General features: G+C 70.7%; 44 protein-coding genes (1 of these 44 cut by a window edge). 17 read left to right on the top strand and 27 right to left on the bottom strand.

The genetic code is table 11. The features are described 5' to 3' along the window. Positions 1–559: 559 nt before the first annotated feature. Positions 560–1,360, bottom strand: coding sequence for an MBL fold metallo-hydrolase (locus AB0B68_RS23345; RefSeq protein ID WP_357262662.1), 801 nt, complete (start codon positions 1,358–1,360; stop codon positions 560–562). Between the two features lie 137 nt (positions 1,361–1,497). Here AB0B68_RS23345 and AB0B68_RS23340 point away from each other — a divergent pair, with 137 nt between their 5' ends. Beyond that, complete coding sequence (locus tag AB0B68_RS23340; RefSeq protein WP_355010184.1) at positions 1,498–2,715, top strand: NADP-dependent isocitrate dehydrogenase; 1,218 nt, start codon at positions 1,498–1,500, stop codon at positions 2,713–2,715. A 332-nt stretch (positions 2,716–3,047) separates the two neighbouring features. Here the strand turns inward: AB0B68_RS23340 and galT are convergent, their stop codons facing one another. The 4 genes from galT to AB0B68_RS23320 form a co-directional block, all read right to left on the bottom strand. Next, positions 3,048–4,124, bottom strand: coding sequence for a galactose-1-phosphate uridylyltransferase (galT, locus tag AB0B68_RS23335; RefSeq protein WP_357207886.1), 1,077 nt, complete (start codon positions 4,122–4,124; stop codon positions 3,048–3,050). Then, positions 4,121–4,945 (bottom strand): DeoR/GlpR family DNA-binding transcription regulator, encoded by an 825-nt coding sequence (locus tag AB0B68_RS23330; RefSeq protein ID WP_357207882.1) that lies wholly within the window; start codon positions 4,943–4,945, stop codon positions 4,121–4,123. The genes galT and AB0B68_RS23330 overlap by 4 nt, the downstream gene beginning before the upstream one ends. A 111-nt stretch (positions 4,946–5,056) precedes the next feature. After that, entirely contained in the window at positions 5,057–6,586 is a 1,530-nt protein-coding gene (gene cysC / locus AB0B68_RS23325; protein WP_357262659.1) for an adenylyl-sulfate kinase, read from the bottom strand. Positions 6,587–6,674: 88 nt separating this feature from the next. Next, positions 6,675–8,189, bottom strand: coding sequence for a glycosyltransferase (locus AB0B68_RS23320; RefSeq protein WP_357262656.1), 1,515 nt, complete (start codon positions 8,187–8,189; stop codon positions 6,675–6,677). A gap of 239 nt (positions 8,190–8,428) precedes the next feature. On the opposite strand from AB0B68_RS23320, the gene AB0B68_RS23315 reads away from it, so the two are divergent. From AB0B68_RS23315 to AB0B68_RS23295, 5 genes are all read left to right on the top strand, one after another. Continuing rightward, a complete protein-coding gene (locus AB0B68_RS23315) occupies positions 8,429–9,343 on the top strand; it encodes an ABC transporter ATP-binding protein (RefSeq protein ID WP_238681676.1) in 915 nt (304 codons plus the stop codon). Beyond that, positions 9,336–10,241 carry an ABC transporter permease gene (locus tag AB0B68_RS23310; RefSeq protein WP_357207863.1) on the top strand — a complete coding sequence of 302 codons (906 nt, stop codon included), beginning with the start codon at positions 9,336–9,338 and terminating at the stop codon, positions 10,239–10,241. Before AB0B68_RS23315 ends, AB0B68_RS23310 begins: the two co-directional genes overlap by 8 nt. Next, positions 10,241–11,152 (top strand): ABC transporter ATP-binding protein, encoded by a 912-nt coding sequence (locus tag AB0B68_RS23305; protein ID WP_357207860.1) that lies wholly within the window; start codon positions 10,241–10,243, stop codon positions 11,150–11,152. Before AB0B68_RS23310 ends, AB0B68_RS23305 begins: the two co-directional genes overlap by 1 nt. A gap of 1 nt (position 11,153) precedes the next feature. Then, a complete protein-coding gene (locus AB0B68_RS23300; protein WP_355010177.1) occupies positions 11,154–11,864 on the top strand; it encodes an ABC transporter permease in 711 nt (236 codons plus the stop codon). Positions 11,865–11,957: 93 nt separating this feature from the next. Beyond that, positions 11,958–12,602: a hypothetical protein gene (locus tag AB0B68_RS23295; RefSeq protein ID WP_355010176.1), complete on the top strand. Its 645-nt coding sequence runs from the start codon at positions 11,958–11,960 to the stop codon at positions 12,600–12,602. Positions 12,603–12,645: 43 nt separating this feature from the next. Here the strand turns inward: AB0B68_RS23295 and valS are convergent, their stop codons facing one another. From valS to AB0B68_RS23255, 8 genes are all read right to left on the bottom strand, one after another. Next, on the bottom strand, positions 12,646–15,210 hold the full coding sequence (valS, locus tag AB0B68_RS23290; protein ID WP_357262653.1) for a valine--tRNA ligase: 2,565 nt from the start codon (positions 15,208–15,210) through the stop codon (positions 12,646–12,648). A 91-nt stretch (positions 15,211–15,301) separates the two neighbouring features. After that, the gene (locus tag AB0B68_RS23285; RefSeq protein ID WP_357201668.1) at positions 15,302–17,182 is read right to left on the bottom strand and encodes an ABC transporter ATP-binding protein; all 1,881 of its coding nucleotides are present in this window, start codon (positions 17,180–17,182) and stop codon (positions 15,302–15,304) included. After that, positions 17,179–19,035: an ABC transporter ATP-binding protein gene (locus AB0B68_RS23280; RefSeq protein WP_357262650.1), complete on the bottom strand. Its 1,857-nt coding sequence runs from the start codon at positions 19,033–19,035 to the stop codon at positions 17,179–17,181. Before AB0B68_RS23280 ends, AB0B68_RS23285 begins: the two co-directional genes overlap by 4 nt. Positions 19,036–19,072: 37 nt before the next feature. Next, complete coding sequence (locus AB0B68_RS23275; protein WP_355010172.1) at positions 19,073–19,582, bottom strand: methylated-DNA--[protein]-cysteine S-methyltransferase; 510 nt, start codon at positions 19,580–19,582, stop codon at positions 19,073–19,075. Next, positions 19,579–21,063 (bottom strand): AlkA N-terminal domain-containing protein, encoded by a 1,485-nt coding sequence (locus tag AB0B68_RS23270; RefSeq protein ID WP_357262647.1) that lies wholly within the window; start codon positions 21,061–21,063, stop codon positions 19,579–19,581. Before AB0B68_RS23270 ends, AB0B68_RS23275 begins: the two co-directional genes overlap by 4 nt. A gap of 78 nt (positions 21,064–21,141) precedes the next feature. Then, positions 21,142–22,602 (bottom strand): FAD-dependent oxidoreductase, encoded by a 1,461-nt coding sequence (locus AB0B68_RS23265; protein WP_357262644.1) that lies wholly within the window; start codon positions 22,600–22,602, stop codon positions 21,142–21,144. A gap of 283 nt (positions 22,603–22,885) precedes the next feature. Further along, positions 22,886–23,404 (bottom strand): hypothetical protein, encoded by a 519-nt coding sequence (locus tag AB0B68_RS23260; RefSeq protein ID WP_357262641.1) that lies wholly within the window; start codon positions 23,402–23,404, stop codon positions 22,886–22,888. Then, positions 23,401–23,910 carry a SigE family RNA polymerase sigma factor gene (locus AB0B68_RS23255; RefSeq protein WP_112583752.1) on the bottom strand — a complete coding sequence of 170 codons (510 nt, stop codon included), beginning with the start codon at positions 23,908–23,910 and terminating at the stop codon, positions 23,401–23,403. The genes AB0B68_RS23260 and AB0B68_RS23255 overlap by 4 nt, the downstream gene beginning before the upstream one ends. Before the next feature lie 139 nt (positions 23,911–24,049). Between AB0B68_RS23255 and AB0B68_RS23250 the strand changes: the two genes are divergently transcribed. Together AB0B68_RS23250 and AB0B68_RS23245 are read left to right on the top strand one after the other, a co-directional pair. Further along, the gene (locus tag AB0B68_RS23250) at positions 24,050–24,553 is read left to right on the top strand and encodes a hypothetical protein (RefSeq protein ID WP_357201684.1); all 504 of its coding nucleotides are present in this window, start codon (positions 24,050–24,052) and stop codon (positions 24,551–24,553) included. Positions 24,554–24,667: 114 nt separating this feature from the next. After that, positions 24,668–25,402, top strand: coding sequence for a peptidase E (locus tag AB0B68_RS23245; RefSeq protein WP_357201687.1), 735 nt, complete (start codon positions 24,668–24,670; stop codon positions 25,400–25,402). 3 nt (positions 25,403–25,405) lie between these two features. On the opposite strand, the gene AB0B68_RS23240 is transcribed toward AB0B68_RS23245, so the two are convergent. Further along, positions 25,406–25,975, bottom strand: a complete 570-nt coding sequence (locus AB0B68_RS23240) for an exonuclease (RefSeq protein WP_357201690.1) — start codon at positions 25,973–25,975, stop codon at positions 25,406–25,408. A gap of 143 nt (positions 25,976–26,118) precedes the next feature. Between AB0B68_RS23240 and ychF the strand changes: the two genes are divergently transcribed. Next, positions 26,119–27,204 carry a redox-regulated ATPase YchF gene (gene ychF, locus AB0B68_RS23235; RefSeq protein WP_355010165.1) on the top strand — a complete coding sequence of 362 codons (1,086 nt, stop codon included), beginning with the start codon at positions 26,119–26,121 and terminating at the stop codon, positions 27,202–27,204. Positions 27,205–27,322: 118 nt separating this feature from the next. Here ychF and AB0B68_RS23230 read toward each other — a convergent pair whose 3' ends face one another. Beyond that, a complete protein-coding gene (locus AB0B68_RS23230; RefSeq protein WP_357201694.1) occupies positions 27,323–27,862 on the bottom strand; it encodes a hypothetical protein in 540 nt (179 codons plus the stop codon). 687 nt (positions 27,863–28,549) lie between these two features. Here AB0B68_RS23230 and AB0B68_RS23225 point away from each other — a divergent pair. Then, entirely contained in the window at positions 28,550–29,236 is a 687-nt protein-coding gene (locus AB0B68_RS23225; RefSeq protein WP_357262638.1) for a hypothetical protein, read from the top strand. Here the strand turns inward: AB0B68_RS23225 and AB0B68_RS23220 are convergent. Continuing rightward, positions 29,229–29,795 (bottom strand): DUF3592 domain-containing protein, encoded by a 567-nt coding sequence (locus tag AB0B68_RS23220; RefSeq protein WP_357201700.1) that lies wholly within the window; start codon positions 29,793–29,795, stop codon positions 29,229–29,231. The genes AB0B68_RS23225 and AB0B68_RS23220 overlap by 8 nt on opposite strands. Before the next feature lie 40 nt (positions 29,796–29,835). Here AB0B68_RS23220 and AB0B68_RS23215 point away from each other — a divergent pair, with 40 nt between their 5' ends. Beyond that, the gene (locus AB0B68_RS23215; protein ID WP_357262668.1) at positions 29,836–30,606 is read left to right on the top strand and encodes a class I SAM-dependent methyltransferase; all 771 of its coding nucleotides are present in this window, start codon (positions 29,836–29,838) and stop codon (positions 30,604–30,606) included. Between the two features lie 389 nt (positions 30,607–30,995). Here AB0B68_RS23215 and AB0B68_RS23210 read toward each other — a convergent pair whose 3' ends face one another. Together AB0B68_RS23210 and AB0B68_RS23205 are read right to left on the bottom strand one after the other, a co-directional pair. Beyond that, positions 30,996–31,547 (bottom strand): nucleotidyltransferase domain-containing protein, encoded by a 552-nt coding sequence (locus AB0B68_RS23210; protein WP_357262635.1) that lies wholly within the window; start codon positions 31,545–31,547, stop codon positions 30,996–30,998. A 55-nt stretch (positions 31,548–31,602) separates the two neighbouring features. Beyond that, positions 31,603–31,968 carry a DoxX family protein gene (locus AB0B68_RS23205; RefSeq protein ID WP_357201706.1) on the bottom strand — a complete coding sequence of 122 codons (366 nt, stop codon included), beginning with the start codon at positions 31,966–31,968 and terminating at the stop codon, positions 31,603–31,605. A 100-nt stretch (positions 31,969–32,068) separates the two neighbouring features. Here AB0B68_RS23205 and AB0B68_RS23200 point away from each other — a divergent pair, with 100 nt between their 5' ends. Continuing rightward, the gene (locus tag AB0B68_RS23200; RefSeq protein ID WP_357201709.1) at positions 32,069–32,446 is read left to right on the top strand and encodes a helix-turn-helix domain-containing protein; all 378 of its coding nucleotides are present in this window, start codon (positions 32,069–32,071) and stop codon (positions 32,444–32,446) included. A gap of 171 nt (positions 32,447–32,617) precedes the next feature. On the opposite strand, the gene AB0B68_RS23195 is transcribed toward AB0B68_RS23200, so the two are convergent. Further along, positions 32,618–32,992: a VOC family protein gene (locus AB0B68_RS23195; protein ID WP_357262632.1), complete on the bottom strand. Its 375-nt coding sequence runs from the start codon at positions 32,990–32,992 to the stop codon at positions 32,618–32,620. Positions 32,993–33,106: 114 nt separating this feature from the next. On the opposite strand from AB0B68_RS23195, the gene AB0B68_RS23190 reads away from it, so the two are divergent. The 3 genes from AB0B68_RS23190 to AB0B68_RS23180 are packed head-to-tail and all read left to right on the top strand — an operon-like array spanning position 33,107 to position 34,358. Next, the gene (locus AB0B68_RS23190) at positions 33,107–33,565 is read left to right on the top strand and encodes an SRPBCC domain-containing protein (RefSeq protein WP_357201715.1); all 459 of its coding nucleotides are present in this window, start codon (positions 33,107–33,109) and stop codon (positions 33,563–33,565) included. Beyond that, positions 33,562–33,912, top strand: a complete 351-nt coding sequence (locus AB0B68_RS23185) for a metalloregulator ArsR/SmtB family transcription factor (RefSeq protein WP_357262629.1) — start codon at positions 33,562–33,564, stop codon at positions 33,910–33,912. The genes AB0B68_RS23190 and AB0B68_RS23185 overlap by 4 nt, the downstream gene beginning before the upstream one ends. Before the next feature lie 2 nt (positions 33,913–33,914). Beyond that, on the top strand, positions 33,915–34,358 hold the full coding sequence (locus AB0B68_RS23180) for an SRPBCC domain-containing protein (protein ID WP_357201721.1): 444 nt from the start codon (positions 33,915–33,917) through the stop codon (positions 34,356–34,358). Here AB0B68_RS23180 and AB0B68_RS23175 read toward each other — a convergent pair. The 6 genes from AB0B68_RS23175 to AB0B68_RS23150 all read right to left on the bottom strand — a co-directional run bounded on the left by AB0B68_RS23175 (position 34,342) and on the right by AB0B68_RS23150 (position 38,749). Continuing rightward, entirely contained in the window at positions 34,342–35,619 is a 1,278-nt protein-coding gene (locus tag AB0B68_RS23175; protein ID WP_357262625.1) for an MFS transporter, read from the bottom strand. The two genes, AB0B68_RS23180 and AB0B68_RS23175, sit on opposite strands and share 17 nt — an antisense overlap. An 82-nt stretch (positions 35,620–35,701) precedes the next feature. Continuing rightward, on the bottom strand, positions 35,702–35,902 hold the full coding sequence (locus tag AB0B68_RS23170; RefSeq protein WP_357262622.1) for a hypothetical protein: 201 nt from the start codon (positions 35,900–35,902) through the stop codon (positions 35,702–35,704). 98 nt (positions 35,903–36,000) lie between these two features. After that, entirely contained in the window at positions 36,001–36,732 is a 732-nt protein-coding gene (locus AB0B68_RS23165; RefSeq protein WP_357262619.1) for a class I SAM-dependent methyltransferase, read from the bottom strand. Positions 36,733–36,955: 223 nt separating this feature from the next. Next, positions 36,956–37,318 (bottom strand): PH domain-containing protein, encoded by a 363-nt coding sequence (locus AB0B68_RS23160; RefSeq protein ID WP_030337500.1) that lies wholly within the window; start codon positions 37,316–37,318, stop codon positions 36,956–36,958. 10 nt (positions 37,319–37,328) lie between these two features. After that, complete coding sequence (locus tag AB0B68_RS23155) at positions 37,329–37,868, bottom strand: class I SAM-dependent methyltransferase (protein ID WP_357262616.1); 540 nt, start codon at positions 37,866–37,868, stop codon at positions 37,329–37,331. Continuing rightward, a complete protein-coding gene (locus tag AB0B68_RS23150; protein WP_357201736.1) occupies positions 37,865–38,749 on the bottom strand; it encodes a LysR family transcriptional regulator in 885 nt (294 codons plus the stop codon). The genes AB0B68_RS23155 and AB0B68_RS23150 overlap by 4 nt, the downstream gene beginning before the upstream one ends. Before the next feature lie 114 nt (positions 38,750–38,863). Between AB0B68_RS23150 and AB0B68_RS23145 the strand changes: the two genes are divergently transcribed. After that, on the top strand, positions 38,864–39,313 hold the full coding sequence (locus tag AB0B68_RS23145; RefSeq protein ID WP_357262613.1) for a VOC family protein: 450 nt from the start codon (positions 38,864–38,866) through the stop codon (positions 39,311–39,313). Here AB0B68_RS23145 and AB0B68_RS23140 read toward each other — a convergent pair. Beyond that, positions 39,300–39,608, bottom strand: coding sequence for a 4a-hydroxytetrahydrobiopterin dehydratase (locus tag AB0B68_RS23140; protein WP_112604995.1), 309 nt, complete (start codon positions 39,606–39,608; stop codon positions 39,300–39,302). The two genes, AB0B68_RS23145 and AB0B68_RS23140, sit on opposite strands and share 14 nt — an antisense overlap. A gap of 183 nt (positions 39,609–39,791) precedes the next feature. Here AB0B68_RS23140 and AB0B68_RS23135 point away from each other — a divergent pair, with 183 nt between their 5' ends. Next, positions 39,792–40,238 carry a (deoxy)nucleoside triphosphate pyrophosphohydrolase gene (locus AB0B68_RS23135; RefSeq protein ID WP_355010145.1) on the top strand — a complete coding sequence of 149 codons (447 nt, stop codon included), beginning with the start codon at positions 39,792–39,794 and terminating at the stop codon, positions 40,236–40,238. Positions 40,239–40,425: 187 nt separating this feature from the next. On the opposite strand, the gene AB0B68_RS23130 is transcribed toward AB0B68_RS23135, so the two are convergent. Continuing rightward, positions 40,426–40,979 carry the 3' portion of a succinate dehydrogenase/fumarate reductase iron-sulfur subunit gene (locus AB0B68_RS23130; RefSeq protein ID WP_355008232.1) on the bottom strand. The gene runs 511 nt beyond the window's last position, so 554 of the gene's 1,065 nt are visible here — the last part of the coding sequence; the start codon falls outside the window, past its right edge; it ends in the stop codon at positions 40,426–40,428.

Raw genomic sequence — 40,979 nt, 5'->3', positions numbered from 1 at the left:
CCCGTGCTGCTCGGTGCCGGCAAGGGCCTGTTCGGCCGCGCCGACCGCGACAAGCACCGGCAAAAGCCGGCGCGCCCTTCGCCGTCCACCCCACCGAGCCCAGTCCACCCCACCGAGCCCAGTCCCACCCCAACCAACCCCGGGTCCGGCTGCGCTTGATCAAGAGGTTTGCGTCAGGAATCGCGCCCGTGGTGACGCAAACCTCTTGATCAACGAGGAGGGGGCGGCGGTGGCGAACGCCGCGGCCAGGCGGGTGGGGTGGGGCGGACGTCGGGTGCGGCGCACGCAACTTCGGGGATGTTGCTGCCTTGCGGGCACTGGAGGCAGCACCTTCGCTGTTGTTGCGCGGATCTTGAGTCGAGATCGTGCTCGATCCTCGTTGTAGTGGTCTCCCGGGGCTCGCGTCACCCCTCGATCCAGGATCGAGGGCCCTGCTCGACCGCTCCGATGGGTGACCCCTGCGCGGCACCCCGTCGATCATGAAGTTGTTGCCCTCCGGCTCGGCGTGTCGTGGCAATAACTTCATGATCAATCGGGCGTGAGGGGGCGCGGCGGGTGATCAGGAAGGGCTGGTGAAGGGGGTTCCGAGGTGGGGGGTGGCCAGGACGGTGGGGGAGTGGGTGCGCAGGGCGGTCAGCCGGGAGGTGCGGGCGAGTTCCGGGTCTTCCTCGTGGGCGTACGCCAGCTCGGGGTCGACGAGTTGCACCATGTGCACCAGCAGGTCCCCGGTGAACAGCATCCGTTCGTCGGCCGAGGTCAGGAGCACCGACTGGTGACCGGGCGTGTGACCGGGGGTGGGCAGCAGACGTACCGCTGGGGTGAGGGCGGTCTCGCCGTCGACCACCCGGAGCTGGCCGGCGGCGCGCAGGGGCGCGATGAGGCCAGCCGGCAGCCCGGGGTTGAGCGTCTCCGCCGCGTCGATCTCGGCGCGCTGGACCAGGTAGCTCGCGTTCGGGAAGTACGGCTGCCCCGGCGTGCCGGTGACCGCCCAGCCGATATGGTCGCTGTGTAGGTGGGTCAGGACGACAGTGTCGACATCGGCGGGGTCGATGCCTGCCGCAGCCAACTCGGCGGGCATCCGCCCCGGCACTGGCGCCCAGCTCGCGGCGGGTGCGTCGGCTGGGCCGATCCCGGCGTCGACGAGCGTGACCGGCCCGTCTCCGGCGCGGATCGCGAAGCTGCGGAACGGCAGCCACCATTGCCCGTCGGCGGTCACCGAGCCGGGGTCGCGCCGGTCGGCCTCCGCCCAGTGCGCCGCTGTGGCCTGCGGAAACGCCTCCGCGCGGGGCTGGAAGAAGGCACCCTCACCGTCGGTGAGCGCGGTGACCGTGATAGACCCGAGTGTGCGGCTCAGTGGCATCGGACGATGATTCCAGGGCATTCCTGTTCCGCGCAGCCCGGTTTCGCCGGCCGGTCGAGGCCGGCTGGGGGCTGTCCGCCCAATTGCAGTACGCTCGTACTGCTTGAGCACGTGTCCCCCGAGAGGAGCGCCGGCCGATGGCGAAGATCAAGGTAAACAACCCGGTCGTAGAACTCGACGGCGACGAGATGACCCGGATCATCTGGAAGCAGATCCGGGAGCAGCTGATCCTGCCCTACCTCGACGTCGACCTGCACTACTACGACCTGTCGATCCAGCACCGCGACGAGACCGACGACCAGGTCACGATCGACGCCGCCAACGCCATCAAGGAGCACGGCGTCGGCGTCAAGTGCGCGACCATCACCCCGGACGAGGCCCGGGTCGAGGAGTTCGGCCTGAAGAAGATGTGGCGGTCGCCCAACGGCACCATCCGCAACATCCTCGGCGGCGTCGTCTTCCGTGAGCCGATCATCATGTCCAACGTGCCGCGGCTGGTCCCCGGCTGGACCAAGCCGATCATCATCGGCCGGCACGCCCACGGTGACCAGTACAAGGCCACCGACTTCGTCGTCCCCGGCCCGGGCACGGTGACCATCACCTACACCCCGGCCGACGGCGGCGCGCCGATGGAGATGGAGGTCGCCAACTTCCCCGGCGGCGGCATCGCCATGGGCATGTACAACTACGACGAGTCGATCCGGGACTTCGCCCGGGCGTCGTTCCGGTACGGACTGGACCGCAACTACCCGGTCTACCTGTCCACCAAGAACACCATTCTCAAGGCGTACGACGGTCGGTTCAAGGACCTCTTCGCCGAGGTGTTCGAGGCCGAGTTCAAGGACGAGTTCGCCGCCGCCGGCATCACCTACGAGCACCGGCTGATCGACGACATGGTCGCCGCCGCGCTCAAGTGGGAGGGCGGCTACGTCTGGGCCTGCAAGAACTACGACGGTGACGTGCAGTCCGACACCGTCGCGCAGGGCTTCGGCTCGCTGGGTCTGATGACCTCCGTCCTGCTCTCCCCGGACGGTCGTACCGTCGAGGCCGAGGCCGCCCACGGCACTGTCACCCGGCACTACCGGCAGTACCAGAAGGGTGAGAAGACGTCGACCAACCCGATCGCGTCGATCTACGCCTGGACCCGGGGCCTGGCCCACCGGGGCAAGCTGGACGGCACCCCGGCGGTCACCGAGTTCGCCAACACCCTGGAGCAGGTCATCGTCGACACCGTCGAAGGCGGCCAGATGACCAAGGACCTCTCGCTGCTCATCTCGCGGGACGCCCCGTGGCTGACCACCGACGAGTTCATGAACGCGCTCGACGAGAACCTGGCCCGCAAGATCGCTGCCTGATCCAGGCGTACCGCGTCATCGGAGCCCGCCGGCGTCCCAGCCGGCGGGCTTCGGCGTGTCCAGCGTTGCCGCGCCGGTCGGCGTCACTGCCCCCGGCGCGCCTCGTTGACCAGGATGGACGAGATGCCAGTCGCGTCCAGGAAGGTTGACCACGGTCGACCCGCGGCACCCGTGCGCCGATCAGCCAGCCTTCCCGGCTGTGCCGTGCACAGCCAGCCGTCCCTTCCCTGCGGGGGGCCCTGTCCCGGGCCCCCCGCGCCCTGTTTCCCGCCAAGCCAACGCCGAACAGCACAGCGCCGAACAGCACAGCGCCGAGCTGCGCCGCGCCGCGCTCAGGCGGCGCGCAGCAGGTCGGCGGCGCGTTCCGGAGCGATGTCGTTGATGAAGACGCCCATCCCGGATTCGGAGCCCGCCAGGTATTTCAGCTTGTCCTTGGCCCGCCGGATGCTGAACAGCTGCAGGTGCAGGTGGCCCAGCTCGCGGTCGACCCGTACGGGAGCCTGGTGCCAGGCCGAGATGTACGGCATCGGGATGTCGAACAGGCCGTCGAAGCGACGAAGTAGATCCAGGTAGAGCGGCCCGAAGGCTTCCCGCTCGCTGTCGCTGAGCGCCGGGATGTCGGGCACCACGCGGTGCGGCGCGACGTGCACCTCGAACGGCCAGCGGGCTGCCGCCGGGACGAACGCCGTCCAGTGTTCGTTCTCGGTGACCACCCGGTCACCGGTGGCGCGCTCGGCGGCCAGCACGTCCGCGTACAGGTTGCCCCCGCCGGTTCGCTCGGCGTGCCGGCGTGCCGCGGCCAGCAGCGCGCGGGTGCGCGGCGTCACGAAGGGGTACGCGTAGATCTGGCCGTGCGGATGGTGCAGCGTGACGCCGATTTCAACGCCCCGGTTCTCGAAGCAGAAGATCTGCTCGACGCCGGGCAGTGCGCCGAGCACCTCGGTGCGGTCGGCGAGGGCGTCCAGCACGGTGCGGACCCGGCGCGGGGGCAGGCTGGCGAAGGAGGCGTTGTGGTCCGACGTGAAGCAGACCACCTCGCACCGGCCGAGGCCCGGCCGGACCGGTGTGAACGGGGTGATCTCGCCGGGCTCCTCGGCCACCCGACCGCTCAGCGACGGGAACCGGTTCTCGAAGACCACCACGTCGTAGTCGGGTGCGGGGATCTCGGTCAGCCGGTCGCCCACCGACGGGTCGAGAGGGCACTCGTTCGCCGGCGGGAGGAAGGTGCGGGTCTGCCGGTGCACGGCGACCGCCACCCACTCGTCGGTCAACGGGTCGTAGCGCAGCTGCGACGCGGGGGGAGGCGGCGGCAGGTCCCGGCGGTCCGGCTGGTCGCGGACCGCGTCGTCGCGCTCGTCGAAGTAGATCAGCTCCCGGCCGTCGGCCAGGTCGATCGCGGTGCGCTTCACGGCGCCGTCCCCTCAGTTGTCGGCGTGCGCGTCACGCGGCCCGCCCCTGTCGCCTTGACCATGATCAGTTCGCCCACCTGTTCGCCGAGTACCCGCCGTGCGGGTGGAGGCAACCGGTCGTCGCTGACCAGTACGTGGGCCGCCGTCAACCCGACGATCGAGGAGATGCCGACGGTGCCCCACTTGGTGTGGTCGGCGAGCACCACCAGCTGGTCCGCCGCCGCCACGAGCGCCCGATCGGTCTCCGCCTCCATCAGGTTCGGTGTGGTGAAGCCGGCCCGCTCGGTGATGCCGTGGACGCCCAGGAAGAGTAGATCCAGGTGCAGTGAGCGGACGGCCCCGACCGCGAGCGGACCGACCAGCGCGTCCGACGGTGTGCGTACGCCGCCGGTGAGCACCACCGTCTGGTCCGGGCGGCCACCGGCGTGCATGATCTCGGCCACCGGCAGCGAGTTGGTCACCACTGTCAGCTCGGGCACGTCCAGCAGCCGGCGGGCCAGTTCGGCGGTGGTGGTGCCGGCGGAGAGCGCGACCGCCGCTCCCGGCCGGACCAGTTGGGCCGCCCGGTCGGCGATGGCGGCCTTCTCCGGCAGTTGGCGGACCGACTTGGCGCGGAAGCCCGGCTCGTCGGTCGAGCTTGGCCCGGTCGTGGTGGCGCCGCCGTGCACCTTGGCCAGCAGGCCGCGCTCGTGCAGCGCGTCGAGGTCACGCCGGATGGTCATGTCGGAGACGCCGAACTCGCCTGCCAACTCGCTGACCCGGACGCCGCCGGTCGTGCGCACCCGCTCCAGGATGGCCGCCTGCCGCTGCTGAGCGAGCATCAGCCATGCCTCCCCGAGCGTCCACGTACCTCACGCGGTCAAACGTGTTCCAACAAAGATGAACACTAGCGCGTGCCGCTCAGCGGTGAAAGAAACGGGTACGGCGGTGCCTCAGGCGGTGGCGATCTTCAGCTCCACCCAGCCGGTCTCGGTCAGATGATGCAGCACGGCCTGCACCGCGTCCGCCACGCTCAGGTCGGTGGTGTCGAGCACCAGATCGGCGTCGGTCGGCTCCTCGTACGGGTCGTCGATGCCCGTCATCCCGGTGAGCAGGCCAGCCCGCGCCCGCGCGTACAGGCCCTTGCGGTCCCGCTGCTCGCACACCTCCAGCGGAGTGGCCACGTGCACCAGCACGAAACCCGATCCGGCGGCGAGAGCCATCTCCCGGGCGGTGGCCCGAGCAGCCGCGTACGGGGCGATCGGACAGCAGATGCCCACCCCACGGTGTCGGGCGATCTCGGCGGCCACCCAGCCGATCCGCCGGACGTTGAGATCACGGTCGGTCTTGCTGAAGCCCAGCCCGGCGGAGAGTTCCCGACGCACCACGTCCCCGTCGAGCAGGGTCACAGTGCGGTCGCCGCTCTCCCGTAACGCGTCCGCCAACCCTCGGGCGATCGTCGACTTGCCCGAGCCGGAGAGACCGGTCAGGAAGACCACCAGCCCTCGCTGCCGACGCGGCGGCCGGGCCCGGGCCAACTCCCGCGCCACGGCGGGCGGCGTGTGCCACTCCGGTAGCGGGAAGCCCCGGTCGAGCAGGTCGTCGATCTCCGGCTGGGTCAGCGCGAGCCGGCGGTTGCGCGGCGGGATGTCCTCCCGCCAACGCCACTGCCCGTCGCGGTTGTCGTAGGCGAGTTCGCGCGGCACCAGCACCCGCAGCCCGGCGCCGGAGAGCATCTCCCCGGTGGAGAGCAGGTGGGTGACCCCGTACGCGGCCGAGACCCGGGCGCGCAGCAACGCGTCGCTGATCTCCTCGCGTCGGTGCGACAGTGGCACCGCGATCAGGGTGGCGGGCGGCATCCGGTCCCGCGCGGCGAAGATCGAACGGACCAGCGCCTCCGGTGGGAGCCCGTCTGCGCCACCCTCGCCGACCGGGATCATCACGAGCAGATGAGCGGCCAGGGTGCGGGCGGCGTGAGCGATCTGGGCGAGCTGTGGACGATGCAGCGGCCGATCGGCGATCACACCGAGCACCCGGCCCGGGGGCAGCAGCGCACGGACCTCCTCCGGGTTGCGCCTCAGTCGCTGGAACGGACCGTGCCCGCCGTCGCCCAGCCGTCGAACCTGGCCGCCCACTCCCGACACGCCGTCGCGGACCGGCCAGACGTCGGCCACGTCCAGGGCGGCCGCCGGGGCGCCCTCCCCGTCGGTCAGCACGAGCGCCCGCCGGGCCGGGTCGCGCGGATCGAAGCTCTGCGCCAGGGCGGCCGGCACCTGGAGAACGACCGCGACCTGCCACGGTGTGCCGTCCGCCAGCCGGGAGCGTCGGCTGACCGAGACCAGGTCGGCGCGGGTCATGAAGCCGGTCAGCGGGGCGTACGCGCCGGTCAGCAGCAGCTCCAGATCCGCGAGCTCACCGGGACGTGGCGTGTACGCCGGTGCGTCACGCAGCACCTCGTCGGGCAGCACCCAGCCGTTGCTCATCCACACCCCCCACTCGCTGACCGGCACACAGTTTCGCAGCCGACCGCCCATCGGTCGAGGGCGCCACTCCAAGACCCACGCGGGCGGATCAGCGCTTGATCCGCCGGCCTACCGCCGACCGCAGCCGGTTCCACACCTTCCGCTGGTCGCGGATCCGGGGTCGCGAGCCGTCGGCCCGGCAGATGAACACCAGCGGCAGTCGCGCGTCCTCGGTCCATCCCACGTTCGTGATCCGGGCCTTGAGCTGCCAGCTGCCTCTGGTCCGGCCCCCGTTGAGGGCGGCGAAGTCGATCGTGGCGGTGGCCCGGTGCACCAGGTGGACGGTGTCCGCTCCGGTCGTACCGGTGATCCGCTCGGTCTGGAAGGTGTTCGGAAGAAAGATCTCGGCACCGGTCTCCCGGTGGCGGGCCACCAGGTCCAGGCGGGCCTTGCGCACCTGCGCGGTGGCGTCGAGCACCTCGGGGGCGATCTCGTCCATCGGGAGCACCAGCACGTCGCGGCCATCGTCGGTGCGGAAGCCGACCGGCTGGTTCTCCGAGCGCAGCTCGGCGGCGAGGGTCACCGTGACGGCGTGGTCCGCGCGCTGGAGTTCGTCGATCGTGCCGTGCGCGGCGATGCCCGCCTCCCAGCGGGCCAGCTTGCGCAGGTCCGCGACGCGGCCCCGCTCCGCCAGGTATGCCACGGCCCGCAGCAGGGGTGGCAACCCGGCGGCGACACCAGGGGCGAAGCGGTCCTGGATGATCTTCTGGGTCTCCAGCGCGACCTGCTCCAGCCACGCCTCGTCGGCCTCCAGCAGCCGCTTGCCGCGCAGTCGGCTGATCATCTCGTTGCGCAGCCAGCGCCGGTGCAACCGGTCCCGCAGCGGACCGGGCTCGGTGTGCGCGTCGACGATGTCCAGCGCCTCCCGCACGGCCCGGTAGTAGCTCGACGGCTCCAGCCGGCCCGCGGTGACGTTGCGCGCGTCGGTCCGGTGGACGTGGTGGTAGCAGACGTAGTCGGACAGCACCGAGGTGTGCCGGCTCAGGAAGTAGGCCCGCACGACCATCGCGTGGTCCTCCAGCCGACGCTTTCCGCCCTCCGGAAACCGCAGGTCGTGCTCGTTGAGGAAGGCGCGCCGGAACAGCTTGTGACAGGTCAGGCTGTCGATCAGGGGCGCGTTCGCCAGGGTGGCGTCGAAGCGGTTCTTGCGGAACAGCTCCCGCGGCACCGGGCGTCCGTACCCGGCCATCTTCCCCACCACGATGTCGGCGTCGTTGGCCTTCGCGCAGGCGTAGAGCCGCTCCAGTGCCTCGTCGGCGAACCAGTCGTCGTCGTCGGCGAAGAAGACGTACTCGCCGCGGGCGTGTTCGACGCCGAGGTTGCGCGGACGCGACGGCCAGCCGGAGTTCTCGATGTGCAGCACCCTGATGTGTGGGTGCTCGGCGGCCAGCTGGTCCAGGCGCTCCGCGGTGTCGTCGGTCGAGCCGTCGTCGACGAAGACGGCTTCGAACTCGTCGGCGGGCAGTGACTGGCGCAGCAGCGAGGCAGCGAGCTTCTCGATGTGTCGGCCGCTGTTGTACGCCGGCACCACGACGCTCACCTTGGGGACGCCCACCTCGGCCATCAGGATTCCTCCCGCGTCGTCGGTCGATCACCGGGCGGGTCGATGCCTGGTGAACGGGAGGTGAATGGTGTCACCCTGGACGGGTCTTTCCCAAGGCGGGGTCGGGTCGAACGCGGGACCGGCGCAAACGCCGTGGGAGCCGCGGCGGGGGACCTTAGGGGTCCGGCGGGAAAAGGATCAGGGGAGTGCCGGGGGCGTGCCGGTGTCCCTGCTGGGCATCGACTCCCTACGCTGAGCCCGTGACACTGATCGCGACCCAGTCGCTCACCAAGACGTACGGAGGTCGGGTCACCGCGTTGGCCGACCTCACCGTCGCCGTCGAGCCCGGGATCATCGGCCTGGTGGGCGCGAACGGCGCCGGCAAATCCACGTTGATCAAGATTCTGCTCGGCCTGATCGCACCAACCAGCGGTCAGGTCTCGGTGCTCGGCATCGACCCGACCGCAGATCCGGCGGCTGTCCGCAGCCGCGTCGGCTACATGCCGGAACACGACTGCCTCCCACCGGACCTGTCCGCCGCCGAGCTGGTCACCCACCTCGGCCGGATGAGCGGCCTTCCCCGCACCGCGGCTCGCGAGCGGGCCTCGGAGGCGCTGCGGCACGTGGGGCTCTACGAGGAGCGCTACCGCCCGGTCGGTGGCTACTCGACCGGCATGAAGCAGCGCGTCAAGCTGGCCCAGGCGCTGGTGCACGACCCCGACCTGCTGTTGCTGGACGAACCGACCAACGGCCTGGACCCTGCCGGCCGCGACGCCATGCTGGCCCTGGTGCACCGGATCGGCACCGAGTTCGGCATCTCCGTGCTGGTCTGTTCGCATCTGCTCGGGGAGGTGGAGCGGATCTGCGACACGCTGATCGCCATCGACGGCGGCCGGTTGCTGCGCGCTGACAACATCTCCGCGATGACCACTGCCACTGACGTGCTCGCCGTGGAGGTCAGCGAGGGCACCGAGGAACTCGCCGCCCGACTCGCCGAGCTGAAACTGCCGGTCGCCCGGGACGGGCGACTGCTCCTCGTGCCGCTCGCCGACGACGGCACCTACGACCTGATCCTCGGTGCGGTCGCCGAACTGGACCTGCCACTGCACCGACTGGACCAGCGCCGGCACCGGGTGGCCGAACTCTTCGCCACGAGGGAGCTCACACATGCCTGAGCCGTCCACCGCCGCCGTGCGCTCCACGCCGACCGGCGTCATCCACGACATCGGTTACCAACGCTACGAGGGCCCGAGGCTCGGCCGCCGGCAGGTCTTCGGCGCGCTCTACGGGCACGGTCTGCGCACCGCGTTCGGTCTCGGCCGCAGCGCCAAGGCCAAGATCTTCCCGTGGCTGGTGGTCGGCATCGTCACCCTGGTCGCGGTGGCCCTGGCCGCAATACGCAGCCAGATCGGCGAGCCGGTGGCCACGTACGCCCAGTTCGCCGACGCGATGAGCTGGCTGGTCATCTTCTTCGTCGCTGTCGTCGCTCCGGAGCTGGTCTCCCGGGATCTGCGCAGCGGCGTGCTGCCGCTGTACTTCTCCCGGCCGCTGCCGCGCACCGACTACGCGTTGGCCAAGTTGCTGGCGCTGGTCACTGCCCTCTGGCTGCTGCTCGGCGGGCCGCAGCTGCTGATGTTCCTGGGTGCCGCGTTCACCACCAAGCAGGGCATGCGCGGGGTGTGGAACGAGCTGCTCGACCTGCTCCCCGGGCTGCTCTACGCCGGGCTGTGGGCGGTGGTCTTCGCCTCGGTCGGTCTGCTGGTCGCGTCGCTGACCGGTAAGCGTGCCTTCGCCGCCGGCGGCGTGGTCGCGGTCTTCCTGATGACCACCCCGATCGTGGGCGTGCTGAGCATCCTGCCGTCGCGTGCCGCCAACGAGCTGGCCGGGCTCGCCTCACCCTCCACGCTGGTCCAGGGGGTGGGCATCTGGTCCCTGGGTGACCTGCTGGTCGAGGGCGATCCGGGCGAGATGATGATCGGCGGGTTCGGCCCGGTCTACGCCCTGGCCGCGGTGCTGCTGGTCGCCGGCGCGACCGCCCTCCTGCTGGCCCGCTACCGGAAGGTCGCCTCCTGATGAGCACGCTGAGCCTGACCGGGGTGTCCCGGTGGTACGGCAACGTGGTCGCTGTCAACGACATCAGCATGTCCCTCGGCCCGGGCGTGACCGGGCTGCTCGGCCCGAACGGCGCTGGCAAGACCACGCTGCTGCACATGATGGCCGGGTTCCTCTCCCCGTCGCGCGGCACCGTCACCCTCGACGACGAGCCGACCTGGCGCAACCCCGACGTCTACCGGCGGCTGGGGCTGGTCAGCGAGCGGGAGGCGGTGCAGGGTTTCCTCACCGCCTACGAGTTCGTGTTGGCCAGCGCGAAGCTGCACCGGCTGCCCGATCCGGCGGCCGCGGCCCGACGGGCCATCGATCTGGTGGAGCTGGAGTCGGCGCAGGACCGCCGGATCGGCACGTACTCCAAGGGCATGCGCCAGCGCGCCCGGGTGGCCGCCGCGTTGGTGCACGATCCGCAGGTGCTGCTGCTCGACGAGCCGTTCAACGGCATGGACCCGCGCCAGCGGCTGCACATGATGCAGCTGCTGCACACCCTGGGTGACGCTGGCCGGACGATCCTGTTCAGCTCGCACATCCTGGAGGAGGTCGAACAGGTCTCCGGGACGGTGCAGGTGATGGTTGCCGGCCGGTTGGCCGCCTCCGGCGACTTCCGGACCATCCGCCGGTTGATGACCAACCGCCCGCACGTCTTCGCGGTGCGCTCCACCGACGACCGGGCGCTGGCCGTCGCGCTGATCGCCGAGGCGTCGGTGAGTGGGGTCGAGTTGGACCCGACCGGGTTGACCGTCCGGGCCGGTGACTACGGCGCGTTCACCCGGGCGCTGCCCCGGATCGCGCTGAACAAGGGCATCCGGGTACGCCAGCTGGTGCCGTCCGACGAGTCCCTGGAGAGCGTCTTCTCCTACCTGGTGGAGGCCTGACATGTCGACAGTTACCTGGATCACCGCGCGCGGGTTGTTCGGCCGCCGTCGGTTCCTGCTGCTGCTACCGCTGCCGTTGGTGCTGCTCGGGCTGGCCGTGCTCTGCCGGTCGCTGGGGGTGGACCCGGGCCAGTGGGGGCCGCCGGTGCTGGTCGGTCTCGGGCTGGCCGTGGTGCTGCCGGTGGTCGCGCTGATCATCGGCACCGGCGTGCTGGGCGCCGAGATCGACGACGGCACCGTGGTGCACATCCTGACCAAGCCGCTGCCGCGCTGGCAGATCGTGCTGCCGAAGCTCGCGGTGGCCGCCGGGGTCACTGCCGTCACAGTGGCGGTGCCGCTCTACGTCGCGGGTGTGCTCGCCGATTCGGTACGCCTCGGACTGGCGCTGGCGGTCTCGGCGGCGCTCGGCGCGCTGGCGTACTCGGCGTTGTTCCTCGCGCTCAGCCTGGTCACCAGGCGGCCGGTGCTGCTCGGGTTGGTCTACGTGCTGATCTGGGAGGGGCTGCTGGGCAATTTCGTCAGCGGCACCAAGGTGCTCTCCATCCAGCAGTACGTGATCGCCCTCGCCGACCGGATCGCCCCCACCGGGCTGCTGGAGACCAGCGTGTCGGTGCCGGTGGCGTCGGTGATGACCGCGCTGGTCAGCGTCGGCTTCACAGTGCTCGCCATCGACCGCCTGCGCTCGTTCAGCGTGGCCGGCGAGACGAGCTGACAACGGTGCGAGCCGCTGTTCCGGCCAGCCCCCGCGCGGCGGTAGGGCTGGCCGGATGGACCGGTCAGGCCACCTCCGGCCAGGCTGGTGGGCGTGAGCGTCGAAGCGGAGCGGACGTCGTTGGCTGAGCCGTACTCCCGGAGCAGCCGGCCGTGGCTGACCAGCCTGGCCGTCGCCGGGCTGGCCTGTGCCACGGTCGCCACGGCGGCTCAGGGGAGCGGCCAGTTCCACTGGTGGGCGGTCTTCATCCTGATCCCGGCCGCGTTGATCGCGGCCAGCGGTGGGCCGTTGCTGGTTCGCGGCGGCGGCCGGGCCTTCGCCGGGTACATGCTCGCCTGCGTCGGCACGATCGTCTTCGCGGTCGGCGCGCTGCTGATGTTCGGCGTGATGGGGCGAGGCTGGCCACTCCTGGTGGTGCTGCCCTGCCTGGCGGTCGCCGGCACCTACTGGTGGCGGGCGGCCCACCCGCTCGCCCGCGGCCTGCACCGGGCGGTGGCCCTGCTCGCGCTGACCGGCGCGCTGCTCGGCCTGACCCTGCAACTGATCCGGGTGGATCTGATCCACCTGAAGACCGGTTGGTGGGGCGCTTTCCTGATGTTGGCCGGGGCCATCGTGCTGGGCAACGCGGGGGAGCTGACCCGGCACCGGATGCCGTACCGCCTCCAGGCGATCACCCTGCTGGTGGGGCCCGCCGTGATCGCGTTCCTGCTCGGGCTGCGCTTTCTGCGCGGCTGGTGACGCACCGGTCCGCCGCCCGCTCGGGCGGCGGCGGACCGGCAGGTCAGAAGGCGCAGGCGATGACCAACTCCGGGGTACGGTCCGGGAGCAGGTCGAGTTTGCCGATCCGGCCCGCCGCCCGTAGGTCGTCGGCGACCAGCGTGAGCTGCTCCAGCAGCGCCGCCGGGCCGAGCGCCTCCGCCAACGGCACCTCCGCCTTCATCGACAGCTTCCGCTCGGATTTGGCCCGTCGCACCTGGCTCAACGCGTCACCGGCGAGCCGCAGCAGCGCCGGGTCACCCGAGCCCTCGATCGTCCGGGTCACCTCGTAGGTGGTGGGCCACGGCGCCTGGTGCACCGAGCCGTACCGCCACCACGACCAGACCTCCTCGGTCACGTACGGCAGCACCGGGGCGAACAATCGCAGCTGCACCGACAGCGCCGAGGCCAGCGCCGCCCGTGCGGAGTCCGCCGCCGGGCCGGTGCCGTAGGCCCGCTCCTTGACCAGCTCGATGTAGTCGTCACAGAACCGCCAGAAGAACGCCTCGGTGACCTGAAGGGCCGCCGTGTGGTCGTACGAGTCGAAGGCGGTGCCGGCGGCGGTGACCACGGTGGCCAGTTCGGCGAGCATGGCCCGGTCCAGTGGTGCGGTCGTCGGGGCGCGCAACGCGTCGGCGGCGCCCAGCCCGAGCGCGAACTTGGACGCGTTGAGCAGTTTGGTGGCCAGTCGCCGGCCGACCTTGATCTGCGCCGGGTCGAAGGCCAGGTCCATGCCGGGCTTGCCGCTGGCCGCCCAGTAGCGCACCGCGTCGGAGCCGTGCTGCTCCAGCAGCGCCAGCGGGGTGACCACGTTGCCCTTGGCCTTGGACATCTTCTTGTGGTCCGGGTCGAGGATCCAGCCCGAGAGCACGGTGTCCCGCCAGGGCAGCACCCCGTGCTCGAAGTGTGAGCGGACCACCGTGTCGAAGAGCCAGGTCCGGATGATCTCCTGCCCCTGCGGGCGGAGGTCCATCGGGAAGACCCGGGCGAACAGGTCCGGGTCGGTCTCCCAGCCACCGATGATCTGCGGGGTCACCGAGGACGTGGCCCAGGTGTCCAGAACGTCCGGGTCGCCGATGAAGCCGCCCGGTCGGCCGCGTTGCGACTCGTCGTAACCGGGCGCCGGATCGCTCGACGGGTCGACCGGCAGCGCGGACTCGTCCGGCGTGAGAGGGTGGGACCAGTCCGGCTCGCCAGTGTCGTCGAGCCGGTACCACACCGGCACCGGCACGCCGAAGAAGCGTTGACGGCTGACCAGCCAGTCCCCGTTGAGGCCGCCCACCCAGTTGTCGTAGCGGTGTTTCATGTGCGCCGGCACCCAGTGCAGCTGCTCGCCCCTGCCCAGCAGCGTGGCTCGCAGCGCCGCGTCCCGGCCGCCGTTGCGCAGATACCACTGTCGAGTCGACACGATCTCCAGTGGCCGGTCGCCGCGTTCGTAGAACTTGACCGGGTGGGTGATCGGACGCGGCTCGCCGATCAGGTCACCGGCGTCGGCGAGCATCCCGACGATCTCCCGACGGGCGGCGTTGACGGTCTGCCCGGCCAGCGCCGCGTACGGCTGGGCCGGCACCCCGTGCGGCGGCTCGGGGAGCAACCGACCGTCCCGGCCGATCACCACCCGGGTGTCCAGCCCCAGCTCACGCCACCAGGTCACGTCGGTCAGGTCACCGAACGTGCAGACCATCGCGACACCGGTGCCCTTGCCGGGTTCGGCGAGGGGATGGGCGTACACCGGCACGTCGACGTCGAACAGCGGACTGCGCACGGTGGTGCCCACCAGGTCGGCGTACCGCTCGTCGTCGGGGTGGCAGACCAGCGCCACGCAGGCCGGTAGCAGCTCCGGCCGGGTGGTGTCGATGAGCACCTCCCGCCCGTCGGCCGCGGTGAACCGCAGCCGGTGGTAGGCGCCGGGGCGTTCCCGGTCCTCCAACTCGGCCTGGGCGACAGCGGTGGCGAAGCCGACATCCCACAGGGTCGGCGCCTCCGACTGGTACGCCTCGCCGCGGCGCAGGTTGCGGACGAACGCCCGTTGGCTGGTGGTCCGGGCGATCCGACCGATGGTCGTGTACGTCAGGGACCAGTCCACCGACAGCCCGAGCCGTCGCCACAGCGCCTCGAAGGCCTGCTCGTCGGTGACCGTCAACCGTTCGCACAGCTCGATGAAGTTGCGCCGGGAGATCGGGGTGGGGTCGCGGCGGGCCGCGTCGTCGACCGGAGCCGCCGGTGGCCGCCACACCGGGTCGTACGGCAGCGCCGGATCGCAGCGCACCCCGTACACGTTCTGCGCCCGACGCTCGGTGGGCAGGCCGTTGTCGTCCCAGCCCATCGGGTAGAAGACGGCCTTGCCGCGCATCCGCTGGTACCGCGCGGTGGTGTCGGTGTGCGTGTACGAGAAGACGTGCCCCATGTGCAACTCGCCCGATACGGTCGGCGGTGGGGTGTCGATCGAGAACACGTCGCTCCGCTGCTTCGAGCGGTCGAACGCGTACGTGCCTTCCTCCTGCCAGCGGCGTGCCCAGCTCTCCTCGAGCCCGTCCAGGGTCGGACGCTCGGGAACGCCGGCGCGGGCCGTCCTCGCCGTATCGGTCATCCTGCGATCGTAGGCACCTACCGGCTGCGGGGCGACGGAGTTGCGACCGAACACACCGGCCGGCGGTCGTGGCCTCGGTGGGGCGGCCCGGTCAGATCAGCGAGTCACGCCACTGGCGGTGCAGGGCGGCGTACCGGCCGTCGGCCTCGGCGAGCACGGCCGGCGGGCCGTCCTCGACGACCCTTCCGCCGTCGAGGACGAGCACCCGGTCAGCGGTCTCCACTGTGGACAGACGGTGTGCGATCACCAGTGCGGTGCGGTCGCGCAGGATGGTGCCGAGTGCCCGCTGCACCAGACGTTCCGTCGGCACGTCCAGCGACGACGTCGCCTCGTCCAGGATCAGCACTGTCGGGTCGGCCAGGAACGCGCGGGCGAACGCGACCAGCTGCCGCTGGCCGGCGGAGAGCCGGCCGCCGCGCCGGTGCACCTGAGTGGCGTACCCCTCGGGTAGTGCGGCGATGAAGTCGTGCGCCCCGATCGCCCGCGCGGCGGCCTGGACGGCGGCGTCGTCGGCCCCCGGGCGACCGAACCTGATGTTCTCCGCGACGGTCCCGCTGAACAGGTGGTTCTCCTGCGTCACCAGCACCACCGCGCGGCGCAGGTCGGCGTCGCGTACGTCACGCAGGTCGACCCCGTCCAGCCGTACCGTGCCGGTGTCGGGGTCGTGGAACCGGGCGACCAACTTGGCGATCGTAGACTTGCCCGCCCCGGTGGGGCCGATCAGCGCCACGGTCTGCCCGGCCGGAACTATCAGCTCCAGCCGGCAGAGAATCGGGGTGTCGGCCCGGTAGCCAAAGCCGACCGAGCAAAAGATCAACTCGCCGCGGCCGGGACCGGTCGGCAGCGGTGTGGGCCGGGCCGGTTCGGCGACGGCCGGTCGTTCGTCGAGCACCCCGGCCAGCTTCTCAAGTGCGGCGGTGGCCGACTGCAACGAGTTGTAGAACTGGCTCAGCTCCTGCATCGGCTCGAAGAAGCGGCGTAGGTAGAGCAGGAACGCGGCGAGCACACCGATCTCGGTCTGTCCGCCGAGCACCCGCCATCCGCCGTAGCAGAGCACCGCCGCCACTGTGACGTTGCCGATCAGCTTGATCGCTGGCGAGTACGTGGCGATCAGCCGGAACGCGTGCAGGCTGCTCCGCCGGTAGTCGTCGCCGAGCGCCACGAAGATCCGTTGGTTGCGAGGCTCCCGGCGGAACGCCTGCACCGCCCGGATGCCCCGCATCGACTCGACGAAGTGCACGATGACCAGCGCGACCGCGTCCCGGGTCCGTCGGTACGCGCTGGCCGACGACCGGGCGAACCAGCGGGAGAGCCAGAACAGGAAAGGGAAGGCGAGCAGCGTCACGGCCGCCAGCGGCAGGTCCAGCCACAGCAGGATGGCGGCCACCGACAGGATGGAGAGCCCGGCCAGCACCAGGCTGTCGATCCCACCGTCGACCAGCTCCGCGATGGAGTCCAGGTCACTGGTGAGCCGGGAGACCATCCGGCCGGACGTGTACCGCTCGTGGAAGCCCACCGACAGCCGCAGGAAGTGCCCGAACACCCGCTGCCGCAGGTCGAGCAGGACGGCCTGGCCGATCCGGGCGGAGATGGTGAGGAAACCGCGGCGGGCCGCGTACTCGGTCACCGCGGCCACCGCGAACGCCCCGGCGACGGTAACCAGCGGGCTGGCCTCGCCGGCGCGCAACGGCGGGATGGCCCGGTCGATGCCGATCATGACCAGGTACGGGCCGGCCATCGCGGCGGCGTTCTGGGCCAGCAGCAGGGCGACCGCCGCGGCGAGACGCCGCCGATGCGGGCGGAGCAGGTCGCCCAGCAGGGTTCGGCTGAGCCGGCGTAGCCGGGCCACCGCCTCGGGGCTGGTGTCCTCAGCTCGACTGCGGTCGGCCTCCGGGTCGGTGGCGGTTCCGCGCCAGCGGTTGAGCTCGGGCTCCTCCTCGGGAGGTGGGTCGGCCTGCTCCGGCACCCTCACGAGCGCACCAGCCCCCACCCGTCCGAAGGCGACGAACTCGGGCCGCTGGCCCCGGCCGGAGGTGGCTGCCCGGCGGGCGGCTCGGCGGCGAGCAGCGCCCGGTACGCCGGGACGGTGGCCAGCAGGTCGGAGTGCCGGCCGGTCGCCGTGATCCGTCCGTCCTCCAGCAGGGCGACCCGGTCGGCCAGCGCGATCGTCGACGGCCGGTGCACCACCAGCAGCGCGGTGCTGTCGCGCAGAACCCGCCGCAGCGCCGCTTCGACCAGGGCCTCGGTGTGCACGTCGAGAGCGGAGAGCGGATCGTCCAGCACCAGCACCGCCGGGTGTCCGAGCACGGCCCGTGCCAACGCGAGCCGTTGCCGTTGCCCGCCGGAGAGGGACAACCCCTGCTCGCCCACCCGGGTCGCCAACCCCCAGGGCAGGTCGTACGCGAAGTCGGCCTGGGCCAGCGCGAGGGCCGCGCGGATCTCGTCGTCGTCGGCGTCCGGGCGGCCCAGGGTGAGGTTCTCCCGCACCGACATGGAGAAGAGCGTCGGCTCCTCGAACGCCACGCCGACCAGCCGACGCAGCGAGGCCAGCCGCAGCTCGCGCAGGTCGTGCCCGTCCAGGGTGATCCGGCCGGTGGTCACGTCGTGCAGCCGGGGCACCAGGGAGAGCAGCGTGCTCTTGCCGGAGCCGGTGGCGCCGACCAGTGCCAGCGTCTCGCCCGGCTCGATGGTCAGGTCGATCTCGCGCAGCACCCCGGTGGTGGCACCCGGATAGCTGAACGCGACCCGCTCGAAGCGCAACCGACCGTGCACCGCGTTGCGCGGCAACGCGACAGCGTCGGCGGAATCCACTATCTCCGGTGGAGTGTCCAGCACCTCCTGGATGCGGTCGGCGGCGGTGGCCGCCTCCTGGCCGTTGGCGATGATCCAGCCCAGTGACTGCACCGGCCAGATGAGCATCAGTTGGAGGCTGACGAACGCGACCAGCTCGCCGATGGTGAGCGCGCCGTGCGCGGCGGCGGCCGCCCCGGCCGCCAGCACCACGCCCAGGGTCACGTTGGGTACCAGGTCGAGCAGCGCCGAGGTGTTCGCCAGTAGCCGCCCCTTGCCGACGCCCGTGTCGTGCAGCCGCCGGGCCGCACCGGCGAAGCGAGCGGCCAGCTCGGGCCCCCGCCCGTACGCCTTCATGGTGCGCAGGCCCTGTGCGGTCTCCTCGACCAGCGTCGCCACGTCGCCCTGCTGGTCCTGCATCCGGCGGGACGCGGCGTGGTAGTGCCGGCCGAACCGGCGACTGATCAGCAGCAGCGGCACCGCGCTGGCCGCGACCAGCACCCCGAGCGCCGCGTGCAGGTTGATCAGCAGCACCACCACGACCACGTACGTGGTCAGGTTGAGCACCAGGAAGAAGACGCCGAAGGAGAGGAACCGGCGGATCACCGACAGGTCGCTGGTGATCCGGGAGAGCAACTGGCCGGACTGCCAGCGGTCGTGGAAGCTGGTCGGCAGCCGTTGCAGGTGGGCGTAGACGTCGGCGCGCAGCGCCGCCTCCATGCCCACCGCCGAGGACGACTGGACCCACCGGCGGATGAAGATGAGCACCGCCTCGACCACGCCGAGCAGCAGGGCCAGGCCGCCGAGCTGGAGCAGCCCGGCCGGTTCGTGTCGGGCCACCGGCCCGTCCACGACCCGCTGCACGACCAGCGGTACGGCGATCCCGGCCGCGGTGCCGGCGAGACCCGCGACGAGCAGCCAGGCGAACTCGGCGGCGTACGGGCGCAGGTAGGGGCGAAGCCGCCAGAGGTTGTGCACGGGGTGGGTGCCCGCGGCGCCCCGGGCGGCCGGGTCGCCGTCGCTCTCCACAGGCACTACCAGACGGTAGCGTCAATGAGTGTCGGTGCTCCTGTCAGCTTGTTGTCAAGCGTCGCTCATGACCGAGAAGCCACTTCTTCACGTCCAGCCCCCAGCGGTAGCCACCGAGCGTGCCGTCGGTGCGCAGAACCCGGTGGCAGGGCACGAAGAGGGCTGCCGCGTTCCGGGCGCAGGCAGCCGCAGCGGCTCGGACCGCCGGTGGTCGACCGGCCAGCGCGGCGTACCCGGTGTAGGTGACCGGGGTGCCCGGCGGGACCTCGCGCAGCACCTGCCAGGCGTGCGCCATGAACTCGCCACCGGTGCGTTGACGCACCGGCACCGTGTCGATGGCCGCGAGGTCACCGTCCAGGTAGGAGTGGACCGCCGCACTGACCGGGCCGAGGTCGGCCCGCTCCCGTAGCGGTGCCCGCAGGGCCGGATGGACCAGGGGCAGCAGCACCGCCGGGTCGGGGGTGAAGCCGGCCGCCCGTACGTCACCGTCAGGGCCGGCGAGGATGCTCAGTGGGCCGGCCGGTGTGCTCAGGACGGTGCTGTCGATGTTCATGCCGCTCTCCAGAGTCTGATCGTGGCGTAGGACCGCCAGGGACGCCAACGCTCGGCGTACCTGTCGAGGGTTTGTGGGGTGTCGGGCAGGCCGAGCGCCGCGGCGCCGCGCCGGACCGCGAGGTCGGAGCTGAGGAGGACGTCCGGGTCGCCGAAGGCGCGCATGGCCAGGTAGTTGGCGGTCCACGGGCCGATGCCGGGCAGCGCGAGCAGCCGCCGAACGGCCTCCTCCCGATCCACCCCTGCGGCGAGGTCGACGGATCCGTCCACCACGGCCCGAGCCAACCCCCGCAGAGCCTCCCGCCGCCCCACCGGCATCCCGAACGCCGGGTCCGGCAGGACCAACAGGTCCTCCGCGCTCAGGAACCCCCGCAGCTCATCGCGTTGATCATGAGGTTGACCTGGGATTCGATCTTCTTCGACCACGTCAACCTCATGTTCAACGCGAGCGTGGGTGGTGAGGAGGCGAGTGAGGGTTGTTCTTGCCGAGGTCACCGAGACCTGCTGGCCGATGATGGCGCGGACGGCCTGCTCAAAGCCGTCGACGGCACGGGGGACGCGGATGCCGGGTTCGGCGGTGATCGCCGGTGCCAGCGCCGGGTCGGCGGCCAGCGTGGCGTCGATGGCCGCCGGGTCCGCGTCCAGGTCGAGCAACCGGCGGCAGCGGGCCACCGCCGGCGCCAGGTCGCGCAGGTCGGCCAGCCGCAACGTCGCCGCCACGTGCCCGTCCGTCGGGGTCAGCGCCACCTGGCCGGTGCCGTGCGGCAACCGCAGACCCCGGTGGTACGTCCCGTCGCGGACCGCCTCCACGCCGGGCAACGCCCGCACCGCGAGGAAGTCCAGCAGCGCCCGGGCGTGCAGCGGCGGGCGGTACGCCAGCCGGAGCGAGATGGTCCCCGCCCCGGCCGGCGCCTGCTGGCGGCCACGGGCAGTGCGCAGGTCCGACGGTGCGCTCGCGTACACCTCGCGAAGCGTGTCGTTGAACTGCCGCACGCTGCCGAAGCCGGCGGCGAACGCGATCTCGGCCATCGCCAGGTCGGTCGTCTCGATCAGGATCCGGGCGGTCTGAGCGCGTTGGGCCCGGGCCAGCGCGAGCGGCCCGGCACCCATCTCGGCGCGCAGCATCCGGTGCAGGTGCCGCTCGGTGTAGCCCAGCCGGGAAGCCAACCCCGGTACGCCGTCCCGGTCGACGACCCCGTCGGCGATCAGCCGCATCGCCCGACCGACCACGTCCGCGCGGACGTCCCAGAGCGGTGAGCCGGGCGCGGCGTCCGGCCGGCAGCGGCGGCAGGCGCGCAGCCCGGCGCCCTGCGCGGCGGCGGCGGACGGGAAGAACCGGACGTTCTGCCGCTTGGGCGTGATCGCCGGGCAGGACGGCCGGCAGTAGATCCCGGTGGACGTCACACCGGTGTAGAACCAGCCGTCAAACCGCTGGTCACGGCTGTCGACGGCCCGGTAACACCGCTCGAAGTCCATCTCCATGTCACCGATGATGCCCCGCTCGGCCGGTCATCGGCTGGCGGGAATCGGACCTGGGTGTGCCGGTACGCGGCGAGCCGGTCAACGGGGGCGTCGACGCCGCCGGTGCGGCTGGCCCGATCGGCCCGCCTGGCCGGATGGGCTCGGCTGGCCGGATCGGCTCGACTGGCTCGACTGGCTCGACTGACTCGGCTGTGCGGCTCGGCTCGGCTGGGTGGCGCGGTGTGGCTGGCCGGTCAGCAGGGCCGATCGGAACACACCGTCCGGGTCGTACCGCTTCCACAGCCGCCGAACCCGGGCCCCGGTCTCGCCCGGGTAGATCCGGGCGAAGGCGGCCGGGTCCGGCCGGCTCTCGAAGTTGACGTACGCGCCGTCGGCGCGGGCTCCGGCGGCCCGCCAGGCGGCGTTCAACGCGGCGTCGGCCTGCGGCGGAAACACCGAGGCCACGATCAGCGTGTCCTGGTGGCGATGCGGGTACGCGGTCGCGTCGGAGGCGACGTCGTTGACAGCGCCGCCCAACGAGCGGAGCTGGATCACCGCCCGCCCCGGCCCGGTCACCGCCCGAGTCACGGCCCGCGCCCCGGCGTCGTCCAGCGAGGTGAACAGACCGTTCGTGGTCGTGCCACGCTGCTGCCCGACGTTGGGGTTGAGGTGCGCGGTCGGTACCAGCGTCGGGTAGGGCAGCAGGTCGGTCCGGTGTTCGAGCACCTTGCCGATGGCGAGCAGCGGCTCCACCGCCGGCCGGGCCCGGCGCAGGCTCTCGGCGGCGACCACCGCGGTGATGGACATGAGGACCGATCGACCCTCGGCGAACACCACGGCGGCCGCCGACAGCTCCCGTGGCGCCTGGGTGAGGTAGCTCGTCCACTCGCGGACGGTGCGGCCGTCCGGATGCGCCTCGACGACGAGCTGCGCGACACCGACGTTGCGCTGCTCGACCGCTGCGATCTCGAAGGCCACCACGATGCCCGCGCCGGCCCCGGCGCCGCGGACCAACCAGAACAGCTCCGGCTCGTGGTCGGCGTCCGCGCGTACCAGCGTTCCGTCCGCCAGCACCACCTCGACGGCGCGGACCCGGTCGATGGTGAGACCGTGGCCGCGGACCAGCCAGCCGACACCACCGCCGGTGGCCAGGCCGCCGACGCCGACGCCGCCGTAGTCACCCGAGCTGATCACCAGGCCGTACGGGGCCAGCGCCTTCGCCACGTTCGCCCAGCGGGCACCGGCCTCGACCCGGACCAGCCCGGCCCGCTCGTCGATCACCTGAACCCGGTTGAGCATGGACAGGTCGATGACGACCCCACCGTTGTTGGACGAGGCTCCGGAGAGGCCGTGCCCGCCGCTGCGGACCGCGATGGGCAGCCGCTGCTCCCGCGCGTAGCGCAGCGCGTCGACGACCTGCTCTGTGGTCTTCGGCAGCAGGACCGCGGCCGGTGACGCCGACCTGGTGTACGTCGAGCGCAGTTGCGCGTACCGGCGGTCGCCGGGCGTGACGATCTGCCCCCGGAGGGAGTCGGGCACCCGGGCCATGGCGGTGCTCATCGTCGCCCCCGCAGCTGGCGCCTCGGGCGTCCGGGATCGGTCATGGCCCAAGGATGAGCGGGCGTGCCGGCCTCGACAAATTCGGTGGCCGGTGCCCGCTGGTCATCGCGGGGCGTGACGCTCGCCGGGACCGCTGAATGGCGCGAGAGGGTGACCGGAATCTCGGACCGGTTCCCCCCGGCTCGGGAGGCCAGTGGCGTGACCGGCGCCACCGTGACCGGCGATGACAGTGGGACGGTCGGTCCGGCCGGCGCGAGGAAACCACCGACCGGACCGGTCCTGGTCAGCGCAACGGCGTCGGCGACACCGTCGGTCGGCCCGGCACACCGGGCGGGCCCGGCGGATTCGACGGGCTTGGTGAGGCGGTCGGTCCGGCCGGCACACCCGGTGCCCCCGGCTTGCCTGGTACGCCCGGCGTGGTCAACGGGGTCGGCGAGACCGTCGGCCGTTCCGGTACGCCGGGCGGGCCAGACGGATTCGCGTCCGCGCCACCGGGGCTCGGCTCGGCCGTCGGCCCCGCGGTGGGCGCGGACGGGGTTGGTACGGGTGGGCTGGGCACGGGCGCCGGACCGGCCGGACTGGGAACGGCCGGGGTAGGCCCGTCCGAGCCGGTCGCGGCGAGGGCGAGCGGAGTGGCGATCAGGATCGCCGCCAGGGTGCTCACCGCCCCCACTGCCACAGTGGCGCGACGTCTGTTGCGCACCCGCCGTTCCGCTCGGCTCAACTGGTCATGCACGATCGGTGCCTCCTCGGCCAGGTCGGTGAGGGTGGAGCGGATGAGGTGCTCGAAGGGTTCGGTCATCGCCGTACCTCCAGCATGTCGACGTCCGGCAGCAGGTCGCGCAGTCGCTTCACCGCTCGATGGGTACGGCTGCGCACGGTCCCCACCGAGCAGCCCAGCAACTCGGCCACCCGGGCTTCGGGGAGGTCCTCGTAGTAGCGCAGGACCACCACCGCCCGCTGCGTCGGTGGCAGGTGGCGCAGCGCGGCCCGCATCGCCAACCGCACGTCGGAGCCGCCGCTCGGGTCGCCGCCGACCGGTTCGTCCGCCGGGTTGAGCGGTGTCTCCCGCCACCGGCGAAGTCGCCGCCACCAGCTGATCTGCTCGCGGTACATCACCACGCGCAGGTAGCCCTCGGGGTCGGCGTGGCGAATGGTTCCCCACTTCGGGATGGTCCGCGCCAACGCCGACTGGAACAGGTCCTCGGCGGCGTTGCGGTCCCCGGTCAGCAGGTACGCGACCCGCATCAGCGCCGGAGTCCGGCTGCCGACGAACTCGGCCAGCCGCGCGCGCTCGTCCTCGTCCACCCACCACCCCCGTTTCGTTGTCACAGATACAGACGTCCCAGGTCATCGTCGCTATCCACGATCGGTGGGGTTTTTCGGCCCGAAAGTGTCGGTCGTGCCGGGTAGCGTCCGGCCACCAACTGAAGAAGGGGTGCGGCGGATGACGAGCGTGGCGGGTTGGGCGGCGGCGTCGACACCGGGTGCGTTCCCGCCGCTGCCCCGCGCGGTGGCGCAGTCCTTCTACCGCCGGATGCGGGCCGTCGCGCCGGCCGCCGTCGGCGCCATCGAACGGGACCGGGCGGGCGACAGCGAGCAGAGCTTCCCCGACACGGCCTGCGGCCGGTTGGCCGGCTCACTCGATGACGCGGGCCTGCGGGCCCTCGGGATGTGGACGCACCACTGGTGCATGCGCTTCTACGACGACGACACGAGCGTCGGCCGGCGGTTGATCCGCGAGATCGCCGCGCGGCCTGGGCTGGGCTGGACGGCCGACGAGGTGCGTTGGATGCTGCGCGAGTCGGTCTCGGCCGGGCCGGCCGCCGCCGACCGGTTCACACTGCCCCGCGCCGCCGCCGGGCAACTGCCCCCGGCCGACCGTCGGGCCCTGGGTCACTGGCCAGAGGTCGAGGTGCCCCGCCAACGGCGGCCCGACCAGTCCAGTTGATCATGGCGAGGTCCGACCGCCACCCGCGGCTGGCGGTCGGCCCCACACCGAGCGCGCCGGAGACCGGCTACGGCAGGATGGACACCGCACCGCCCTCGACGGAAGGACGCTCCGATGCCCGCCAGCGAACCGACCATCATCGCCACCAGCATGGGCTTCTTCCGGGGCGACCGCGGGCCGTACGACCTGCGCCCCAGCCCGGTCTTCGAGCTGGCGGCCGAGTTGGCCGAAGCCGGTCCGCAGCCGCGGCTCTGCTACCTCGGGCAGGCCGTCGGCGACCAGCCCACCTCGCTGACCGCCGTCTACAGCGCGTTCGCCGACACCCGGTTCCGGCTGTCACACCTCGCCCTGTTCCCGATGCCGAACGTCGAGGACGTCCGCGCCCACCTGCTCGCCCAGGACGTGATCTGGGTCGGCGGTGGCAGCGTCGCCAACCTGGTCGCGGTGTGGCGGGTGCACGGGCTCGACGAGATCCTGCACGAGTGCTGGCAGGCCGGCGTGGTGCTGGCCGGCGTCTCCGCCGGCTCGATCTGCTGGCATGTCGGCGGTGCCACCGACAGCTTCGGCCCCAAGCTGCGCGGCTTCACCGAGGGCCTGGCCTGGCTGCCGTACGGCAACGGGGTGCACTACGACAGCGAGGGCCAGCGCCGCCCGCTGATGCACGAGCTGGTCGGTGACGGCACGCTCCCCACCAGCCACTGCACCGACGACGGCGTCGGCCTGGTCTACCGGGGCACCCGGCTGGTCGAGGCAATCGCGGACCGCGAGGGCGTTTCGGCGTACGAGGTCAGCCGCGGCGCGGACGGCAGCGTCCGGGAGGCGGTCATCGCCCCCCGCCAGCTCGGCTGAGCGTCACGCCTCCTCGACCGGCTGTCGGCGGCGCAACACCGCGTCGAAGACCTGGGCCAGCTCGGCGGCGTCCTCCCCGGCGTGGTGCGTGTGCGGCATGTCGTGCAGGCCCAACTCGTGCTTGATCGTGTCCTGGTGGGTCCGGGCCCAGTCGCTGCCGGTCAACCCCATCCAGTAGCTGCGGAGATCAACACCGGAGCCGGTCGCACCGAACGGGCTGTGCCCGACGAAGCGGACGAAGTACCAGTGCACGAACATGCCGTCCCAGACGGCCGGGGCGGCGAGGAAGACCGGACGGCCGACCCGGCGCAGCCCGTCGACCCAGGCCGCTGCGGCGGACATCGCCTCCTGCGCGGTGGGTGCCTCCCGCAGCAGCCGGTCCCGGTCCAGGCCGGAGACGGCCAACGCCGCCGGGACGAACTCGTCGGAGATGGGACGCAGCTCGGTGTAGAAGGTGAGGTCCGGGCGGCCGGCCACGGCCATGCCCAGCGAGATCATGCTGTACGGCCCGGGGATCGGCCCGTCCGCCTCCACATCGACGGCGATGTACAGCTCGGGCAACGTCGAGGTCATCCCACCTCCAGCAGCGGAACGTCAAACGGGGAGATTAGCAACGCCTGACGGAGCGCGGTGGGAGCGACGATCGACCAGCGGCGCGGCGACGAATCGGAGCCGCGTGGACCGGCCCGGCCGGGACCGGCGTAAGCTGGCCCGTCGTGAGTCTCACCATCGGCATCGTCGGCCTGCCCAACGTCGGCAAGAGCACGCTGTTCAACGCGTTGACCAAGAACGACGTGCTGGCGGCGAACTACCCGTTCGCCACCATCGAGCCCAACGTCGGCGTGGTCGGGCTGCCCGACGAGCGGCTGGGCAAGCTGGCCGAGATCTTCTCCTCGCAGAAGGTGCTGCCGGCGCCGGTGTCGTTCGTCGACATCGCCGGCCTGGTCCGCGGCGCGTCGAAGGGGCAGGGCCGGGGCAACGCCTTCCTGGCCAACATCCGGGACGCCTCGGCGATCTGCCAGGTCGTCCGGGCCTTCTCCGACCCGAACGTGGTGCACGTCGACGGCAAGGTCTCCCCGGCCGACGACATCGAGACGATCAACACCGAGCTGATCCTCGCCGACCTGCAGACCCTGGACAAGGCGCTGCCCCGGTTGGAGAAGGAGGCCAAGCTCCGCAAGGACCGGGCCGCCGCTGTCGCCGCCGCGAAGGCCGCGATCGAGGTGCTCGACGGTGGCACCACGCTCTACTCCGGGGCCGCCGCCGCCAAGATCGAGCTGGAGCATCTGCGCGAGCTGCACCTGCTCACCACAAAGCCCTTCCTGTACGTCTTCAACGTCGACGAGGCCGAGCTGGCCAACGAGACGTTCCTCGACGAGCTGCGCGCCCTGGTCGCCCCCGCCGAGGCCATCTTCATGGATGCCAAGATCGAATCTGAGCTGGTGGACCTGCCCGAGGACGAGGCCCGCGAGCTGCTGGAGTCGATCGGGCAGAACGAGCCCGGCCTCAACCAGCTCGTCCGGGTCGGCTTCCGCACCCTCGGCCTCCAGACGTACCTCACGGCCGGCCCCAAGGAAGCGCGCGCCTGGACCGTCCCGGTCGGCGCCACCGCGCCGGAGGCCGCGGGTGTGATCCACAGCGACTTCCAGCGCGGCTTCATCAAGGCCGAGGTGGTCTCCTACCACGATCTGGTCGAGCACGGTTCGATGGCGTCGGCGAAGGCGGCGGGCAAGGTCCGCATCGAGGGCAAGGAGTACGTCATGCAGGACGGCGACGTGGTGGAGTTCCGCTTCAACGTCTGAATCCCCGGCCTGTTCCCGCAGGTGCCTACGTTGTCGCTGTCCGTTGAACGTTCAGGTGACAGATCTGTCTCGGGACGCGGATCTCACGTCCGGTCAGACATCCGGGGATGACGGCAGGTCACCCTACGGTGAAGCCGCCATGGCTGACGGTTTGTCTCAGCCAGTCAAGCCAGGCCGCCCACAGGTCATCCCCCTCCAGCTCTGCACGCAGCTGCGGAGGCGAAGCCTGATAGCGGTCGAGCGCTTCCTCAATCTCCCTCGCTCCTACCAGCCATGGACCGTTGCTCGTGAGCTTGAACTCTGGGATGCCCACCATCCCAGGGATCGCCTGGGCTGAGGCCGCCCGTTCGGCCTCGTTGTAGGCGTCGCGCCGGCTTTGATCGGCAGACTGCCAGTCGTCGATGCCCTCGAACGGCCAGGCGGGGAAGGGCCGCGGGGTTGCTTGGTAGGTCATGCCCGTGCGGCGCATGCCGTCGCGGCAAAGGCCCATGCCGGCGATGTTCAGGTGGAACCGATAAGTAGCCGCAAGCGTCTCGTACTCGCTCAGGCATGGAGGAGCGTGCACGCACAGATCCCCCAGGTCGGAGCACGTTTCGAAGCGCGAGCGAGCGGTCGACGCAGGTTCGGGCAGATCAGCCCACTCAAGTTCGTAACTCATGAGGCCCCTTCGCTGCCGGCGCGACAGCCAGCGCTCGGCGTCATGACATTCTGCCGACCAGCACTCGGTGAAGTGCCACCCACGTCCCGATACTGATCTGTCACGCAGGTCATGAGGCCGGACAGCCGGCTGCCGGCCGGGTGGTGAGAACGTTCTGTACGTTCTGAAGGAGGAGCGCGCCGGTTCCGCGTGGCAAGTCCCAAGCATGGGGGCGGTGGCCGGCGGCGGCCCGCCCCGGCATTCGCATTTCCCCAGGTCAGGCAGCCGCCGCAACTCGTCGTGCGATGGCTCGTGCAAATAGCTTTGACGCCCCCATGAATGATGGCCGCATGAGAGACGCGAACTCCGTGTTGGTCGCGTTCCGCCTGGTGCTCGTGATCTTCTTCTTTCTCCTGTTCGTACTCGGTGTCCGTCTCGCCGTGGCGCGACGGTTCCCCGTTACCTGGGCTCGGCCCGCGCATCCGACGGAGAGCCAGCAGTCCCGACAGGTCCGCGTTGGTGTCGGTGTCGTGTTGGTTGCCACGAGTGTGCTGATCCTGGAAGGCACGTCGCTCATACCCATGCCCTTCCTGATCTCGGGCATCTTGTTGGCGGTGGCAATGCTGGTTCCTTCGGGACGGCGGGTCATCGGCGGACCAGACGGCGGGGCGCGCCGTTACGGCTGCATCGAGGCTGGATACTCCCGGCATGAACCAGATCTGGCCGGTTCTTCTCGTCGCCGCGCTTGGTGTTATCGGGACCCTCGGGGCCGCTATTTCGACCCAGTTCCTCACCACTCGCCGCGAGGACCGTCGGTGGAACTTGGAGCGCGAACGAGAGCAGGAACGCTGGGAGCGGGAGCGCCAGGACCGAGCGGCGCAGTGGCAGCGAGAGGATGAGCTTCGGCACCGCGAGTCCCGCGAAGAGACCTACAAACAGTTCATGCAGACCGTCTGGAACTGGGGTCGAAAGGCGGCTGACATCAGGCAGATGATCGAGGCCGGAGAGGGTCATCTGTTCATTGTGGATACCGATGAACTCTACGATGCCAGCGTAAAAGCCGTAGGTATCATGGCGGAACTGGAGCTATCGGCCTCCGCGCCTGTCCGAGACTCCGCCCGTGAATGCTGCGACCTCATGTCGAGGTTCGTCTCCGAAGTAGATGCCGTACTTCCTATCTCGGAAGGAGCGGACGGACTCGACGTGCCTGTCAGGCTTCACGACAGCTACAAGGTTGTTGCCAGAAAGACCGTTGAACTGATGCGCGCCGATCGTGGCCTCATGTCTCTGGCCGCAACCAATCCGCATATGCTGCCGAATCGTGAGTCTGTGAGCCAGCGGCTGGTGCCCAGGACGATCAGCGACAGCTGCCGACCGGCGATGTCGATCACTTGAACGACGTTCGTCGCCGACTCGGCTTGCGTTTCCTTCCGGCCCTGGCGTTCGCGAGCTGTCGACGGCGTTGGTCTCGTTGCTGCCGCTGCCAGTCCTGTCGCCGGTGGCCGCGTCGTTGCTGGTGAAGGCGGGCGATCACGGCCAGCGCCATCCACCCGGACAGAAGGAGTCCTGCCGCTCCGACCACCCCCTGCAGCCGGCCCCGATGCCCGCTGAGGATGCCGAAGTCGGTCACGAAGTCATCCGGGTCGTTGGGGTTGACCCAGATCCGCACCGCGCTGCCGGCCGCCAGGCAGACCTCCCAACAGCCAACCTCGGCCTGACGCTGAGCACCGGCGAATTCGTAGCTCAGGTGCATCGTCTTTCGCCGCTTGTGCACAAGTTCATCGACGACTGCCTGGGCTGGCACACCATGGACCCGCAGTCGGCTCTCCCAGGCGTCGTTGTCCTGAAAGGTCTTGAAGGGCAGCCACAACATGACCATTCCGACCACGAGGCCGAGCGTGTAGACGGGGTAGCGGACGCGCCACCAGCTTTGCAGGATCTGCACGCTGGCCATGGTGACAGTCGATGTCGACGAGCGGCGGTACGTTGACCGGGTGACGGAACAGTTGCTTCGATCATCGTTCGGCGCGGCGGCGACCGCGTACGCGGAACACCGCCCGGATTACGCGCAGGCCGCAGTGCGGTGGGCGCTGGAGCCCGCCCCCGGCCTACGCGTGCTCGACCTGGGCGCTGGCACCGGCAAGCTGTCCGCGACGCTGGCGGCGGTGGGCGCGGACGTCGTGGCTGTCGAACCTGACCCGGCGATGCTCGCCGAGCTGCGCCGTGCGGTGCCGACCGTCAATGCCCTGGCGGGCAGCGCCGAGGCCATCCCGTTGCCGGACGGGTCCGTCGATGCCGTGCTCGCCGGCAACGCCCTGCACTGGTTCGACATGGCCGTCGCGGGGGCGGAGATCGCCCGGGTTCTCGCCCCTGGCGGCATCCTGGCCGGTCTGTGGAACATCATGGACGACCGGATCGACTGGGTTGCCGGGCTCGAAGGGGTCAGCGGGAGTGCGGCCATCGGCCCGCGTGACACGTTGAGCAGTTGGCGCGCCGCGACGGCGGACATGCTCGTTCCGAGCCCCGGCCTGATCGCCCGGTTCGAATCGGCAGAGCAGGCCGAGTTCCCGCACGGTCAGCGGCGTACGGCCGACTCGCTCGTCGCGACGCTCGCGACGCGGGCCGGGATGCTGGTCATGCCGGACGAGGAGCGAGAGGCCACCCTCGGCCGGATCCGGTCCTTTCTCGGGAGCCGAGCCGAAACCGCGCACGGCGAGTTCACGCTGCCGATGCTGACCGGCGTGCTGCGCGCCCGCCGGAGCTGACGGTCGGAGACCTGGTGAACCGGCACGTGCAGCCGAGGGGTGTCTCTGCCGGCGGCGCGGACAAGATGCACCAGCGGGCCGTCCTCACTGACATGTTCGGCTGTCCCGTCCTGACTGGCGAGGACCTCCGGTAGGTCAGGGGCGGGCGGCCTTCTCGCCATGGACCGCCACGTACTCCGCAGCGAGCCAGGGCCCGAGGTCGTCGATGAGTTCGCCGAGCACGCCCGGAGCCGGCGAAGGCCTGCGGCCGACGACAGCAGCTCTACGCATCTGCCCGGCGCGTTCCGGATAGTGGAGCCCGAACGCCTCGGCGGACTGAGTAAGGTCGCTCGTCCAGCCTCCCCATCGAGGCATGATCAGCGTGAATCCGGTCCTGACGATGCGACGAGCTACGACCCGGCTGAGGGCCTTACGTTGCTGGTCAGTGTCCGCTTCGGCTGCCTGGCGGCGCCACCCCGGAAGCGCAAGGGAGAGGTCGCCGTTCGTCTCGCGGGCGAGCAGGGGAGTGGGCCGGTAGCGGGGGAGTTGGTCGGCGAGGTCGTCGCCCAGCAGGGGGTGCACAGGCAGGCGACGAAGAATCCAAGGTCGTGCCGCTCAAGCTCGCTGAGCAGCGTACGTGCACTGAACAGCAGGATGCCCACGCCGTCGATCTGCGGGAAGGACCGGTCGAGGTCCTGCTCGATGCTGGTGGCAGCCGCACGGTCGGCCTCGGTTGGTTCGGTGCGCAGGGCGAGAAGCAGGTCGAGGTCGGAGACGCCGAGGATGGCGGTGCCGCGCGGGATGCTGCCGTAGATGTAGGCGCTGTGCAGCCGACCACCGTCGAACGATTCGGCTATCCGAGCGCGTGCCGCGTCGACAACACCGGCGAAGGCGGCCGGGACCCGACTCAGTGCACCCTCGCGCGCAATCCAGCCCTCGACGTCCAGTCCTCTTCCGGCCATGGGGACACTCTGCCGGAGCCACCGGTCCTGCCGCTCTCGCGCCTTCGTTGGGCGCTCAGAGGGCGGCCGCGATCCAGGTGACGATCGCGCCGACGACGACCAGAACCAGGTTCAGCCAGACGTCCTTCCGTTCGCCTCGGGAGAGGTGGAACCCGGCCGCGAGGACCTGCAGGATCGTCAGCCCGGCGGCTGCCGCGACGGCGAGGACGGGTGCGATTCCCGTGAGCGGCGGCAGGATGAGGCCGACGCCTCCGAGCACCTCCAACAGGCCGATGGCGCGTACGCCGGCCATCGGGACCGCGGTGCCTGCCCACGCCATCATCGGTGCGAGCTGCGCCTGGCTCCGGACGACCTTCATACCGCCTGAGTACAGGTAGAACAGCGCGAGCAGCCCGCCGACGATCCAGTACGCGATCTCCATCAGTCCCCCGTGGTCGCGAGTAGTAAGTAACCAGATCCTGGGGCATGATCGAGGGCTCTACAAAAGGCACATCGCTGTGCCCTACCCACATCGAGGGGTCATGTTGAAGCACGGGAAGTCGTGTCTGATCCGTGGCGACGGCGGCCGTGCCATTCGCGGCATCCTCAACCGGATCGGCGACAAGTGGAGCCTGCTGGTTGTGGCTACCCTCGACGGCGAACGCATGCGCTTCAGCGAGTTGCAGCAGCGCATCCCGGGGGTTTCTCAGCGCATGCTGACCCGGACCCTTCGGCACCTGGAACGCGACGGCCTCGTCTCCCGGCACGTCTTCGCCGAGGTGCCTCCGCGCGTCGAGTACCAGCTCACCGACACCGGCCGCACGCTGATCGGGCCCGCAGTGACCCTCGCCGAGTGGGCTGTCGAACACAACCCGGACATCGAGCGCAATCAGCACACCTACGACCTGCGCGAGCGCTGACCTGCGGGTGGTTGCGGCGCTCCGAGGGCCGGGGCAACCGCCCGTCACGGCGCGCCACGGGTCCGCGCGGATCTCCTGTGTCCCTCGGACGGACGGTGAGGTCGCTTGTCCAGAGTGGGCACATAAGCCGGGAGGTGATCGGCCAGGTCGTCGCCCTCGCCGGATCTCGCCCTACTGCTCGGCCCAGGCACCCAGCTCGTTGCCGCTGGGGTCGGTGAAGTGGAACCGCCGGCCACCGGGGACTTCGTACGGCCCGTTGACCACCTGGCCGCCGGCCTCCTTGACGGCCTGCACGGACCGGTCCAGGTCGGTGGAGTAGAGCAGCACGAGTGGGCCGCCCGCCCGAACCTCCGCGTCCAGACGGAGACCGCCGACCTCGGGAGCGGCGTCGCCGTGTGGGCTGCGGATGCCGGCGTACTCCGGCCCGTAGTCGTTGAACTGCCAACCGAACGCATCGGCGTAGAAGCGCTTGGCCACGGCGAGGTCGGTCACCGTGAGCTCGACGTAGTCAATGGCGTGGTGTCGGTGTGGCGATGGCTCAGACATGCGCCGATCGTGCACCCCGGGTACGACGAAACCCCGAAGCGCAACGAAAGGTTGCGCGATGGGTGCCGGCTGTCGTAGGTTAAGTGCAACCAAAGGTTGCGAAAGGTTGTGGACATGGAACAGGGAACGATCGAACGCGACATCCACGTCAACGCGTCCCCCGAGGTCGTCTTCGAGGTGGTCAGCCAGCCCCAGCACATGCGGGAGTGGTGGCCCGACGACGCGCGGTTCGAATCCGTCGCCGGTGCGCCCGGCGAGCTGATCTGGCGCGACGCCGACACCGGCGAGACGAAGACCGTCGCGCTCGCCGTCGTCGAGGTCGACCCGCCGAAGCGGTTCTCCTTCCGGTGGTGCTTCACCGAGCCGGACCGGAGCGGGCAGGCGCTGTTCGTCACCTTCGACCTGGTACCCAGCGGCACCGGGACGCTGATCCGGATGACCGAGACCGGATTCCGCGAGCTGGGTTGGGAGGTCGCCGTCCTGGAGGAGCAGTACCGCGACCACGAAAACGGTTGGGACCACTACATGCCCCGGCTGGGTGAGTACGTCGCGCGGCTGGTCGCGACCCCGTGAGCGCGGTGGTCGACGACGATCTGTGGTCGGCGATCGGCGACCCGATCCGGCGTACGATGATCGATCTTCTTCTCGCCGACGGGCCGGGCACGGCCACCTCGTTGAGCAGGCGGCTACCCGTCACCCGTCAGGCCGTCTCGAAGCACCTTGCGGTCCTCGACCGGGTTGGGCTGATCCACGCCGAACCGGCCGGTCGCGAGCGCCATTACCAGGTGGACGAGGCGCAACTCGCCCGCGCTGTCGCCCAACTGTCGGCGGTCGGCTCCACCTGGGACTCCCGACTGCGCCGGATCAAGCGCATCGCCGAGGCGATCGAACGCACCCGCACCAACGACGAAGGAGACTGAGAATGGCCGACATCCTGCACCGGGTCGGCGTCGTCGCACCGCTCGACGACGTCTACCGAGCGGTAGCCACGCCGGAGGGCCTCGCCGCCTGGTGGACCACCGACACGGTGGGCAAGAGCGAAGTCGGTGGACAACTGGCCTTCCGGTTCGGCGATGCCGGCGGCTTCGACATGGAGGTCCTGGAGCTGAACCCCGCCGGGCGGGTGCGGTGGCGCGTCGTCGACGGCCCAGAGGAGTGGGTCGGCACCGAGGTCGACTGGCGTCTCGACCAGCGCGGCGAGTACACGATCGTCCAGTTCGCGCATCAGGGCTGGCGCGAGCCGGTCGAGTTCATGCACCACTGCAGCACCAAGTGGGCGCTGTTCCTGATCAGCCTCAAGGAGCAGGTGGAGACCGGCCACGGCCGACCGGCCCCGAACGACGTCCGGATCAGCGACTGGCACTGACCTCGGTGACAGCCGGATCGCCGGGGGTTCGCGCGCTCCGCCGCGAGAGCGCAAACCCCCCGGCGGTCAGGCCGAGGGCCACGATCGCCACGGCGCAGAGCAACAGCGTCGGGCGGGGGCCGATGGCACCCACCAGCGGCCCGCCCAGCATGGTGCCCAGGGGCACCGCCAGCACGAGGATGGCACCGTTCGCGGCGAGCACCGCGGGCAGTCGGGCGGTCGACGTGCTGCGCTGGAACAGCGCCATCGACGTGGACATGTACGGCGCCCAGATGAAGCCCGCCAGGGCGAACGCCGGCAACGACACGCCGACCGGTACGCCCAGGCCGAGCGGCAGCATGGCAACGCCGAACGCGACGACGATGCCGATGGTGGTGGCTCGCAGTGGCCAGCGGCGGAGATAACCGGCGACCAGACCCCCGGCGAGACCGCCGACGCCGAACGCGGTGTAGTAGGCGCCGAGCAGCGTCGCGGAGGCGTGCAGGTCGTCGGTGATGTGGATCGGCATCGCCACGTACACCGGCCCGAAGAGGAAGAAGAACCCGAGGCTCAGCACCAGCAGGCCCAGCAGGGCCGGGTTCTGGCGGATGACCGCGAAGCCGGCCGTTCGCGAAGCGCCGCTCTCGGACCGTGCGGGTCCGTCGTTGGCGGGAAGGGCGAGACGGTACGTGAGGGCCAGCGCGGCGAAGGTTGCGGCGTCGATGGCGATGACCCAGACCGGCCCCACCCAGCCGATCAGGATGCCCGCCAGTGGCGGGCCGACGATTATGGCGAACCCTCCGATGGTGCTGAGCACGGCATTGGCCGGCAAATGGTGTCGCTGCGGCAGCAGTTCGGCGATCAGGGTGAATCGGCCGGCGGAACCCCACGAGTGCAGCAGCGCCGACGCGGCCAGCAGAACCACGTACAGCCCGATGGTGAGCACGCCGGCAAGGTGGGCGAGGGGGATCGCCGCGAGCGCGCTGGCTCGCAGAATCGCGTCCCACCCGGCGAGTTGCGCGCCGCTTCGCCCGCGCAGCAGCCGACCGAAGACGACGGTCCCGGCCGCGCTGGGCAGCGTGTACGCCGCCATGGCCAGCGCGATCCAGGTGCCCCGCTGATCGTGCGGGGCGAGTTGGATCGCGAGCCAGGTCACCGCGACCACCGCCAGGCCGTCGCCCAACGCGGAGACGGCCAGCCCGGGTAGAACGCGTCGGAGTTGAGGGTGACTGACCACCGGCCAGTACGGAGAGGAGCGCGGGAATCGGGAGGCGTCGGCCATGCAGTCAGCTCACCCGGCGAAGGACCTGCCCATCAATACCTAGCTGCTGGCAGCAGAATCAGCCGAGGGGTGAAAGGCCGAATCACCGTTGTGGGCCGTCGTTTCGGCGGACAGCGCGGAAGGACGAGCCGATGCTCGCCACGATCGAACCCACCGAGGCGAGCGACACCGCCACAGTGCCGGCCGTGTCGGCTGCGCCGCCCCCGGTCACCTTGAGGATGATGCCGGTGACCATGAGGACGACCGACAGGGCCAGGACCACCTGGATGGCTCGTCTGCTCATGGCGGCATCTCGCTCTCGGTCGGCGGGAGATCGGCTCGGGTTCCGTGACGTCGGGGCGATGACTGCTCGACTTTCCGGAACCCGAGCCGATCAAACCGCTACTCCTTGCGGTAGACCGAGATGTGCGACGGGCTGTCGGCCTGGAACGGTCGCCGGTGCCAGTCGGCGTACCGCTCGGTGAGCCGGAGCCCAGCCCGCTGCGCCATCTCGTCGATCTGGTGTGGCCAGGCGTACCGCATGGCGAACGGCTTCAGGTGCACACCGTCCGCGTCGAACGTGATCGTCTGCCGGATGAACCGCTGCGCCGGCCGGTCGTACCGGTGCAGTCGGATCGTCGCGGAGTCCTCGGTCACGGCACGTACCTGCACCTGCTCGTCCTCGTCGAAGTCGCGCGGGTCGGGCACGAACGTCTCGATGACGAACGCGCCGCCGGGCGACAGCACCCGGGCGACGTTGCGGAAGCAGTCCGCCTGCCGCTCGGCGTCCACCAGGTTGAACAGGGTGTTGAAGACCAGGTACGCGAGCCGGAACTCACCGGCCACCGGCACGTCCGCCATGTCGGCGACGACCACCGGGATCCGGTCGCCGCCGGGCTTCGCCCGCAGCTGCGCGACCATCTCCTCGGACGCCTCGACGCCCTGCACGGCGATGCCGCGTTCGGCCAGCGGCAGCGCGACCCGGCCGGTGCCGATCGCCAGTTCGAGAACCGGACCCCCGTCGGCCAGGTCGGCCAGGAAGTCCACGGCTGGCGCCGGGTCGGGGTTGCCGGGGCCGTCGTAGTCGGCGGCCCAGAGCCGGCCGAAGAGGCCGGGATCGTCGAAGACCGACATCAGCGGCCTCCGGGGTTGAAGTCAGTGGCGCTCAGCAGCGCCAAGGGAACAGTCCTGCTCACGAAGTCTCGATTCCTCGGGTCGGATGACGGTTGGTTCGGGGGACTTCGTCGTGTTGGGCATGGTGGCTGCTCCCTTCGCGTGACTGTCGACCGAGGACACCAGACACGCCGTGGGCCCGGCAAGGCAATTACGCCAGCCGGGCCCACGACGAGACGTGCGGTCAGGAGATGTGGTGCAGGATCACGTTGTGCACGTGGTGGCTCTTCTGCGCGCCACGGAACTCCACCTCGTAGGTGTGCGTACCGACGTGGATGGCGATGGCGCCGGTGGAAAAGAACGAACCACCCCACGACTTGTTGCTGACCACGCTCACGCTGGTGATCTTCGAGTACGGGATGCTCGTGATCGCGAACCGCTTGCCGACGAACGAGCGGTCCTGGATGATCACGCGCCGGTCGGTCAGCCCGATGAACCCGGTACCGGTGCCGACGGCGTCGTAGACGGCGATGATCTGCTCGCCTTCGAGGAGGCCACTCTCGATCTGCTGGACCTGCTCTTTGCGGTCGTACGCGATGTTCGCCATGTGCCCCAGGTTAGGAAACCGGCGCCAACGCGCCCACCCGGGCGACGACCACGAACTCGCCGCCGTCGGGCAGCGTGACCACCCGGTGCGAATCCACCGGGTTCCACCGCTCCCAGCGACGGTCCGCCGGGTCGCGGGCGTCGAACACCAGCCTGCCGCCGGGCACGAGCGCCCGGGCCAGGTCGGCGAGGGTACGCGCCCACTCCGCATCGTCCACGAAGAACTGCGCGACGTGGCTGGTCAGCACCGCCACGTCGAACGCCCGCTCCGGCAGTAGCGCCGAGGTGCCCTCGATCCAGGTCACCCGATCGCCACCCGGTCTGGCGCGGGCGGCGGCCAGGGACGCGCCGGCCGGGTCCAACCCCGTGACGGTGTGGCCGGCAATGGCGAGGGCAACGGTCAGCCGGCCGGTGCCGCAGCCGAGGTCGAGCACCCGGGCGGTCGGGGTCTCGTCGACCACCGTCTGGAAGAAGTCGTCGTCCGGCCCCCACCGGCACTCGGCGTCGTACACCTGGACCAGCCGGTGGTGGCGGAACTCGGCGTGCCTCATCGGGGGTTCGCGTCGGTCGCGGCGCGGACGAACTCGCGTACCCGGGTGGTGGTGTTGCTGGGCAGCCAGACCGGCCCTCGTTCGATCGGTGGCGCGTCGTGGATGGGCACGTACGCCACGTCGGGGCGCGGGTAGTAGCGCCGCGTGTGCTCGCCCACCGGCAGGACTCCCCGGCCCAGCGCGACCACTGACAGCATCTCGGAGAAGGTGTTCCCGGCGGGCCCCTTCGGCACCGTCCGGCCGGACGGGGTGCGCTCCGGGGTGCGGTCCCGCTTGAACTCCGTCGACGTCACTGTCGGGTACTGCACCACGGGGTGGTCGGCGAGCACCTCCAACGACACCGACCGTTCCCGGGTGAGCGGGTGACCCGCCGCCACCGCGAGCACCCGGTCCTCGCAGAGCAGCGCCGGGCCGGTGGCCATGCCGTCGAACGGGTACGAGGCGATCAACACGTCGGTCGAGCCGTCGAGCAGCCCGGACCGGGTGGTGGACAACTGCGCCTCGTGCACCTCCACCCGACAGTCGGGGTGCCGTTCACCGAACAGGGCCACCGCCCGGAGCAGCACCGGCGCGGTCCACTCGCCGAGGAACGCCACCCGCAGCGTCCCGGTCACGCCCCGGGCGGCGTCGGTCGCGCGGCGGACGGCCTCGTCCATGCCTGCCACCAGCGGGGCCAACTCGTCGGCGAGCTGTCGGCCGATCGGGGTGAGTCGGACGACCCGACTGGTGCGGGCGAACAGCGGTGCGCCGATCTGGCGCTCCAGCTTCTTCACGATGTGGCTGACCCGGCCGGTGCTGAGGGTCAACCGCTCGGCGGTCCGGCCGAAGTGCAGTTCGTCCGCGAGGGTCAGGAACGTCTCGACCTCGTACCGCTCCAGCACACCAATCCCATCGTTGACCTGTGGGCAACGATCGTAGCGGCATCAGGTCTTGGTCGGCGCCCCTCGTCCGGGGATCGTGAACGCGGCAGGGAAGACCGAACGAAAGGCTCCGACATGAGCATTGGCAACCACCCGGCCGGCGTGAGCGCGGTGCGGGTAACCGGTTTCGACCACCTGGTGCTGACCGTCGCCGACGTGGAACGCTCCCTGAGCTTCTACTGCGACCAGCTCGGGCTGGCACCGGTACGGGTCGACGAGTGGCGTGCGGGCACCGTCCCGTTCCCGTCGGTCCAGATCAGCCCCGACAGCATCATCGACCTCGTCCGCGGTGAGCCGCAGGGCGCGAACGTGGACCACTTCTGCCTCGTGGTGGCTCCACTGGACTGGACGCAGGTGATCGAGTCGGAGGTCTTCACAGTGCTGACCGGGCCGGTCAGCCGGTTCGGCGCGCGCGGTTCGGCGACCTCGATCTACGTGCGGGACCCGGACGGCAACTCGGTGGAGCTGCGCTGGTACCCGCAGGACGCCGGGTCGGATGCGGAGACGGTCGTCAGGCCTCGGTGACCGCCCGGTAAGCGTCCTCGATGCGGGCGGCCAACAGGACCTCGCCCTCGGTCAGGGGCTCGCCGCTGCCGTGCCCGACCCGGATCTGGGTGCTGTCGGCCCGGCGGCTGATCTCGGGTCGCAGATGCAGCGCATCCGCGACGACCTTGACCCGTTCAGTTAGTGCGGCGTGTTGGGTATCGTCGATCACGAGCGTCCGTCGGATCTGCTCGCCCTCGCGCGTCCAACCAGATAGCAAGGTCAACGCGTCGGAAAGGTAGTCGTGCTTGGCCCTGCTGTTGAACAGCACGCGCATCACCGCACCCCCCAAGCGCCGTTGCCGGCTTGTGGCCAAATCGTCGCCATCCCGTGTCTTGTCGGTGCCCCCTAGTCTCCCGCTGCTCGGAGGGGGTGTCCACGCCCACACTTCCGTGTCTTGCTGGCCTAGCGGACGGCTACGGTACCCAAACCGCCGATTGATCTGGCACCCTGGACGCCCGTGCGGACCGAACGGGCGAATGATGGCGGGCAGGCCGAACGACGGGACCTGAAGGTGATCGTCGGCGCGGCGATCATCCGGGATGGGCGGGTGCTCGCCTGTGCGCGTTCCGCCCCACCCGAAGTAGCGGGCATGTGGGAGTTTCCGGGCGGAAAGGTCGAGCCGGGGGAGGCCGAGACCGACGCGTTGATCCGGGAGTGCGCCGAGGAGTTGGCCGTACGCGTCGAGATCGGCGCCCGGGTCGGCCGCAACGTGCGGATGGCGCACGGCCGCTCGGTGCTCAAGGTGTACGCGGCCCGCCTGCTCGGCGGCGACCAGCCACAGGCGCTGGAGCACGAGGCGCTCCGCTGGCTCACGGCCGACGAACTGGACTCGGTCACCTGGCTCCCCGCCGACGCCCCCATCGTGGCCGCCCTTCGCCCCCTCCTCCTGCGCAACCCTCGTTGATCATGAAGTTATTGCCATGACACGCCGCGCAGGAGGGCAATAACTTCATGATCAACGGGGGCCGGGGCCGGGGCCGGGGCCGGGGCCGGGGCCGGGGCCGGGGCCGGGGGCGGGGCCGGGGGTTGGGGGTTGGGAAGTGGGACGGGGGCCGTGGCAGCTGCCACGGCCCCCGTTGTTGTTCAGGTGGTCAGTGCTTGTTGTCCTGCTCCGGGTGAGCGAAGTTGAGGTGCTCCGGAGGCAGCGGGAAGGTCACGTCGTCGCCGAAGGGAGACGGCGCGGCGGCCCGGTCGAAGGTGAGCTCGGTCAGCGGCAGCTTGCCCCGGTCGTCGACCGCCGGAGCGGTCGGGTGGGGCACCTCCCGGTGCCAGTTGACGCCGCTCTGCGCCTGCGCCTCAGCCCCCGAGTCGTGGGAGCCACCCGCGTGCGAGTGCACCCCACCCCGGGCGGAGCCCGGCGTCGCCGAGCCCTGACGGGCGGTGGTCACGCTGGTCTGGGGCGTCTCGCCCCGACGGAAGATCTTGCTACCAAGCCACACAAGGGGATCGTACCTGCGGTCGACGACCCGTTCCTTCATGGGGATGATCCCGTTGTCAGTGATCTTGATGTGCTCGGGGCAGACCTCGGTGCAGCACTTGGTGATGTTGCAGAAGCCGAGGCCCTGTTCGGCCTGCGCGTACTCCTTGCGGTCGGTCCGGGCGTCCAGCGGGTGCATGTCCAGCTCGGCCGCCCGGATGAAGTACC

It is taken from the genome of Micromonospora sp. NPDC049049, from assembly GCF_040649115.1.
In the GTDB taxonomy this organism is placed as follows: Bacteria; Actinomycetota; Actinomycetes; order Mycobacteriales; family Micromonosporaceae; genus Micromonospora.
The sequence above is the reverse complement of the archived record's forward strand: the minus strand, read 5'-3'. Positions and strand labels throughout refer to the sequence as shown.

Coding starts and splice junctions, on each gene's coding strand:
- AB0B68_RS23240 (WP_357201690.1), bottom strand. CDS start 25,975: ATGACCTCGACGTTGCCCGAGCTGTACATCGCCGTCGATGTGGAGGCG.
- AB0B68_RS23320 (WP_357262656.1), bottom strand. CDS start 8,189: ATGGCCGAGGTGGGCGTCCCCAAGGTGAGCGTCGTGGTGCCGGCGTAC.
- AB0B68_RS23205 (WP_357201706.1), bottom strand. CDS start 31,968: ATGGAGATCGCGTACTGGATCGTCGGCGGGCTGCTCGCGCTGTTCTAC.
- AB0B68_RS23155 (WP_357262616.1), bottom strand. CDS start 37,868: ATGAGGCACGCCGAGTTCCGCCACCACCGGCTGGTCCAGGTGTACGAC.
- AB0B68_RS23305 (WP_357207860.1), top strand. CDS start 10,241: ATGAGCACGCTGAGCCTGACCGGGGTGTCCCGGTGGTACGGCAACGTG.
- AB0B68_RS23190 (WP_357201715.1), top strand. CDS start 33,107: ATGGAACAGGGAACGATCGAACGCGACATCCACGTCAACGCGTCCCCC.
- valS (WP_357262653.1), bottom strand. CDS start 15,210: ATGACCGATACGGCGAGGACGGCCCGCGCCGGCGTTCCCGAGCGTCCG.
- AB0B68_RS23160 (WP_030337500.1), bottom strand. CDS start 37,318: ATGGCGAACATCGCGTACGACCGCAAAGAGCAGGTCCAGCAGATCGAG.
- AB0B68_RS23180 (WP_357201721.1), top strand. CDS start 33,915: ATGGCCGACATCCTGCACCGGGTCGGCGTCGTCGCACCGCTCGACGAC.
- AB0B68_RS23230 (WP_357201694.1), bottom strand. CDS start 27,862: ATGAGTTACGAACTTGAGTGGGCTGATCTGCCCGAACCTGCGTCGACC.
- AB0B68_RS23345 (WP_357262662.1), bottom strand. CDS start 1,360: ATGCCACTGAGCCGCACACTCGGGTCTATCACGGTCACCGCGCTCACC.
- AB0B68_RS23270 (WP_357262647.1), bottom strand. CDS start 21,063: ATGGAGATGGACTTCGAGCGGTGTTACCGGGCCGTCGACAGCCGTGAC.
- AB0B68_RS23210 (WP_357262635.1), bottom strand. CDS start 31,547: ATGGCCGGAAGAGGACTGGACGTCGAGGGCTGGATTGCGCGCGAGGGT.
- AB0B68_RS23245 (WP_357201687.1), top strand. CDS start 24,668: ATGCCCGCCAGCGAACCGACCATCATCGCCACCAGCATGGGCTTCTTC.
- AB0B68_RS23300 (WP_355010177.1), top strand. CDS start 11,154: ATGTCGACAGTTACCTGGATCACCGCGCGCGGGTTGTTCGGCCGCCGT.
- AB0B68_RS23250 (WP_357201684.1), top strand. CDS start 24,050: ATGACGAGCGTGGCGGGTTGGGCGGCGGCGTCGACACCGGGTGCGTTC.
- AB0B68_RS23340 (WP_355010184.1), top strand. CDS start 1,498: ATGGCGAAGATCAAGGTAAACAACCCGGTCGTAGAACTCGACGGCGAC.
- AB0B68_RS23170 (WP_357262622.1), bottom strand. CDS start 35,902: ATGAGCAGACGAGCCATCCAGGTGGTCCTGGCCCTGTCGGTCGTCCTC.
- AB0B68_RS23225 (WP_357262638.1), top strand. CDS start 28,550: ATGAACCAGATCTGGCCGGTTCTTCTCGTCGCCGCGCTTGGTGTTATC.
- AB0B68_RS23175 (WP_357262625.1), bottom strand. CDS start 35,619: ATGGCCGACGCCTCCCGATTCCCGCGCTCCTCTCCGTACTGGCCGGTG.
- AB0B68_RS23275 (WP_355010172.1), bottom strand. CDS start 19,582: ATGAACATCGACAGCACCGTCCTGAGCACACCGGCCGGCCCACTGAGC.
- AB0B68_RS23145 (WP_357262613.1), top strand. CDS start 38,864: ATGAGCATTGGCAACCACCCGGCCGGCGTGAGCGCGGTGCGGGTAACC.
- AB0B68_RS23195 (WP_357262632.1), bottom strand. CDS start 32,992: ATGTCTGAGCCATCGCCACACCGACACCACGCCATTGACTACGTCGAG.
- cysC (WP_357262659.1), bottom strand. CDS start 6,586: ATGAGCAACGGCTGGGTGCTGCCCGACGAGGTGCTGCGTGACGCACCG.
- AB0B68_RS23310 (WP_357207863.1), top strand. CDS start 9,336: ATGCCTGAGCCGTCCACCGCCGCCGTGCGCTCCACGCCGACCGGCGTC.
- AB0B68_RS23165 (WP_357262619.1), bottom strand. CDS start 36,732: ATGTCGGTCTTCGACGATCCCGGCCTCTTCGGCCGGCTCTGGGCCGCC.
- AB0B68_RS23140 (WP_112604995.1), bottom strand. CDS start 39,608: ATGCGCGTGCTGTTCAACAGCAGGGCCAAGCACGACTACCTTTCCGAC.
- AB0B68_RS23260 (WP_357262641.1), bottom strand. CDS start 23,404: ATGACCGAACCCTTCGAGCACCTCATCCGCTCCACCCTCACCGACCTG.
- AB0B68_RS23200 (WP_357201709.1), top strand. CDS start 32,069: ATGTTGAAGCACGGGAAGTCGTGTCTGATCCGTGGCGACGGCGGCCGT.
- AB0B68_RS23330 (WP_357207882.1), bottom strand. CDS start 4,945: ATGCTCGCTCAGCAGCGGCAGGCGGCCATCCTGGAGCGGGTGCGCACG.
- AB0B68_RS23265 (WP_357262644.1), bottom strand. CDS start 22,602: ATGAGCACCGCCATGGCCCGGGTGCCCGACTCCCTCCGGGGGCAGATC.
- AB0B68_RS23220 (WP_357201700.1), bottom strand. CDS start 29,795: ATGGCCAGCGTGCAGATCCTGCAAAGCTGGTGGCGCGTCCGCTACCCC.